Below are 56,196 nucleotides of genomic sequence, written 5' to 3' on the forward strand. Positions count from 1 at the left end.
CAAGCAGGTCGGCAAGCTCAAGACGCTGTGGCGCAAAGGCCAAGCAGAACTGGCCGCGCTTCGCTGCGCCGTCGAGGCACTGGTGCGCGTGGGGACCAACTAACCGCGGAGAACCGGTGGTTGCGCCGGCAACTGACGGCCGCCGAGCTGCCCGGATCCAGCGGGCCGGCCTGCTCAAGGGGCGCGTCGGCCGCGTCAGTCGACCATTTCCATAAACTACTAATATAAAAATGCTATGCTTCGACCATGAGTCGTCAAGACACCGCTCCTGGCGCGTCCGCCGCCATCGGGGCAGCCCTCTACGGCCTGGCCACAAGGGCCGTGAGACGCCTTCCCCGCGACATGAGCCTGACGTCCGCCGCCACCTTGGCCACCCTGGACAAGACCGGCCCGCGACGGATCACCGATCTAGCGGTGGCCGAGGGCGTCACCCAGCCCGCGATGACCGTTCTGGTCCGGGTGATGGAGGAATCCGGGCTGGTCGAGCGGAAGGGCGATCCGTCCGACAAGCGGGTCACGCTGGTGTGCCTGACCGAGGCCGGCGCGTCGTACGTCCGGACGCGACGCCAGGCGGGTGTCGACGCGTACGCGCGGTTGATCGACGAACTCGCCGATGGCGAGGTCGAGGCCTTGGCAGCAGCCCTTCCGGCGCTGCTGCATCTGGCGGAGCTCGAAAGCCACGCCCGAGAGGAGTCGGACCGGTGACCGCGGCCCCGGCTCATGATCAGCCCATGAGCACTGCCCTGATACGTTCCGACGCACGTCTCCTGGTCCCCGCCCTCATGTTCATCGCCTTGGTCGTGGCGGCGGTCGCCAGCCTCGGGACGCCGCTCATCACCAGCGTGGCGACCACGTTCCACGTCTCCCTCGGCAGCGCGCAGTGGACGCTGACCATCGCCCTGCTCAGCGGCGCCGTCGCCACACCCGTCCTCGGTCGGCTCGGCGCCGGCAGGCACCGGCGGGCCACGATTCTCGCCACGCTGGCGATCGTCGTCGTCGGTAGCGCGCTCACCGTGCTGCCGCTGCCGTTCGCCTGGCTGCTCGCCGGCAGAGCGGCCCAAGGCATCGGACTCGGTCTCACGGCGCTGATGATGGGTGTAGCCCGCGACCATCTTCCCGAGGAGCGCAGCGCGGCCACGATCGCCCTGATCTCAGTGGTCTCCGTCATCGGAGTCGGCGTCGGCTACCCGCTGGCAGCGCTGCTCGCCGAGTTCGGCGGACCGCGGGCCGCCTACGGCCTCGGCCTGCTCGTCACCGCCATCGCCTTCGTGACCGCGTGGCGCTCCATGCCCGCAGCTCCCGAAGGCCGCTCCGCTCACGTGAACGTGGCCGGTGCGCTCGTCCTGGCGGGTGGACTGCTCCTCGTCCTGTTCCTGGCCGGTGAGAGGAGCCTGTGGAGCCGACACCTCGCCGTAGCGGTGATCCTTGCCGTCGCCGCCGCACTCCTGCTCTGCGTCTGGACCGTTTCCGAACTGCGAACCAAGACGCCCCTGGTCGACGTCCGGGCAGTACGGCACCCGGCGGTCGCCGGGGCGAACATCGCCATGTTCGCCGGCGGGATCGGCATGTACCTCCTGCTCACGCTCATCACCCGCTACGCGCAGACGCCGCACAGCGCCGGCTACGGCTTCGGGCTGACCACCTTCGTCGCCGGGCTGGTCCTCATCCCGTTCTCCGTGCTGGGGTTCGTCGCCGGCAAGCTCACGCCGCGGGTCCGGACGCGGATCACCGGCCCCCTGCTCCTGGCCGGCAGCGCCGCCATCGTCGGCGGTGGGTTCGTCCTGTTCGCCACCGCCCGGTCCAACCTGGCCGAACTGCTCGCCGCCATGGGCGTGCTCGGCTTCGGCGTCGGCGGCTTCTCGGCCGCGATGCCCGGCGTCATCCTGGCCGTCACCCCCAAGAGCGAGACGTCGAGCGCCATGAGCTTCAACTACGTCGTCCGCAGCGTCGGGTACTCCCTGGGCAGCGCCATCGGCGGCCTGATCCTCGCCGCGGGCACCGGCCCCAGCCACCTCTTCCCCGACGACAGCGCCTACACCACCGCGGCGCTGGTCGGCATCGGCGCCATGGCGATCACGACGCTGACAAGCCTCACGCTCGCCCGCCGACGCCCGTCCGATACCCACCCGTAAGTCAGATGGACTCATTCCAACACTTTCCAACACTGGAGGTTCCATGCCCAAGGGCTACTGGGTCAGCGTCTACCGCACCATTTCAGACCCTGAGAAGCTGGCTGCTTACAACGAGCTGGCCGGTCTTGCCGTCGGGCCCATGGGCGGTCGGACCCTCGTCCGTGGCGGCCGGGTCATGGCGTATGACGCCGGAACCGCCGAGCGCACCGTCCTGGTCGAGTTCGACAGCTTCGAGCAGGCCGTCGCGGCGCGCGAGAGTGCGGCCTACCAGGAGGCGCTCGTCGCACTCTCCGACGGCGTCGAGCGCGACTTCCGCATCCTCGAAGGCATCGACTGACCGAGGTCCAGTCGGATCTTCACTGAAGCCGCCCGCCTCCAAGAAGGCTCCTGCCCGGTGAGCGAGCCGGCCGAGGCGGTCGACATGGAGGCCTCGGCCTGCTCCCACCAGTCATCTACGCCCTGTACGACAACCACGCGGCCGAACTCCTCGACCAGGCCCTGTACCACGCCGAGCACCTGCGCATGGGGGTCCGGGACACCCCGGCCCTCACCGCGCAGGCCGCCACCGAACAGAGCCGGGCACGCTGCCTGTAGGGTCCGCGGCTTCGTTCGCACCGGTTCCTGCGGTATCGGCGGAATCCGGGGTTGGCGAGCAGTGGCGATGTTGGTGCGCAAACAGCAATTAGTGGTTCCTCCTCATCCGAGCCGGTGACGGCGAGTAAGGAATTCATGATCTTGGCGATCGCCGGTTTCACTAACCGGAGTTCACCGGCTATGTCCAGACTCTGCTGGTGTTTTCGGGGGCGGCCGGGATGTCGCGCCCGGAGAGAATCATGAACGTCGGCACGGGACACAGGCCGGCGAGCTCGGACGGCGGAGCCATGCCAGTGTCGGTCGTGGTGGGGTGGCTGCTGCAGCCGCGACAGTCACTGACGGGCGGCCCCAGTCGCACAGCGGACGGCTTGCGAGAGCGGATGCCGGCTCGCAATGGATGGGCCTCAATGTGCCCAAAGGTAGCTCCCGAACGTCCAAGCTCGGCCGGGCGTGCCACATCCTCGCTGCCCTAAATGTCCTCGAATCCTGACCACGGATCGGGATCGGCCCCTGGATCGTTCGGCGCGATGCTCTCCGAGTACGGAGCCTTCGGTCTTCTACAGGGCCTTCAGCACCCCGCCGGCCGAGGTGACGGACGGCACCTGCCGCGGTGCATCCTGCCCGTGCCCCCCTTGGCAGAGCTCAGGCGACGTCTCCCACGTAGACGCCGACGACGCCCCGCTTCTGGCCGTGAGCGATGAGCGCGGGCAGCCGGGACTCGAACCACACGGGCAGGAACCGCAGGCCGGTGAGTTTGTCCACCGGCACCCACGCCACGTCGACCTGCGGCCCGTCAGGCTTGGCGCCGCCGAGGACGTCCGGTTCGGCGATGATGTCGCACCAGAACGTCATCTCCACCCGGTGGCTGCCGCTTCGGGGAAACGGCCCGTCAGGGTGGTTGTCCGGGATGGTCTCGCGAACGAGCAGCATCTCCCTGGCCCGCACCCGTACGCCGGTCTCCTCCAGGACTTCGCGCTCCACGCACGCCGCCAAGGACTCACCGGGCTCCTGGCCACCCCCGGGCAGCCAGTATGTGTCCGGCTGCGGCCACTCCCCGCGCAGGAGCAGCACGCGCCCGTCGCGGACGACGAGCCCGTTGGCTGAGTTCCGGATCTTCATGCGCCTCACCTTCGCTCTCGGATTCGTCGCCCAGCATTCGCTACGCACCGCCTTGGTCACCAGGAGTTCGCATTTATCGCTGAACGAGAAAACCCCGCGGCAGGACGTTGAGCACACGTCCCGCGCGGGTGGCCACGGTCACGTGCGCCGACCACACTTCACGGCGCGTCGTACACCAGGTACTCGCTCTTGCCGGTCTTCCGGGCACGCAGCAGGGCTTCCAGCTGCCGCGCGCGCCGGGGCGACGCCTCGGTGGTCCAGCTGTCCCACTCCCGCGCGAGGTACCGGTCGTGCTCGTCCGGATCGAGCTCGATCTGCTCCAACTCCTCGGGGGTGATCGTGCTGCCGTCGAAGACGCGCACGAACCATCCGTGCGGCCAGTCCGGGCGCGGCCGCCAGACCTCGACCAGAAGGAGTTGAGCTTCGGCCGCGTACTCCGTGGCGGTCATCGGCATCAATCGTTTCCCTGTCGCCTTCTCCTTTCTCTCTTGCCTGTGACGGTGCGCCCGCGGCAGGTCGTACGTCAGGCCGCCGGCGGAGGTGATCGTGTCCACCTGAGCCGGAGGGTCAGAAGATCGGCGGTCGTCCCGCCCGGATGAGCCGGACGACTGTCCCCCAGCCCATCGGCGACCGGGGGCCGCAGTCCGTCTGCAGGCCTTCGCGGAAACCCGCGACCGAGTCGCGCCGGGCGTCCTTGTCACGGAAGCACCACAGGGCCACCAGCGCCCACGTGGCCAGGTTGACGGGGATCAGGACGCGGGGAAGGTTGCGGCGGGCGACCCACACCCTGTTGCGGGCGTTCATCCTGTAGAACACCGAGTGCCGGGCCGGGTTGGCCGCGGGGTGGTGAACGACCACGTCCGGCATGTAGAAGCCGGTGTACCCGTGGTCCCAGCATCTCCAAGCGAGGTCGATGCCCTCGTGGAAGAGGAAGAAGTGACCGGGCCACTCTCCGACGCGCTCGAACGCCTCACGGCGCATCAGCACGATGCCCTCGGCCATGACCGTCACGACGCCCGGCCGTGTGGCGTCGGCGCGCAGGCAGGGTACCCAGCGGCGCACGGTGACGCCCGTGTCCGGGTCGGCAATGCGGGGCTGTACGTACGCCAGGCCGGGGTCCTGCCCGAGCCGGGCGGCGAGCCGGGCGATGACGTCCCTCTCCGGCAGGATGGCGTCGTTGTCGAAGAACAGCAGCAGGTCACCCTTGACGTTCGCCGCGCCGACGTTACGGCCTTCGGGGATGCCGACGTTCTCCGGCAGCGCGACCGTACGGACCTCGGGCGGCACGAGCTCGGGTTCGCACCCGTTGCCGACCACCACTACGTCCAGGTTCACGCCTTCCTGAGCCAGGACCGAGGCCATGGCCTTCGGGAACTCGATCGGGCGGTCGTTCATGGTCAGCACGACGACGCCAATCGTCGGGACTGGTGCTCCAGTGGTCACGGTGACTTCCTCAAGCAGGTTCCTGTCCGCGGCAGGGTACACATCACACCGCCGGTGAAGGTGATCGCGTTCACCCCAGCGTCTCCTAGACACCGACCGGCCGCTGCCTGTTGGACACCGGCACTCGGATGTTGCCTGTGGCCTTGCCGGTCCCGTCCCGGCGCATCGCGGTCATGCGCAGTTCGGCCAGATGCGGACCGAGGGCCACGTCCAGCTCCTCGGCCGGGTGAACCAGACCGTCCGAGTAGACCTCGGCGGCTCAGACCGGCAGCCCGCCCGGGGGTAGGCCGGGTTGATGCCGATCGAACTCCTCCGCGATCCGAAGTCCGCCGCCGAGGCTGTGCGACGTGGGCTCCTCCACCGCGACGACGCCGAGCGGTGCGTCGCCGAGCGGACGCACCTGACAGCCCTCACCGAGAACCCGTCGCTGCCGCCGACCTCGTGGAGCGGCTCGCCGCCGACCCCGACGAGGCCGTACGGCTCGCGGTCTCCCTCAGGCCGGAACTGGACGACACACGGCGCGTGTCAATCGACGTCACGATCGAAGCCTTCGCCAAGGGGGGACGCGGAGTGGGTACAAGGACGGGCTCGCCGACCCCGAGGTGCTGCGACGGGCCGCGACCTCCGCCCACCCGCTGCTTCGGCGCGCCGTTGCCCAGAGCCCCCACTTGCCGCCCGACCTCCTGCACTTGCTCGCGCGCACCGAGGACCCGCTGGTGGAGGACCTCTTGGGCACCCACCACCCCGACATCCCAGAGGAAGTCCTCATGCGTGTCTACGCGCGGCCCGGTGGAACGTTCTCCGCCTGGATGGCGGAGACGCACCCCCGCTTCCTTCGCGAGGGTCTCGCCGCACGCTACGCGGACCACCCGGACGGCAACTACCGCCGGCTGGCCGTCCGGGGTCCGGCCGCCACACCCACACTGATCGAACGACTGAGCCATGACCCCACGGTCCGGACACGCCAGGCGGCAGTCGGCGGCCCACGTCTCGCGCTCCGCCGGCTCCGCGAGGCCCTTCAGGTCCCTGAACTGGCCGCCAGCGCCAGCGCCAGCGCCAACCCGGCACTCCCCGAGAACGAGATGGCCGCCATCCTGGACAGGGCCGACGTCTCCGCCTGACCACCGAGCAGAGCCGCCCAGCCCCTGCGCTACTCCCCTACGGCTCGTCCGGGCGGGCCCCGGTACGAAGGCCGTGATCGACCTTCTAGAGCGTGTCCGATGAATTGTCGGACACGCTCTGTGGTGCGACGTGCACGGCTACTGGAACGTGAGCGTGGTGGGCCCCTCCACGCTGGGCACGCCCGATCCCGCGCAGGCCAGTGGGCTTGGGTTGACCAGGGTGATCGTCTCAGTGGCCGTGTCGTTCTTGCCGTACCCGTCGGTGACCGATCCTGTCTTCACCACCTCGCTGGTGCTGGTCAGCCTCGTCACCACGACGCTGGTCCAGTGCACGGTGGACTTCTGGCCGTTGTTCCACTTGTACTCCACGGTGGACGGCGGGCCGAAGCCGAGGGACTGGCAGGACGAGGGGACGGTCACCTGGAGAGAGCCGCGGCCGGACGTGATGCCGACCGGGTCCGCGCAGGTGGACCATGTTTCGCGGACTTTCACCTCGGTGGTCGTGGTGGCGTTGGTCAGCGGCGGATTGAAGGTGGTCTTCTGCGTCCCCTGGCAGACCAGGTCTCCGACAGCGGCACGGGCTGTCGAGGGGGCAAGAAGAGCGCTGCTTGCGAGTGTGAGTGCGAGGGCGGTGCCGCATATCCGGGCGCGTGTGTCAGCGAACACGAGGCCTCCAGTGGCAGTTCGGGACCGTTGTGCACAGTGGAACCATTAGGGCAGGCCTACCAGCCACTTGGCCAGATTTATGCGGTGCCCAGCCGTGGAGCACTGGCGCGCAAGCAGAACCCGCCGCACCTCTACACATCCTCCAGCACGCCAATAAGCCAAGGAGTCGAACCCGACAACAGACCCATCGGGCACGGCCTAGTAGGGCTTGGTCAGGTTCGGTTGTCGATGGCGTGTCCTGATGATCGGTTCATCCGTTGATCGGTTGTGACGCCTGAGGAGATGGCTGCGGGTCCGGTGCGATCTGGAGGACTTCGCGGAGGAGATGTTCGAGCCGTTCGCGCGTCAGGATCAACGCCGGTGGGGCGGGGTTTACCTGAGGGGACTGCTGCTGGACGGGCAGCGCAAATCGGTCGAGCCGGTGGCAGCCCGGCTCGGCGAGGACGGCAACCGGCAGGCACTCGCGCACTTCGTCACCTCCAGCCCGTGAACCCGGCACACGTACGGGCCCGGCTCGCGTGGAGGATGGAACAGGCCATCAGGTCAACTGCGTTGATCATCGATGGCACCGGCTTCCTCAAGGACGGTGGACGCCTCAGCATGTGTGTCGCGGCAGTACACCGGCACGGCGGGGAAGGTCACCAACTGCCAGGCCGGCGTGTCCCTTCACCTGGCCTCCGATCACGCCTCGGCCGCCGTCGACTGGCGTCTGCTCCTCCCGGAGACCTGGGACCCGGCTTCCCCGAAGGCCGACCCGGTCAAAGTCGGCCGACGCACCCGGTGCGGCATTCCGGCCGACGTCGGCCATGTCGAGAAGTGGCAGCTGGCTCTGGACATGGTCGGTGAGACGCGGTCGTGGGGCGTCGATGTCCCGCTGGCTGTTGCCGACGGTGGATACGGGGACACCGCCGCCTTCCGCCTCGGCCTCGGCCTCGGCCTCGAGGAACGCGGACTGCACTACGTCGTGGGCATCTCCACCACCGTGACCGCCCACCCCGGCGATGCCGTGGCAGCCGTTCCGCCCTACGGCGGATACGGCCGTCCGCCGACAGCGCAGTACCCCAGCCCGGCCAGGAGCGTGAAGCAGCTGGTCATCGATGCCGGCCGGTCCGCGGCCAGGCCGGTGCAGTGGCGCGAGGGCTCCCGCCCAGGCACCGGCCGTAGCGGCCTGAAGCGCATGTACGGGCGGTTCGTCGCCTTGCGGGTCCGCCCCGCCGGACGGAAGATCCGCCAGGCCGCCCGGAGTGCGGAACTGCCCGCGTGCTGGCTGCTGGCCGAATGGCCCGCCGCCGAACCCGAGCCGGCCCAGTTCTGGCTTTCGAACCTCCCCGCCGACACCTCACTGACCACGCTGGTGCGGCTCGCGAAGCTCCGCTGGAGGATCGAACACGACTACCGAGAGATGAAACAAGTCCTGGGCCTGGCCCACTTCGAAGGCCGTACCTGGAACGGGTGGCACCATCACGTCACCCTCGTCTCCGCCGCCCACGCCTTCTGCACCCTACAACGCCTGGCCCGAGCCCCAAAAGAAACGGCGCCGGCCTGACCCTCTACCGGATCGTCCGCGAACTGCAGACCCTCCTCGCCACCTGGACCGGCGCCTGCCCCACCTGTCACCGCGACATACCCACACTCATACCGACCTGACCAAGCCCTACTAGGCGAGAGCGGTCAGGCAGAACTGCACGAGGCCGGCGTCGACATCGAGGACGATCTTCTTCATCTCCGCCCACGGCGGGTGGAAGGCCATTCCCCACTCGACGGTGAAGGCCAGGACCTTCTCCTCCTCCCGGCCCGAGAGGATGTGGCGTGCGTAGATGTAGTCGTCGCTGGTTCCGCAGGTCGGGTACAGGTCGAAGGCCGGTTGCGGGGTGTACTCCTTGCCTCGTACGCCCTTCAGGGCCTCGCAGAACCGCTCGGCGAGCACGGCCGAGTCGTCCGCGTCGCCTTCCTCGATGAACTCGGCGTAGAGCAAGCCGTCCTTCCGTCCGCGTTTGCCGTCGAAGAGGGGGTTGCGGAAGTTCTTGGCAGGGTCGACGGACTGGTTATGGTCGTCGCCCCACACGTAGAGCATCTTCTGGGTGTAGCTGTGGACGTCGACGAACCAGCGGGTACGGGTGAAGTGGTCGAGCAGCCGGCGCACGTTGCGGGTTTCCGGCTCCGAGAAGGGCTCGGGGCCCTGGTAGACCTGGTCGGGGTTGGCCGGGTCGTCCGAGACGCGGACCGGGGCGGCGGGGTGGAAGGCAGTCCGGTAGTCGAAGAGGTGGTCGTAGTTGCGGTTGAGGTCGACGCCGATCGCGGCCGGATTACCGCCGGACTGGGCCGGATTGCGGTTCCGTCGCCACATGGGGTCGACGGTCTGGCTGTAGTGCCGGCCGTCCGGGTTGACGAGCGGGAAGACGACGACGTCGAGCTCCTCCAGGACCGTGCGCACCTGCGTGGAGGTGAAGCTCGTGCCGCCGTACGCAAGGCCCGTGCCGCCGGCGTGTGCCTGCAGCAGGTCGGCGGCGAAGTTGACCAGGATCTCGCAGCTGCCCCATTCGCGGGCGTGTGCACCCCCGATCAGGACGACGGCGGGCTTCGGCTCCGGGGGGTGGGTGCTGATTCGCAGGGCGTGGCAGGTCCTGCCCTCGAAGGTCGGCTCGGGCAGCTCGATGAGGTCCGCCGTCGGGAACGCGGCGGCCAGGCTGGTCACGCCGGATTCGACTTCGGTGACATTCAGGTACGGCATGGCTTCCCTCCTAGCTGTCCCGCACCTTGAGGGCGAGTCCCTGCGGGACCTCGTCCTCGGGGGCGTACCGGTCTCCTTCGCCGACCTCGGCCTGGCGGGCGCGTCCGGTGGCGGTGGCGTCCTCGACGGTCACGGCCGACACGCCCTCGCGAGCCAGGGCTTCGCCCTGCTCGGGGGTCACGTAGGCGTCGAAGGTGAGGCTGCCGTCCTCGTTCTCAAGGATCCGGCCGCCGACATCGGGGCGGGAATCGCTCAGCAGGGCGCGCAGGGTGTCGGCGTCCTTGGCCGTGACGCGGACACGCAGGATGGTGTACTCGCTGGACATGACGGGCCTCTCACGGGCGCCGTCGGGCCCGGCCCGGCCATGCCGACCCGGCCAGGGGGACGGCGCGCTCACATGACGAGTGGACGGGCGGATGCACACCCGGGGCGTACATACGCGGTATGTGTGCCTACTTCCGATGTTTACCTCGTATTCTCAGCGTGCGCTCCCACCGCAGGGCGGTCAACTCCTGCTCATCGTCGTATTCAGCGAGCCGCTGACCAGCAGACGCAGGCGGGGGGACTGGACATGCGGCCTCCCTCCCGGAGGGCCGGCAGCGCCGGAGGGCTTGCCGGGTGGTTCGCCGGGCCGTCGGCGGCCGGGCGCGACCTCGCGTACGTGCCCGGGCGGGTCAAAGCGCGCCGCCCCGCCGGCGCACGCCGTCCGCGTACGCTCCGTGGGGCCCGCTTCCCCCTTCGCAGACCTGACGCAGAACGGCAACCCGGACGGCGCTGCCTGGCTCGCCCCGGCGTTGCCGGCCCCCGGCTTCGCCGCCTATCCGGTGAGTACCCTTCTGCGCCGAGTCCCGGCCCTGCGCCCGGTGCGATGGTTGGCCGGGCCCGGTGTGCTGGCGGTAGCCTGCCCGCTCGCCGTCGCCGTATCGGTGTCCGCCTGTGTCTCGGCAGCCGCACCCCGGCGCCGACGCCGGGCCGGAGGCCTGGCTGTGCCCGGCTGCGGTCGGGCCGGCTGCGGTCGGGCCAGCTGCGGTCGGGGTCGTGCCGTGGGCGGGTTTGTGCCGTGGGCGGTGTGGTGGGGTGTTGCCTCGTGACGCTGACGGGCTGCGCTCCCGGATGTCGGCGTGACGGCGAAGGGACCTGTTGCCTCTTCCCGCGCAGGTTCTCGCCCCGGGGGACACCACGGCCGTCTCCGATGGTGGCGGCTTCCGCCTCGGCAAGAGCGGAGGCACGGTCACACTGCTCGACCCCGAGGGCGTCAAGGCCCACGGCGTCGCCTACACGGGCCAGCAGCGCCGGCGAGAAGGATGGATGGTGACCTTCTGAAAGTCCCGGGTCAGCCCGAGAGCACGGGTGAGGTGGGCCCTTCCAGGACCGACACAGATCCTCGGCGGGGGGTCGGCGAGGCAAAGTCGGGTATCAGCGGCGCTCGCACCGGGGACGGCCAGACACTTCCTGCTGTTCCAGTTCACGAGCCGCTTGCCGTTGGTGTGCCGTTCCGCTCTCCTCTCACCCTCCGGCCTCGACGTACCGGAATTCCGGACCAAAGGCCATCCCACTGTCATCCGGCAGCGGGATCTGCATCAGCCGCCGCGCCGGATCCTCCAGTTTGCGCATCGCCTTGACGGCTTGGTTCAGCAATTGTGTCGGCGATGGCGTACTTGACGGATCCGCCTGCCAGGCCTGTTCGAGGAACCGAAGCATCGAACTGTAGTGCTGATTGAAGGTGTCGAGGAGCCCGCGCACCTCACTGGAGACCGGAACCCCTCCCTGCTCCCAGCCACCGCTGGGGACCGTCCCCATGCGGGAGGTTCGCGGCATGGGAATCTCGTCGCCCTGAAAGTCGAACTGCTGTGGGTCGCTTGACACCAGGATCAGTTTTTGGCCGCGGAAGATCTCCCGGAAGGAGTAGAAGTGGGCCAGCTCCCCCGGCTGCCCCGGGAACGGGTTGTCCGGCGACGCGGCAGTCCCTTCACCCTGCTCCTTGATGATGGTGATGGCGGCCTCTACGTCATCCAGCGATGCGAGTGCGACGACATCGTTCCCCTTTCCGTGGTGCGACATGTCCCTGATGACCTGCTTGGTTCCCTTGATGAGCTGCGGCTGCTTCCGGAACGCTTCAAGGATTTGCGTGTAGAAGGCCCCGATGGATGTACGGACTTCCGCATCCTCGACGACGGGGTCGTCAGGCCTCTCGATCTGGGAGTACATGTCGACCGACTCCTTGGTCAGTCCGGTGAGGGAAACGGAGAGCTCGGGCCGAACACCGCCGGGTAGAGGTCCGGGGTACTTCGGCACCAGTGCCGCGTCGGCCATACGGGGCGCGCCGCCGATGGTTGTGAGCATGTTGCAGACCAGGCCCATATGGGACATCTCATCAAAGATGATTTCCTTGATCGTTTCGGAGACGGCGCCTTCACGGTCCGGATCCTCGATCGACCAGAGGCCGCACAAGTATGGAGGAAGCGTCGCCAGCTCGAGCAGCACCGCCTGCTGCAACGCGTTTTTAAGCCACGACTCGTCGTGTTCCTCGGCGGGCGTCCGCATCAGTTCGACGATCGCATTGCTTCGGTAGTTGAGAACTGTGGACACAGTGCTCTCCTTCTCACTCGCGGGGATTCTGATTCATTGTGAAACACGGCGCGCGCCCGGTAGGAGTTCCCCTGTAGACCGCTATCACTTTCACCTGTTCGGCCGCGGCTCGCCGGAGTACGAACCGAAGAGGCCGGCCCTCGCGGAGCAGGCCGTAGAAGAGTGACGGTGCCCCTGGAGCCCGCCTTCACTCGCGACACCGTCGGGCAACCTCATGCTCCGGCGAACGCAAGTCGGCAGTCGGGAGCAACTGAGGACGCCATAGCCAGTTCGCACATCACCAAAGAATCCACCAGGCTGGACATCAGGTCCTGCACCGTCCACGACAGCTTCTCCTGCCTCCGACTGACCCAGGTCAGACGGACCCACCCGCACGGATGAGGGCCTCTGCTCCGGGCACCGGCCGACCTGCAGGCCGGCCGGACCGGAAAGACATCAGGTTCCACACTCTATGGAAATGGAAGGGGTCAGTATGCCCGTCTCCCTCACGAGTACGGATCCCCTGTCGTGGGAGAACGCCACAGGTGATGCCGACACGATGCTGCAGAATCTGCAGGCCAATATTCTGAAGGGCCACGTACGCGATCACCTTCGCATCCTGCTGCTGCAGTTCGACAAGGGCCCGGAAGACCCCACGGAAGCCCGGACATTCCTGACCAGGCTGGCCCCGCTGATGAAGTCGGCCAAGACACAGCTTCAGGAAGTGAAGGACCACAAGCAGAGCGAGTCGAACGGCGAATCAGGCACAGACACATCACCCTATGTCGGGGTCGGGCTGACGAAGGGCGGATACCTCCGGCTGGGCCTGTCCGAGCAAGCCGTCGATGAGGCTTTCAAGGATGCGGCTTTCAAAAGGGGGATGAAGGAGGCCGATCTGGAAGACCCGCCGACCACACAGTGGGAGGGCGCCTATCAGAAGGAGATCCACGCCATCGTCCTGGTCGGCGGCGCCGAACCCGGTTCGGTGAGCACCAAAGTCCAGGAGATCGAGGATCTGCGGACGAGCTCGATCAATGTGATCGGCAGGGAGACAGGCCTCGCCCTGCGCGATGCGGCCGGTCGTGGCATCGAGCACTTCGGATATGTCGACGGCCGCAGCCAGCCGCTGTTCCTCAAAGAGGACCTGGAGGAGGAGAGCCAGAACGGCGGAACCTCCATATGGGATCCGAAGGAGCCGCTGGGACGCGTACTCGTCGAGGATCCGCTGGCTCCCAACAACGCGACGGACTTCGGCAGCTACTTCGTGCTGCGCAAGCTGGAGCAGAACGTCCGGGCGTTCAGGAAGGCAGAAGACGACCTCGCCAATGCGTTGAACCTCAGGGACGGCGACCGGGAGCGGGCCGGTGCGATGCTCGTCGGGCGCTTCAAGGACGGCACGCCGCTCACCCTGCAGGCCACGCCCGGAGCGCACAGCCCGGTGATGAACGACTTCACCTACGCCGGCGACGGCGCCGCCGACAAGTGCCCCTTCCAGGCCCACATCCGCAAGACCAACCCGCGCGGCTCCGGCGGCTTCGAGCCGCCGAAGGCGGAGCGCCGGCACCTGATGGCGCGGCGCGGGCAGACCTACGGGGAACGCACCGACGGCCCCGGCGACGAGCCGCCCGAAGGCGGCGTCGGCCTGCTGTTCATGGCGTTCAACTCCAACCTGGTCGACCAGTTCGAGTTCACGCAGCTCAACTGGGCCAACAGTTCCAGATTCCCGAAATTCGGCAGTGAGCCGGCGCCCGGCCTCGACCCGGTCATCGGACAAGGCGACCGCATACCGGCGACCTGGCCACAGGTGTGGGGCGAGGAGGCGGGGCAGGAAGTCCCTGCTCCGGCAGAGGCCGTGACCATGAAGGGCGGCGAGTATTTCTTCATGCCCTCGCTCCCCTTCCTGCGGAGTCTGTGACCGGCACGCACCGACCACCACGAGCCGGAAGATCTCTTCGTAGCCTTCACGGACCCTGAGCACAGGCGAGCTGAGGCCGAGAGTACGCCGACCACGTCCGCTCAGGCGAACGTCTCGCCGGTGGCAGGAGTGAGGGCGGACAGGTCAACGGGCTCGCCGGCTTCGAGGCCGGCCAGGGCGATGTCGGCATCGACCGCTTGCGCGGCGGCATCGAACTGGGGCCGACCGAGCTCGAAGGTGGGGCTGGCGAAGATGCCGAGCGCCGCCAGCGCCGGATCGGGGTGCGGGTTGTGGTGGAGCTGTGCGGCCCGGTCCCGCAGCTCCAGCATGGTGGGCACCGCCAGGGCCATGACGCGGGGCTTGCCGTTGAACGCACGGTCCAGGCAGGTGAGCATGGCCGCGTACCGGGAGTTGAACTCCACAGCCTGGGCGTAGACGTCACTGGTCGCGGCGAACCGCTCGTAATAAGCGACCTTCGAGTCGCCATGGACGGGATGGGAGTCCTCCCAGCTGACATCGATCAACGGTCCGCTGGGCAGGTCCTTGGGGCGGTCGTGCGGGCCGTAGCTGCGTCCTGTGTAGATCTCGTTGAAGCGGAAGTAGTGGGCGAGCGTCCGCTCCTCCTTGAAGATCAGATCGTTGCTGTCCCAGATGGTGTCGCTCACGCCCTCGCCCTGCTCGCTGATCACCCGCAGCGCCAGGAGGGCGGACTTGGTGTCGCGGACGGCGAAGACCTCGCCACCGGAGTTGTAGAAGTCGTCCGGGCCCACCTGGAGGTGCTCGCGGCCCGGAGGGAAGACCGTGTGCTCGCCCTCCCTGTCCACGATCTGCAGCAGGCCCTGCCGCAGGGCGTCGTAGAACTGGCCGATGGAGGTCCATCCGGAGCCCTCCTGCGGCGGGGGTGTCATCGAGCGGGGCTGCTCGATGCGCAGAAACGTCCTCAGCGCCTCGGGCGAGAAGTGCAGCAGCGGCACCGGGGGCAGGTCGTCGCTGCTGAAGGGGAGCTTGGCCGGGTACTTCCCTACGAACTCGGCGCGGCCCACCCGGGGACTGCCGCCGACTGCGTTGAGCAGGTTGGCGGCCAGCGTCATGTGCAGCATCTCCTCCATCAGGACGCTGCGGATGGCGAAGTAGGCGGTGCGGTTCGTGCCGGGGCGAATGGTGTACATCCCGGTCATGTAGACGGGGATGGTCAGGTGCTCGACCTCCATCGCGGCCTGGAGGAAGGTGCGCAGTTCGCCGAGGTCCTGCGGGACGCGGAAGCCCCTCTCGTGCAGTTCGGTCGCGGTGATCACGCCGTCGCCTCCGTCTTGTCGGGGGTGCGGATCACGAATGGCCGGCGGGCGGTGGCCAGGGAGTCGTGGATCCGTTCGGCGCTGCGCAAGGCCAGCGCCATCATGGTGAGCGTGGGGTTGCTGGTACCGATGGAGGCCATGCTGCCGCAGCCCACGGCGTAGAGGTTGTCGAACTCGTGGGTCTTCTGGTCCACGTCGACCACCGAGGTCGCCGGGTCACTGCCCATGATGTGGGTACCGGCCCCGTGGCCTGCCCCGCTGTAGGCGAGGTCGGCACCCTTGTGGACGAAGTGCCCCAGCGGGGGGACGCCGTTCCGTGGCGCATGGTTGGTAAAGTCGTCCGCCCCCATACGGTGGAAGATCTCCCCAGCCACCGCCCGGGCGGCCAGTGCGCCGTCGCGGACGTGCTCGTTGAGGTCGTAGGTGATGACGGGGCGCGGGTTTCCCATGGCGTCGCGGCGGTGGGTATCGAGGGTGACACGGTTTCCAGGGTCGGCCGACTGTTCCACGGCGAGCTGCAATTGCAGCTGTCGGCCGACGCTGGAACCCAGCAGCCGGCGCAGCTCCGGGCCGAAGACACCGTCCGGCCGCACTTCGCCGTGCTCGTCGCCGCCGATGCCCAGGGCGGTGGCGACGTTGCTCATCGGTGCCCCGGTGGCCCAGCCCCAGCCCCAGTTGCCGATCTCGATACGGAAAGGAGCCCGGCTGCGGCGCCCTTCCCCGAAACGGAAAACCTCCCAGCCGGATGTGTGCCCCGGCCCCCGGAACGGCCCGACCGGCCCCTTTCCCTCCGCGCCGAGGGCCCAGCTGAGCACGGTGGGGTGGTCCATGAGGTTCCGGCCCACCTGGTCGCTCCGGTTGGCCAGCTCCGAGAAGAGCAGCAGCCGGGCGTTCTCGATGGCGTGCGCGGCGAGCACCACTACGTCGGCCTCGACGACGTACGAGTGACTGACGGGCGAGGCCGGGTCGGCATACGTGCGGTACTCCACCCCGGACACGCTGCGCACACCCGACCTGCGCACCCGGGTGACCACACAGCGGTTTGCCACCGTGACGGAGCCCGGGAAGGCCGCCTGGATACGCAGGGGCAGGGACTTCGCCTGGACGGGACAGATCGGTACGCAGCTGGCGTTGCCCACGCAGCGCTCGCCGAAGTTCGGCAGACCGACCGCACCCTGGACCCGGAAGGCGGCATCGGGACGGTAGCGGGGGTTGGGCGTGGAGTTGCGGGCCTGCGGCAGGCCGTAGAGGGTCAGCACGTAGTCCCGCTCGGCCACGGGATCGGTGATGACCTCCCCCTCCACCGCCTCTTTGCAGTACCGGTCGATGTAGCTGCGCGGGATCTCCTGCATCGGGTACTCGTAGCGGGAGTCGTGGACGACGCCGAGGTCGTGCTGCTCCTGCCCGTTGCCCGCGACGCCCAGGAGCCGTTCGGCCTCGGCGTACCAGGGCTGGAGCTCCGCGGCGCTGATGGGCCAGTCGCGCCCGTACCCGTATCGCGTGCGGGTCTCGAAGTCCTCGTCGCGCATGCGGGGGACGGCACCCAGCCAGTGCATGGCGGTACCGCCCAGAGCGCGCAGGTAATCAGTGCCGTACGGCAGCGGCCCGTTCTGGACGAAGTAGCCGCCCGCGGTGAACTCCGGCTCTCCGGGCCGGGGATTGCGCACCGGTGCGAGGTCCAGGACGTTGGGCGAGGGTGCGGCGACGTTGGGCCGGTAGGCGGAGTTGGGCACCTTCGCGACGGCGGAGCGGAAGGTGGACAGGGTGTCCAGGAAGCCGGGCCAGGTGTCGGTGCCGCCGTTTCCGGCCTCCAGGACAAGGACCTGCCAGCCCTTGTCGCCCAGCCGCTGGGCGAGCGCGCTGCCGGCCCAGCCGGCGCCGACGATGACGATGTCGTAGCGGCGGCGGGCCGCGGCGTCGGCAGTGATGTACTCCGTCATGCCCTGCCCTCGTCGACCGTGCCGGGGGCCGTGGCCACGGGGACCTTGGACGGCGGGACATGACGTCCGGCTCGGAAGCCGGGCAGCAGGTGGGCGGGAATGTCCTCGGGCGAGACCTCGGCATCAAGGCCGGTGCGGTAGGCGACGTCACGCACGCCGACTCTGTCACGCAGCTCCTGGACCTCGGGCGGTGCGGGCGGTCTGACTCCCCAGGTGCCGAAGCCGGGCGGTTTGGCGCCCGAAGGATGGCCGTGGAAGGTCCGCCACACCAGCCCCTCCACGTAGGCCTCCGGCGCCACCACGAACTCCGCGTTCGCCTTCTCGCGCCGCAGGTCGGCGTGGGCGGCGGGAGCCAGCCGGGGCCAGGCGCCGGTGTACCAGAGGTAGACCAGGGCGCGGGCCACCTCCCGGTGGGTTGGCGTCAGGTCCTGTGGCCCGCCGCCGCCCGTGACCGCCTGTTTCCACGCGGTCCAGAACGTCTCGAAGGGCTCCGGCCCCACCTGGCCGCGCGCGGTGTCCAAATACGCCCCGGCCATATCGGTCGCGTACAGATCGAATGCAGTGAAGCCGGTGAGTGAGACACAGAACTTCACAAAGTCCTGTACGTCTGCCGTCGCCGCCGGATCGGCCATCGCACTGCTCCTATCGGTAGGGCCCCGGTCCCGGGTCACGGGTCCCGTCCAACCCTGCCAGACGCTGCCCGAAGGACGGTCCGTCACGGCCGCCACCAACGGGTGAATACCGAGGGCGCATTTCGGCTAGCGTGGATAGGGCGCCGGCGAGGCACGAACGGTGGCGATGTGAGTTCCCTCGGTTAAAAAGCGCTGCGGAATTTGGCCGGATCGCCTGATGCGTTCATCCTGCTTTCCCGGGCCCGGTGACCGGGCTACGGCCTGTCTGATGGATCGACGGATCGACGGATTGACGGATCGCCTGCTCTGTCGCCTCGTGGCTGCCGAGCTCTGGTGGCGGGGGGGATCTGCCCGAGGGTGAGGAGTCAGCCGCCGGGTACGGGCCGCTGGAGGCCGTCGCCCGGAACAAGGCCGACCTTAAGCGCATCGAGACCCACTGACGGATATGCTTCCAGCGAGGCGACGTGAGTGTGGGGTGCGGGCCGGGGGCGGATGTTCGTGGCCGACGTGCTGTGCTTTCCGGCTTGGCGCCCCCTCGTGCGGGTCTGGGAAAATCTCAACGTCCATCTAGCTGGTGAATACGGGAATGCGCCGCACAGAACGCGGAGTGGCTGACGGTCGTGCAGCTGCCTACCTACGCTCTTTCGAGGACTTCGCCGTCGTCGGCCTGTACCACCCGTTGATCCAGCCGCTATCGCCGGTTCAACCTCCGTAATTCCATCGTCGCTTTCTGCCCGTTTTGCAGGTCGTCTCATTTGGTGAGTCGGCGGTAGCAGATGAGGGTGCAAGCGATGCGCATCAGCGCGGGATTACCGGACGCGACCGCTTTCGCTGCGGCGGCTCCCGCAGCACCAGTGCCTGCTCAGCCGGCACCTCGTGGTGCCTGGCGTACGTCAGGCGTTCGCGTACCTCGCCCATGGTGCGGGGGCGGTAGCCCGGGCCGTCGGTGCAGCCCATGTGGAAGCGGATGCCTGCCTGCAGCAGCAACGACAGCGTGCGCCAGGCGGCCTTGTCCCGTCGGCGTGGGGGCGCGAAGGCGGCGCCCACGTGGATAAGGGGACGCGCGCAGCGCGGACACGGGCGGTCCGCCAGGTCGTGGCGGCCGGGACGGCGCTGCTTGTACGAAGCCCGGCAGGGCAAGCAGACGTACGACGTCTTCGCAGGCGGCATGGGGAGTGAGTGTAGGCCTGCGCTCGGCCTACAGCCAGCGGTGGAAGTGCCACGCCGCCCAACCGATCGGGAACGTGAGGGAGGCGAGAGCCATGGCCTCGACCGCACGTGACGAAGCGCAAGGCACACCCGCGGCGCTGGAGGACAGCGAGCTCGCGGAACCCACGCCCGGTGACCAGGCCCGGCCGGCCCCAAGCCGTCGGGCTGTACCGGTGCCCATAGCAGTGCCGGGCCCGGCACTGCTGAGCTTACGGTCAGCGCGGCACCTCGGGTGTCTCGAGGACGTCGCAGGGATCGGGTAGGTGGCGTTCTCCTCACGGCCCTCGCCGTGCCCAACTTGATCACGAAGCACTCATCCCCGCGTGGGCCGAAGGCGAAGCGCTTGACCCTCACGTGGCGTCATGCCGCATTGTCTGTGGCGTGGAAAAGCACCTGACCGTGGGACGTGTGGCCGAGCTGGCCGGCGTGAGCGTCCGCACGCTGCATCACTATGACGAGATCGGCCTCGTACAGCCGTCCGCGCGGACCGGGGCCGGATACCGGGCCTACTCGGCGGGCGACGTGGAACGACTGCGGGAGGTACTCGGCTACCGGCGGCTGGGCTTCGGATTGCGCGCGATAGCGGATCTGGTGGACGACCCGGCCACCGATGCGGTCGCGCACCTGCGCCGGCTGCGGGGCATGCTGCTGGAGCAGCGCGACCGGGCTACCGCCATGGTGACGGCCATCGACAAGGAACTGGAGGCACGGACGATGGGGATCAGGACGACGCCGGAGGAACAACTTAAGGTATTCGGCGCGCAGTTGTATGAGTCCATCGGATCGGCATACCCGGCGACGCGGCACACCGAGCCTCGGATCGCCGCCAAGGTCTGGGATGCGCTCGGGGATGCCCGGACGGTACTGAACATCGGGGCCGGCACCGGCTCCTACGAGCCCCCGGACCGCGACGTCACGGCGGTGGAACCGTCGGCGGTCATGCGGGCACTGCGTCCCGCGAGCGCGGCGCCCTGTGTGGCCGCCAGTGCGGAGAGCCTCCCCTTCGAGGACCAGTCCTTCGATGCCGCGATGGCGGTCAGCACCGTTCATCACTGGCCGGACCCGGTCACCGGGCTGCGCGAGATGCGGCGCGTGGCTCGCCGCGTGGTGGTCTTCACATACGACGCCAGTACCCCCGGCTGGCTTCAGCGGTTCTGGCTCACCCGCGACTACCTGCCCGAATTCGCCGACCTTCTCGCCGGATGGCCTTCACTGGCCGACATGACCCGTGCGATCGGAGGCCGCGCTGAGCCGGTACTCATCCCGTGGGACTGTGCTGACGGCTTCTTCGAGGCCCACTGGCGCCGGCCCGAGGCCTACCTGGACGAACGTGTACGCCGCGCGGTATCGGTATGGACCAGAGTCGGACCGCAGGCCGAGCAGCGGGCGGTGGACAGCCTCCGCGACGACCTTTCCTCGGGCCGGTGGACCGAGCGCAACCGCGACCTCGCCGCCCTCGACGCGGCAGAGCTGGGCCTGCGCCTGCTCGTGGCCTGAACCGCCGTCCACAAGAGCCCGGCTATCGCCACCGCCGCCGGATCAGCGCCTTACTGGCGCCTGTCGGCCGGTCACGTTGCCGAATTTGATGCCCTGGAGGACACCCCAGGCCTGGAGACGGAGTACTTCTCAGGACCTCGGCCTCTCCCCCGTTCGAGACGTCCTTCCACGTGGGCGTCGCATGCCATAACGGCTGTCACCGGGGCAACTGATCCTCACCTGATGACGCCGACATGGACGCCGCTGTGGCGGATGCTGCGGTCGGAGAGGTTGAGCAGGGACCAAGCCCGGCCGGATCGGTCCGTGGTGCCGATTCGGCCGGGCAGTTCAGAGAGGGTGACCGGAGGTCAGGCGTGGGGCAGCCACTCCGGGCGGCAGGCGCCGCGTGGGAGGAGGATCTGCCGGTACGCGCCCGGCGTCTCGGACATCCGTACCTGGTCGGTGACTCCCTGATAGTGCCCGAGCGGGGTCTGGGCGGTGAAGGTCTCCGGGGCGGGGTAGGCGTGCTCCTCGCCGGTGCCTGCGATCGCGGTGGCGTACGCCTTGTCGAAGACACCCATACTCAGGATCCACAGGGCGACCCGGGACAGGGAGACGTGGACACGGTAGCTGCCGCCGTCGACAGCACGCCGGCGCAAGGCTTCTACGATGCCGGCGGTCATGAACCACGAGACCAGGTAGTCGTTGACCACCGTGATCGGCGGCAGGGCCGGCATGTCGCCGTCACCCTCCAGGTGCAGCAGCCCGGTCAGCGCACCCGCGGTCTGGTCGAAACCGAGGTAGTCGGCCCAGGGGCCGCTCCTTCCGTTCAGCGAGACGGTCGCGTACACCAGGCCCGGCCGCCGGGCGATCGCCTCGTCCTCCGACAGCCCGATGGCCTCCAGGAAGCCGGGACGACGGTTGGCGAAGAAGACGTCGGCCCCCGCCTGGAGTTCATGGATGCGAGCCAGCCCCTCGGGGGTGTACGGGCTCACCGTCGCCGAACGGACCCCGACGTTGGCCGTCCGGTAGGTGACGTCATGCTCCAGCTCGTTGGGCCGCCACAGGTTGAGCACGTCGGCCCCGTGCAGGGCCAGCGCCCGGCCGGCGCCGGCGCCGGCGATGATGTGGCCCATGCCCAGCGCCCGCACCCCGTCCAGCGGCGCCGTCGCGCCTTCGGGCAGGGGCTCGGGCGCGCTGTCTCCGATGCGCGTGATCTCCACCAGCGGCATGTGCGCGAGGTGGTCGGTGTACTGGCGCTCGGCCAGGATCTCGCTCGGCGTACGGACCATGGGCATCACCGCGCCCGCCTCGGCCCCGGCCCTCTCCAGCTCGCGGGCGTCCCACTTGGCGATGGCCGCGGCGACGGCCTCGGGCACCTCCGGTGCGCCGAGCAGTCTCTGGGCGGCCTGCTTGATGTTGGGGTAGATGTTGAACGGCATCATCCAGCGGTCATCGGCCGTCCGGTAGAACGCGTTGGCGTAGGCCATGTTGGGGATGGACGGAGTGCCGGCGGGGTAGCCGTTGAGCAGCTCCCACTTCTGGTCGTAGAAGGGGCAGAGCCGGTGCGGGCCCACCCGCAGGTCCATCGTGATGTCCTGGCCCGGGCCGCCGCGCTGCCGCCACAGCGCTGCGATGGCGGCGGACTTGGCGACGAGGGCGATGCCGGAGGCGGCTCCGAGCCGCAGGGTGCTGGGCACCACCGGATCGGCTCCGTAGTACGTGATCGCGCCGCCGGTGTCCTCGGGCTTCAGCCCGATGCCGGCCAGGACGGCGGCTGTTTCGGAGTGGACGTCGAACGCGTCGTCCGTAGCGGGAGCGGCGATCGCCTGGGTGATCTTGTCAGTGAGAGACATGGTGCGGCGTTTCCCGGATGAGGTGGATGAAGGTGGTGGGGGTGGGTGAGGGTGCGCGAGGTCGGTGATGGGTCAGTCGCGGGTGGGAGCGGGTGTGCCGGGGTCATGGCCATCGCCGAGGACACGCATCAGGGCGACCTGCGCGCGGTCGCGGCGGGCGGCGAGTTCACCGACCGGCACGTCGCCGAAGGCCTGCCGGGCCTGCTCGGTCAGCCGGGCTACGGTGGTCTCGTCGAAGGCGGGACTGCCCAGGCTCGGCCACGTGGCTTCCATGGCGCGGCCGAGGTGCTCGATGAAATGCGGCAGACCTCCGGGACCGCCGCCCAGGTGAAAGGTGCGGAAGGGGCCTGCAACAGCCCAGCGCAGGCCGATGGAGTCGGTGACGATGTCGTCGAGTTCCTGTTCGGTCACCACTCCCTCGGCCACCAGGTGGACGGCCTCGCGGAAGAGGGCGGACTGCAGCCGGTTGGCGACGAAGCCGGGGATCTCCTTGTGCAGGATCTGCGGCTGCTTGCCCAGCGCCGTGTAGAAGTCGCGGGCCTGCTCCACGGTGGCCCGGGAGGTCCGCTCGCCGGGCACGATCTCCACCAGCGGCACCAGGTGCGGCGGGTTGAAGGGATGGCCGACGACCAGGCGCTCGGGCTGCCGCATCGCCTGTGCGATGGCGGTGGCCGGGATGCCGGAGGTGGAGGTGGCCAGCAGAGCGTGGGCGGGCGCGGCCCGCTCGACGGTCCGCCAGATCTCCTGCTTGACCTCCAGGCGCTCGGGCCCGTTCTCCTGGACGACGTCGGCGTCCGCGACGGCGGTGGCAAGGTCGGCCTCGAAACGCAGCCGGTCGGCCAGGCCCTCGGTGGGCAGCCCCAGCCCGGCCAGGCCCTCGACGACCTCCTCCAAGCCGTCGAGGACCAGCTTCTCCACGTCGGGGCGCGGGTCACTGACGACGACGTCCATGCCGTGGGCGAGGAACAGGCCGGCCCAGGAGATGCCGATCACTCCGCCGCCGATGATCGTGGCCCGCCGGTACGTGCCCGGGAGGCGGTCGGTGTCCACCGCTGCCGTTTCGGTTCTGTTGTCCATGATCTTCACGCTTCTCTCGATATCCGGTGGTGCTGGTGGCTGGCCCTGACCACGGCCCTGACCACGGCCACGGCCACGGCGTCGGCGTCGGCCACGGCGTCGGGAACCCTCAGCCGGCGAGGTAGTCGTGGACCGCTTCGGCGGGGCTGAGGGTGAGGTCGGCGACGATGTGGCTCGCGCCGACGACCTCCAGGACGGGAAGGTCCGCGAGCGGCGCCAGCGCGTGGGCGAAGAACTGCAGCCGGGCCGGGCCGCGGAACGCGCTCTTGACGGTGATGTCGTCGATCCGGGTGCGGACCAGTTCGCAGATGCGCGGCGTACCGTCGTAGCCGAGTGCGGTCTTGACCATGAACGTAGGTGTACGGATTTCCGCGCAGGCCTCGTCCAGGTCCATCGGTTCGTGCTTGTAGCCCATGGTGGCGGTGGCCACGCGCAGCGAGCCGTAGTCCAGGGTGCCGACCAGCGTGTCGGAGTCGACACGGAGCACGGGCGAGCCGAACTTCTTCGGGTAGGCGCTCAGTTCGCGGCCGCTGGTGATCGCCGGCACGCTGTCGACGTACATCGCCAGGTTGAACTCACCGTGCTCGCCGTCGTGCTCGACGGAGATGAGCTGGCCCGCCTCGGTGTAGTCGCCCAGGCCCGTCACATCCGGCATCCGGATCACCTCGAAGCGGACCAGCGGCTCGGGGACGGTCAGCGGCTCTGGGACGATCCGGTGCAGGGCCTCGGGGTCGGTGCGATAGGTGATGTTGAGGTACTCGCGGTCGGCGAACCGGTACCGGGTGGGGGCATAGGCGGGCGCGTTCACCGGGGTGGTGAACAGGCGCGCGACGTCCTGTGAGCGCATCGGAGTACTCCAGGGAGACCACTGCGGCACCGCGGACGGGGGCCTGCCGGCTCGGCGTCGTACGGCTCCCGCAGCGTCTCCCGTCTCAGGGATTTCTGGGGAGGAAAGGAGCGCCGGGCTCGTCGACCGGAGCTCCCACGACCGAGTCAACGCCCCGAGCGGGATGTCTGTCCAATATATGTTTTGATAGATCGAGATATGGTTTGCCATATGGAACTGACCAGGCGCCTCCTCGAACAATTCCTGGCCGTCGTCGACGAGCAGCACTTCGGCCGGGCCGCGGAGCGCCTCTCGATGAGCCAGCCACCCCTCAGCCAGGCCATCCAGCGCCTGGAGCGGGGCATCGGCGTGACCCTCCTGGAGCGCGGGCCGCGCGGCGTGCGCCCGACTCCGGCGGGCTCGGCCTTCGCCACGGACGCACGGCGGATACTCAACCTCCAGGACGCCGCCCTCGAACGCGCGCGGCGCGTCGCACACGGGCTGGAGGGCGACGTGCGGGTGGGGTACGTCAGCATCCTCAGCCACCGCTACCTGCCCCGGCTGCTGCGCGCGGCCGCCCGGGAGATGCCCGGCCTGCGGATCAAGCTGCGCCAGGACTCCTCGGCCTCCGTCGCGGAAATGGTCCAGTCCGGCGCCCTCGACCTGGGCTTCCTGCGCGACCCCTCCCCCGTACCGGCCGATCTGGTCACCCAGGACGTCGCCGTCGAACGCCTCGCCGCAGCTCTCCCCACCGACCACCGGCTGGCCGGCGAGGAAGCGATCGGATTGGCTGACCTGCGCGAGGAGGACTTCGTCCTGCCCGATGCCACGGCATTGCCGTCGCTCGCGCAGCAGCTCCAGCTCGCCTGCCACGAAGTGGGCTTCACTCCCCGGCTACGGGCCAGCGCCGACGACCTCACCGGCCTGTTCAGCTACGTGGCCTCCGGGCTCTGCGTCAGCGCCCTCCCCGAGACACTGCACGAATTCGCCCTCCCCGGAGTCACCTTCGTCCCGCTGCGGGGCACGTCACCCAACCTGGACACCCAAGTCACCGCCGTCCTCCGCCCGGACGCGGACGCCGCGGTCCAGCGGCTGCTCGACCTGATCACTCGCCACATGGCGACTGAGGCTTGCGACTTGAGGCCTGAGGCCTGAAGGCCTGAGGAATGCCGTTGAGCATGCCCTGCCACTGCCAAGCCCTCCCAGTAAGGCCGCTGGCCCGGACAGCGGGTGCTGTCCGGGCCGGCGACTCGCAGCGCGGTGGGGTGTCAGCCGACGGTCACGGTTACGGTGACCGTGGCCGTCTGTCCGAAGATGTCGCTGATGGTGTAGGTGAAGGTGTCGGTACCCACGTAGTCCGGCTGCGGGGTGTAGCGGACCTTGTTGTCGGTGATGGTGGCCGAGCCGAGCCATGCTGGGGCACACTCACCGTGGTGAGGGTCAGGCCCGAGGGGGCCGCGCCGTTGAGCTGTCACTATTGGCCGGTGGCCTCGTCGAGCGGCGGTATGTCGTCCTCGGTGTCCGTCGCGCAGACGTCATGGCGCAGGGCGAGGCTCACGGTGTTTCTTGGGTGGTCGCGGCGCTTGGTGAGCGGGTGCTTTCGGTATGGGAGCGGAGCCAGATCTCGCTCAAGCACGTTGTCGTCGAGGTAGGGCGCGGCGTACGCCAGTCCCCTGCGGGAGAAAGCATGGTCGAGTTGGCGGACGCCGCGCCCGCCGGCCTGTACGGAGGCGAGCGCCACGTGCTGTCCCCGCCGGGGTGCGAGGGGCTCGGCGGTCTCGGCGGCTTCGCGGAGCAGGCTCTGTACGGCTCGGACCGCGTCAGGAGTTGCCCACGAGGGCATGCGCAGGTCGATGCCGCCCCACGCCGTCGAGGGGGCGCGGCGGCTTGGAGCCATGAGAGGGGGCTCCGGTTCGGTGAGGCTGTCCGCCCAGGCGGCCAACCACTGACCGAAGGGCCGGTGGTCGGCAAGTTGGCGTAGCAGCGGCCACAAGGGCCAGTGCTGGGAGGCCCGGTGTGTGCGGATGCGGGTGAACGCCGCCAGTGGGTGGCTTCGGAGGTAGTCGTGCAGGTGCGGGGGAAGCGCGGAGAAGAGCTCGTCCCCGCCTCCGCCCATCATGTGCAGGCGTGACCCGCGGGCGGTCATCAGGCGGGCGGCCGTTGCGATTCTGGCGCTGTCGCGCACCCATGGGCCGGGCTCGTCGGTGGGAACGGTGCTGCCGGTCAGATCCGGCAAGCCGCTGTACCACAGGGGCCATTCGTGGCGGTCGGGCGTCACATGCTCGATGCCGGGGAGCATCTCGGCGGCGCGCGCGGCCCAGGTGGCATCGTCGTTGCTGGGGTCGAGGCTCTGCCAGCCCAGCGTCACCAGCCGGGCCTCGTCCGGCTGTCTCCGGGCTTGTTCCCGGGCGGCCAGGAAGCAGAGGCTGGTGGAGTCCAGGCCTCCTGAGAGGTCCCAGCTCACCGTTCCGCCGCCGGCCGTACAGGCGTGCACCGCGGCGGTCAGCGCCTCGCGTACCGCGGGTACCCCTTGTGCCAGTGTGAGTTCCGGCTCCGAAGGGTTCCACCACCGCCGCGTACGGGCCCGTCCGTCCGCCTCGATCAGCAGGCAGTCGTGGGGGCGCAAGACCTGGACGCCCCGCCACACGCATCGGTCGTCCAGCGGGTACGGAAGTGGCGAGGCCAGGAGGTGAAGAGCCAGGATCCGTTCGTCCACGCCCGCCCCGGCCCCCGCACCCTCCACGGCCTCGACGGTCGCTGACGCGAGTCTGTCCGATCTGTCGGCGGCCACTGCCGTCCCGCCCACGCGTGCGTGGAAGAGCCGCCGCACCCCGGATGCGGTGCCTCTGGCCCGGACCTGGCCGTCCACCGAGGCCAGGAGATGGAAGCTGCCCGTCAGGCCCTGGGCCGCACGCTCCACGTCCGCGAGGTCACGGACCCGGCCGGCCCGTGCGGACAGCTCACCAGCGGTGACCGGACAGCGCCCGATCACCGCCAGCCGCCGCGCGCCTGCGGCGCCCACCGTGACATACCCGTCCGGCCAGCTGCCCAGCAACCACGGCCGACCGGAGTGGTGAGCGATCGCCTTGGTCGCCCAGGGGCGCAGGAGTTGCGCGGCGGACGAGCCCGATTCACCGTCCGGAAGGATCGTGAACCACACGTCACCGGTCATAGGTTGACGGCACGGTCCTCAGCTGGGGCCCAGGTACCACTCGTAGGGAGGCTGTCCGCCCTCGTAGAACGCCCCGGTGGGCTCTCCGCGCGTCAGCTCGGCGAAATCACCGACCTCCACCATCATCGGCGGTTCGTACAGCTCCTGCTGCTCCATGAAGACCCCCCTGCTGTCAGTGCTCGGTGCGAAATCCGCACCTGGCCCGGAAGTGCCCGAATCATCCCTGACTACACCCAGTAGCGGATGCGCTCCACCCGAAAGAGTGGCCGGGAGCCGATCCCTGAGCGCGCAGGGACGGCGGGCCGTAGGGCCTGTGCGGCGAACACCCTGGTGGGCCAGCACCACATGACGAACCGGTCCAAGAGCGGCTGCTGGGGCAACACGGGCCGACCTTCCCCGGTGAGCAGGGGCCACGGCATTACGCTGCACAGCGTGACAACCACAGCACCCAGTCACGTCTACTACTTCGAGGTGGGGGCAGGAGCCTGGCGAGGGACGTTCACCTTCCGCGTCACCTCGTGGCGGCGCTTCCTGCGCGCCCGGGAGATCGGTGCGAAGAACCGGCTGCTGGTCATCGCCCTCTGCGTCACCCAGGGGCTCAGCGGCGCGTCCCGGCTGGACTCCACCATCGTGGCCAAGCCGCGCGAGGGAGATTTCGGAGAGGCCGACAACACGGTCAGGCTCTCGAAATTCGGTGTGACGCTCTACCTGTTGCAGGAGCGCTACGTCCTCGACCCTGATGGCCGCAAGGTCATCGTGCACGCGGACGAGCAATTCGGCCCCGTGCCGAAGGTCCTCGCACGGACCTTCACCTATCCGGCGGAAATCCGTGAAACGGGTATGGCGTCCACCTACCTCATGCCTTTGCTGGGAACCGCGTGGACCGCGACCTACCAAGTGGCAGCCGACCGGCGCGCACTCGCCGGCGAGCTGGTGTGCGACTGGGCGAAGGCCACGGAGAAGGCCGCCCGGACCACCCGGGCCACCCGGGCCCCCGTATCCGACAGCACCTCCGGAGACCGCCCATGACGGCCGTGGACTCCTCCCCCGCCGAGAAGGTCGCAGACGTCGTCCGCAGCCTCGCGGACCACGTGAGACGGTACGACGAAACGCGCGACTCCCGTGCGGTGTTCGCCTACACCTACTACCGGCTCACCTCCAGCCTGGCCGCGAGCCTGCGCACGAACGCGCTCTCGTTCCGGGAGCCGCACTGGGTCGCCGACCTGTCCGTCTCCCTCGCATCCGCCTACTTCACGGCGATAGCGGCCATCGACGCCTGGCTCGAAAACCAGCCGCCGCGCCGGCACGCCGTCATCGACCGGGCGGACCTGCCGGAGGCCATCCCGCCGCCATGGCGCGACGTATACGCCGCCTCCACCGCCCGGCGGTCCTACGTCCTCGAGGACGTGCTCTTCTCCATGATGGCGCACATGTCGTACGACCTGCCCCTCGCCTTGCGGTCCCTGAACGCCCAACGGAGCAACCACGACCGCATCGGCGACTTCCACCGGATGAACGAGCTGCTCGCGAAGTGCATCGACGAGGTGCAGGACGACCTGGCCGACCGGTACTGCCGCGGTCTGCGCTCCCTGGACCGGCTGTTCACCCGGGACGACGAGCTGCTGACGAACTACGGCATCCGCGTCGTCCGGGGCCTGGCCTGGTTCAACTGCGACCGGCTCCTGGACCCGGCGTCGGCCGCCGAGGCGACGGGCTCCATCAACAGGTCCACAGCCGCCCTCATCACGCGCATCAGGTGCCCGGACGACTGGAAGCTGCGCTACGGCACCCGCCTCCTGCGTCTGCTGATCCCTTCCCGCAGGCAGTGGCCCCCACCAGGCGCCGCCCTTGACTGATGCGACATGGGCTCCGGCCGTCGGCGGCTCCGGGCGCCTCCGTCCCGAAAGCTGCGCCGCGGTTAGGCGCCGGCCTGGTAGTGGATGAGGCGGGGGTCCGCCCTCGCGGCTCTACGTGCCGGAGCCTGCCGCTCCTGAGCGGAGCCGCCGCCGGTGGATCACTGAGCGATCCGGGTACCGCCGGCAGCGGCGCTCCGTGAGCGGGCGGCCCGCGGCCGTCAGCTCTCGCCCATCATGCGGTACATGCCGATCGAGCCGTGCGCGGCGGTATCTGCGAAGCCGAACTTCTCGTAGAGAAAGCGTGCGGGACCGTCCGCGATCAGAGAGACGTAAGCGGTAGCGGGCGCCCGGCGCTCCAGTTCCTCGGTGAGCGCGGCCATGATGAGCCTGCCGAGGCCGCGCCCCTGGTGCGCAGGGTGAACGCATATGTCGACGATCTGGAACGCGGTACCACCGTCTCCAATGATTCGCCCCATGCCGATGGGCTCGCCCTCGTGGTGGAGGACCACGCCGTGCCACGTGTTGGGCAGGGCGAGCGCGACGGCCTCTGGGGTTTTGTCGGAGAGACCGGCATCCGTGCGCAGGCGGCGGAAGACCTCGACGGAGGGCACACCCGAACGCAACTCGTAAGGGTCATAAGAGCTATTCATGCGTTACACGCTACAGGGTGTGCAATGGGCTGCCCTCACAGCCCGACACGCCCGTCGCGTTCGCACCCGACAAGCGCAAGAGCCCATTCCGTATTTCTGCACGCAGAAATCACCGAGCAGGCAGGTGATAGGGGCGATGGGCCCATTACCATTCCCCCACGGGGCGAGCGACGCGGCCGCCCCGCGGGGGAGTTGGTCGTCATGCCACTGAAGACATACGGCGTGCTCGTCGCACGCGCAGTCGACACCCGTCGAGAGGGTGCCGCCGACACGCCTCACTATCAAATCCATCTCATAGATGATCACGGGACGCATTACCGCATCGCCGTGAACGTCGAGTCGCAGGAGCAGCCGTCCGAGCTGCTCTACCTCGTCCACGAGGACTTCCGGCACCCCGTCACCGACCGCCTCACAGGCCTCGCCGGCGGCTGGAACGCTCTGCCGCCGGGGCCCGGCGGGCCCAACCTCGACTTCGTCCGCGGCAACCTCTTCGACCCGTCGAAGATGCGGGCCCTTCCGCCCGATGTCGAGGGGCCCGACAACGACCTCGCCGACATCCTCGACCACTACGTGCGGGATGCGGTCGAGGACCCCACCGCCAGGCTGTACGCCTTCGGCGAGCGCTGGGGACCCGAGCAGAAGATCAAGGACAAGGTCTTCGGGTTCCTGCCGGGCAACGGCGTCCACGACATCCACATGAACCAGGGCAACAGCCCCAAGTTCCGGCAGAGTGACGGGGTGTGGCAGGACGGCGGGTTGCTGATCCACTTCCCGGGCCGGTCCCGCTGGGTCGCCGTGTTCCTCGCCTTCCAGAGCCAGGAGTGGAAGACGGATGACGTCACCGGCCACGCCCTCCCCCCGGGCGGCGGCACCCGCCCCGAGCCGGACAGCCAACCGGTACGGATCGTGGCCGCCCTCGTCAACCCCCTCGGTCCGGCGCCTGAGCGGGAGAACGTCACCCTCATCAACGCCTCGCCCGACCCTGTCGACCTGACCGGATGGCGCGTCATCGACCGGCTCGGCCACGGCGGCACTGTTCCCCCGGGCACCCTTGCCCCGGGCGCCTGCCTGCTCGTCCCGCTCACCAACGGCGCCCAGCTCGGCAACCACGGCGGGGAGATCTCCCTCCTGGACGCCGACGGCAGGAAGGTACACGGCGTCTCGTACACGGCAGGGCAGGCCGGGCGCGAGGGCTGGTCCGTGGTGTTCTGAGCATCGGCGCGAAGACGACAAGGAGTCAGGTCATGGCACTCTCCCGCAGACGGCGGGCGGTCATCGCCTCGGTGTTCCTCGTGGCGACGGCGGGATTCTGCCTCCCCTCGGATGCCTCCAGTCCGGCGCCCAGCATCAAGGAAGTCGCACAAGGGAGGCAGGCCGGTCCGGTGAAATTAGCTACATGACCCCGGAGGGGAAGCCTCTGGCGGAAACGGACCTCGCCCAGTGCGATCGGCCCCTCTGAGACGGTCACCTCGTACACCTGTAAGGACCATCGACGCGCAACCTCAAGCCCGCTGAATCGATAACTGAGGCATGAAGCTGTTCGCCACCCCCAGCGCTCTCAGTGCCCTCAGTGCGGTCATGCTCGGTATGACTGCCGCACCCGCCCATGCCGCCGGCGCCGACGATCCCCTCGCTCCCGTGCGGAAGCTCTCGACCGACGTCGAGTCCACCGTGTGCCGGCAGGACCTCACCATGGTGCCCGTCGTCAGCCAGTACGCCGGAGCGGTGAAAGAGGCCTGCGGCAGTAAGGGCAGGCCCGGCGCCGGCCGTCCGCACCGCTGAGGTCGGTCGACCTGGGCCGGCAGCTACTGGTTCAGCAGTTCCTCGGCTTCCTCCTGCGTCATCCTGACCGCCTCCGCGAACGGGACCCCCTTCTCCTTTAGGGGGCAGCCGGGGTAGTGGTCCGACCTTTCACCGTGAGCGGCGCCGCACAGAGGACATTGCCGGGAAGGCGCGCTTGGCATCGCTGTTCTCCTTGCTGCCGTTTCGAGTCGAGCCGGGCTGGACCGGGCCGGGCCGCTGCCGAGGAACCGAGGGGCCCCTCATCTCCGGTCCCGCGGCCATACCCTGGTCCGGACTCCCGGCCATGCCCTGGCGACACCTATACCCACGACGGTGGCGGCTACGGCTCCGGCAGCGGTCCAGCGCCACAGCGGCGTGGCCTCGTGGTCCGGCGGTACCAGCGCCAGGATGCCGCTCACCGCCAGGAGCACGAGGCCCAGGTTGAAGCAGCGCATCGCTAGACGTATTCCTTTGAGCCACCTCGCGAACTGGCTCTGCTGCTCCCTGATCAGTTCTTCGTTCAGTTCCGGAGGGAGCATGTCGAGCGGGCCCCACCAGTCCTGGAGATCGTTGCGGGAGTACAGGTGGCCGCGGGCGCTGACTCCCCACACCATCGCCACGATCATGAAGATCACCGTAAGGACGAGCGCGAGCAGCAGGGGGTCCGCCCAGCGGAACACGTCGCGTTGCTCGATCACCACCCCCAGCAGGGTGATGCTAGCGCCGGCCAGGAGCGGTGCCGCGATCGTGAGCATCTCGTCGGAGGCGACCGGCCAGCGTGGCCCAGAGAACCAGGGGAGTGGATCCTTCGTTGCGCCCCTCGTGGACGTATCCCCTGCCCTCGGTGATGGAATCGCCCGTGCGGTACACGTGGACCCCGCCCGGGTACACGGGTGCGTAGTGGGTGAGCGTGCCGAATTTGACGACACCGACCAGCTGGCCGTGATGGCAGTGCTTTCCCGTGGAACCGCCAGGCGGGATGCTGACTTCACGGAAGTTCACCTGTACAGGGCCCGGGACGGCCTCCCGGCCCGGCGGGATGTTCAGAAGGTACAGCACGCCTATTCCGGGCGGCACAGGCCGAACCAGCCACCGCTCCTCCCCGGCTCCCCGGTCCCGTTCCGGCAGGGGGCGCGGCGGCCCTCAGCCGATGCCGGTGACTGCCGATGCCAGCGACAGGAGCAGTGCGCCCAGCACACCAACGGCACCGTAAAGCCGCATCTCGCGCGAGGTGTCCTGACGGCGGACGTATTGCGTGGTGGCGGCGGCGAATGCCAGGCCGCCGAGGATGAACCACGGCCCCCACAGGTAGAGATACCAGCGGGTCAGCCCGAGCAGCCCGGGCTCGACAGAGGTGGTCCCGGCCTCGACCAGCACACCGTGGATGACGAAGAGGCCGCCGTGCCAGACGAGCAGGACCGCTGCGCCGCCGCCGCAGAACACGAGGAAACGGCTGACCCGCGGGCCCCGCAGCCGTGTCAGACCGATGCCGATCAGCGACCCGAAGAGCTTGAGGAATCCGGTCACCCACAAGACGGCCAGGAACCAGGGCACCCCGTCGCGGGCGAGCTTCACCAGCGACGGCGCCACTGTCGACCGCGCGCCGAAGGTGCTGCCCGTCGCCCAGACGAAGCTGGGTACTGCAAACAGAAGTCCCCATATCGCAGCGGCGTATCCCCACCACTTGTCCGGGTGGGGTTCGCGTACCCGGCGTGGGGCCGGGCGCGCTGCGTTATCCGGGATATTCGGGTTACCCGAGTTGCCCGAGTGACCCGAATATTGCTTGATCAGCATGGTTTCTCCGTGGCAGAACGGTGGTGGCGGCGGGGCGTCATCTCCTCGGAGGAACCTCCCTCCGCGGGAGCTGCCCCTCGACGCCCTCGCGGATGGCGGTTCGCAGGTCGGGGCCGACGCTCCCGAAGGCCGGATACGTGACAGCCGTCAGGGCGCCCCGGCGAGGGCCGCGTCGATCATCCGGCGGGCGGTCGCGGTCAGTTCGGCCGGGTCCGGGGCTGGGCGGGAGCGGGCGAGGGCGCCAGCGAGTCTGTCGTAGAGCAGCCCGTCTATCCACGCCACCAGGAGTTCGGCGTCCTCTTGAGGCCGGTCCGCGCCGAGCGCGGCCAGGATCCTGACAGCCCGGGCGCGCGCAGCCTGCCCCGCCCGGTGGAGTTCCGGCTCCAGCGCGGGGTTGCGGGCCGCCTCCAGGCTGAGCTCGAAGCGGGCCAGCTGGCGCTCGCGCCCCACGGTCAGCCAGCGGTGGAGCAGCCCCGCCAGGAGCGCCGCGGCCGCCTCCCGGTCCGGCGGCAGCGCGGCGGGGGCGCCGCCACCCTCGATGTCGCCGATGTCCAGCTCCGCCAGCCGCTGGTAGCAGGCGGCGATCAGGGCGGTCCTCGTGCGGAAGTAGTACGAGGTACTGCCTGCCGGCAGCCCCGCAGCGCCGTCGACGGCACGGTGAGTCAGGCCGCGCAGCCCGGCGGCGGCGACGAGGCCGATCGCCGTGTCCGCGATCACCGTGCGGCGGTCCGGGGCGGGCGAAGGAGCGAGAGGGGTGGACATGGCCTCACTCTACAGCTGTAGAGTGAGGCCATGTCCACTACAGATGTAGAGGACTAACCGGGGTGGGAAGGGCGTGGTGTGACATGTCAGGGATTCAGCGTCGTGCGGTCGTGGCCGGTGCGGGGATCGGCGGGCTCACAGCAGCCGTGGCCCTGCACCGTCGCGGCTGGCAGGTCACCGTCTGCGAGCGGTCGCCCGAGCCGGCCGCCGTGGGCGCCGGGATCGTCCTCGCCCCCAACGCCCTGCGCGCCTTCGACTCCATCGGCTTCGACGTCACCCGGGCCGCAGGAAGCGCCGCACCCGCCGCGCTCGGACTGCGCCGCCCCGACGGCCGTTGGCTGAAAAGAGCCGACACCGGCGCCATGACGGCCCGGTACGGGTCTGCCCCGCTCGCCGTGCACCGCGAAGCCCTGGTCGAGGCCCTGACCGCCGGGCTCCCCGAGGAAGCGATCCACTACGGCGTCGCCGTCACCTCCGTCACCGCCGCGAACGGCACCGACGACCCGGCCGAACGCCCGATCGTCCGTACCGCGTCGGGCGAGTTCACCGCCGACCTTGTGATCGCCGCCGACGGGATCCACAGCCCGCTGCGCCAGCAGCACTACCCGGCCCACCCCGGCCTTCGTTACAGCGGCGAGACCGCCTGGCGCACCGTCCTGCCCGCCGACGGTCCGGCTCCGGCGGCCGCCGCGGAGACCTGGGGCCGCGGCGAGCGCTTCGGCGTCGTCCCGCTCGCTGACGGCCGGGTCTACGTCTACGCGACCGCCGTCGCCCCCGAGGGATACCGCCCCGCCGACCCCCGCGCCGAACTCCTGCGCCGGTACGGCGCCTGGCACGACCCGATCCCGGCGCTGCTGGAGCGGATCGACCCGGCGGCCGTGCTCCAGCACGACCTCCACGACCTGGCCGCCCCACTCCCCCGGTACCACCGGGGCCGCCTCGTCTGGCTCGGCGACGCCGCCCACGCCATGACCCCCAACCTCGGCCAGGGCGGCTGCCAGGCCATCGAGGACGCCGTCGTCCTCGCCCACCTCCTGGACGGTACCGACGTGGCGGGCATACCGGGTGCCCTGGCCGCCTACAGCGCGGCCCGTTGTGCACGCACCGACGCCCTCCGGGTCCGGTCCCGCCGCGCGGGCCGGATCGCCGCCCTCGCCCACCCCCTGGCGGTGGCCGCCCGCGACCTCGCCGTCCGCGCCACCCCGGCCCGTATCACGCAGCGGGCGATGGACGACCTCTGCCGCGGCATGGACAACGTTCCCGTCGACGTCGCCGCTCGTTCTGAGGCTCGCTGACTGTTCAGGGGAATGAGTGATCGCCGTGACCGGGCCGTGGCATGGGAGACTCATCCTGCAGTCTGCGGCCGGCCGGGAGCACTTCCGGGTCGGTCCGGTCGCCGGGGAGCCGGGGCAGGGGGGACGCGTGGACGGGAACGATCCGCACATCCATGTCGAGTCGCAGGTGGTCCACGGCGATGCCGCCGTCCGTAACGTCGTGGCATCCACGTTCGGTCTGGCGGGTGACCTGCCGAGCCTCGTCACTACCGGATGCGGGCTGAGGGTGCCTTATGCGATGACCTCGCCGCGTCCGGAGAACGTCACTTGCCTCGCCTGCCGGGAGCACGCCCGGCGCAAGCACCTGCACTTCGCGGAGCAGGTCGAACGCTTGGGCAGCATGCCGGGATCGACCATCGGCCCTGCCCAGGCGAAGTCGGCCGCAGACAGGCATCGCGAGCTCGCGGAGAGGTTTGCTGACGGAGAGGGTTGAGCCCCTCCTTACGGTCTCGGGAGACTGAACGATCGCCCTGGCCGGGCTGTGAGGGGCCGCGGCCACCACCGAGGCCTTCCCGTACCGCGTGGCCGGTCCGGCTACTTGGCGGCCCAGCCGCCCAGGTTGTTCTCGCCGGCGGCCGCCGCTTCCTGCAGTGCCCGCGGGGAGCCCAGGATGCTGTCCGGCAGGTAGCCGGACCGGAGGTTCAGCTCCCACCCGTGTACCTGGACCGCAAGGGCGGCCAGGGCCAGGGGGCCGAGCGGCAGCAGGGTTCTGGGGGCGGGGTCGGACCCCAGGCTCTCCCGGTGTTCGGTGAGCCGGGCGACGAGGGCTTCTTCGAAGGCGTGCTGGTCGTCGTCGAGGAGCACGCGAAGGAGGCGCTGGTCCGGTGTCAGGGGGCCGGCCGCGTCCAGGTGACGGGCCGCCTCAGCGCGCTCGTCGGCGTCGGGCCGGCGAAGGGGCACGGTCGGCCAGTCGCGAGGAAGGTGTCCGCTCGCCTCGGCGAGGTAGTTGCACAGCGCGTCCATCGCGGCGACGTCCGCCGGATCCGATACCGAGGTCAGCGTCGAGTACGGCACCCCGTCACGGATCGCGGGCGCGTAGTCCTCGCGCAGGAGCAGTCCGGTCACCCGCCGCCATTCCCAGACCTGGCCGCTGACCAGACACATCGCGAAGGTCTCCCACCATGTGTGGGCCGTGGGGGCCTGCTCGATGACACCGTCACCAAAGGTGCTTTCGCCGCTGGTGAGGTTTTCGTCGATGAGCGGGAGGCGGATCTCCTGATCACCGTCGGGGAAACAGCCGACGCTCAGCATGGCCAGGGAGCACTCCGCCGCGGTCAGCAACGCCTTGCGCAACGGCTCGTCCAGCGCGGGATCCTTGGTGGTGCGGGCGGCGACGTGGTCGAGGAGCTCCTCGCGCATCTCCCGAAGCCCCTTCAGGGACATGTAGCCGTAGCGGAGGTCGTGATAGCGGTAGAACGTCCGGCGGGAGATGTCCTCCAGTGCTTGGACGATCTGCTGCTCACTGACCGTGTGGCTGGTCACTTCGTGCACGGCTGCTGCCCTTCCTTGATCTTTCCGGCTGGCAGTCGATGATGCCAGCTGCCACTGACAGCGCCGATGCGCGGGGCCGGAAGGCTGGACAGGCGTCGGCACGCACGAGCCCCCCTGGATTCGGCGAATCCAGGGGGGCTCGTGCGCCTTCGGCCGGGACGGTGGTGGGACGAGGTCGAACGGAGTCGCCTCGGCTGACGCCCCGTTGCCTGCTCAGAGCGGTCGATGCGGCCGCCGGCCGCTGACCGATGCGTCGTCGGGGTAGGCGGCTCGTGAGGCGGTCGTCACGAACCGCCTACCCCGCCTTGCGCTTGGCGTAGTCGGCAAAGCCCTGCCAGTCGATGACGACGCAGGGCTCGTCGCCGACGACCCACGCGTCGTGACCGGGCGGGCAGAGCATGCAGTCGCCGGGGCCGAACTCCTCCTCCTGGCCGTCATCCATGACGACCTTGATGCGGCCCGAGGCGACGTAGGCCAGGTGGGGTGCTTGGCAGCTGTCGGTGCCGGCGATCGGCTTGACATGCTGGGACCACCGCCAGCCGGGCTCGAATGTCGCCCGGCCCACCGGCCCGGCGCCCACGTCCACCATCTCCAGCCGCCCCTTGCCCTCCTCGAAGGGGCGCACTTCCTCCGGTGAAGCGAAGCTCTTGCGTACGAGACCGGCCATGCGCCCTCTCCTCGAATAGGTCGACTGTCCTGAACATAGGCACGGGCGCAGGCGCACGGCGAGCGCTGCGAGCCGGGCGGGTGGTCCGGTGACCCGCCTCAGCGCCCTCGAAGTTCCTTGTGTGCGCCGTACGCTTCGATGAAACCCTGAATCGCCTGCGTGTCGTCCGCGAAGGACGCGGATTTCCACTTGGTCTTTCTGCCGTCGCGGTGGTGAAGGTCGACCCAAACCGTAAGAGTCACGATGGAGCTGTCGGAGAAGCTGTGTCCTTCCACGCGCAACGCTATCCCGGCCAGGTCGTGGAAATTTACTATCTCCAGCGGCTTGCGTTCGCTTACGTATTCGATGGCGCCGTCAAGGGTGATCACCAGCAGCGGGTCCGGGTCGTGCGATGTCCCGCGCAAGAAGCCGGAGACTTTCCCCCGTTTCTTGGTGAAGACTCGCCAATTCGCCGGTACGGGTCCCTGGCGTGCCTGCCAGAGGATCGTCTGCGGATCGGTCATGCCAGCTCCCGTGTCTTCCGCCGCCTGCCGGTGAGTGTCGATCAGTCAGCGTCTTTTCGCCTGCATGGTGTCCTTGGCTACCAGGACATTGTCGGACCAGCAAAGTCGATAGGGGTCCACTTGGTCCAAAACGGGGTACGGGCGGTCGACGCGGGGCGGCGCTTACCTGTCTCCGCCAGGTCGCCGGCCGCGTCATCGCCGGGATACGCGCGCACCGGGCGGTACACCCCCACCGTTCACTGGACCTGGCGGGGGCAGAACGCCTGCACACCGCGCCTGCCGCCGGATCAGCCTCAGGTGGCCCAGCGGCGCCTGCGCCGCCCAGGCGGCGCCCGGGGATTCGCCCGTTCAGGTCGTTCCCGCGGGGCAGTGACTTCACGGCCTGGGTGCTCGGCGTCCGGAACGACGCGGACGTCATCAGCGCGTTCAATGCCTACGCGATCTGCGCAAAGTTCGACGGCTGACGACCTTTGCGCAGGCACCGGCTCCCCCGATGGATCGCAGCTGTCACGCATCCACGACCAGCATGACCGCGCGCCAGGCGGGAGCCGCTCCGGCCTCAGCCCTCGTTCGCGGCCGCCGGGCTGTGGTTGACGGCGTACGTCGTCTGTACAAAGCCTGCGCCGAGGGTGCGGGTCTCCCGGTGGGCGAGGTCGATGTCGTGGTCCAGGTGGCCGAACAGGGGAATGCCCGTGCCCAGGAGGACCGGGGCGGTGGTGATGATGAGTTCGTCGAGGATGCCTTCGCGCAGGAACGTCTGGACTATCTGTCCGCCGTCCACGTAGACGTTCTTCGCGCCCTCGGTGGTCAGGCTTTCCAGGAGTGAGTCCAGGCTGTGGTGGACGGTGACGTTCGCATCGTCCGTTGTCAGCTGGGTGCTCAGGACGGCCACGCGCTTGCCTTCGTAGGGCCAGAAGCCGAAGGTGAGAATTTTCTCGTAGGTGTTGCGGCCCATCACCAGGGTGTCGATGCCGGCCATGAACGCGTCGTACCCCATGTCGCCGGCCTGCGCGCCGCGCTCGTTGAGCCAGTTGATGTCACCATCCGGGCGGGCGATGAATCCGTCCAGGCTCGTGCCGATGTAGACGAGGGTACGGAAGGCGCGCTCAGGGGCTTCGGGAGCGGTGGAGGTGGTCATGATGGTCTGGCTCCTTGCTGGAGAAGGGGAAACGGAGGTCACGGGGTGAGGCGGTGGGGGGCGAGGACGGAGTCCAGGGCGGTGCGCTGCCGTTCGGCGAGGGCGCCCTGTCGGTCGACCGCCCAAAGCACGGCAGCGCCCATCGTGGTGGCCTGCACCGTGGCGGCCAGGACGGTGGTGTCCGTGTCCGGCCTCAGTTCGCGCGCGTCCTTGGCGTGATCGAGCAGCTCGCCGATCCAGCGGGACTGTGCCTGCTGGGAGGCGAGGGCGAAGTCGCGGAACTGTGCGTCATCCAGATCCGCACACAGGAACGCGAGGTGGTTGGCGAACGCCTCGGGGGTGGTGGCCGCCGCAGCCCAGGTTTCGACGACCAGTGCCGCGAGCGCCGCCAGCGGGGAGTCGTGTTCGGCGCGTAGGCCCTCGTACAGCGCGTCGGCGTCCTTCGCCGTGTGCTCGGCCAGTGCCAGCAGCAGACCGCGCTTGGAACCGAACCGCTGGACCAGCGTGCCCGGTACCAAGCCGACTTCCCTCGCCAGCAGGGCCAGCGTCAGCTTTGCCGGGCCCGTGCGGCCCATCACGTCCACCGCTGCCCGCAAGATCGCTGCGTCATCGATACCTCTTGGGCGTCCTGCCACGGCCTCCACCCCCATTAATAAATGCCTGTTCATTTATTAAAGCCGAAGGGCGCACGCACGGCAAGCCGTTGGGCGGAGTGCAGGGGCCTGTCACATCGGGAGGGAGCGCAGCCGCACCGGCCCTGAAGGCCAGTGCGCGTTGTCGCGCAGGGGCGTCACCATGGTCCGCAGCGGCATGGCCACCAAGCGGGATTCCGGTTGTTCGACGAGCACGTCCTTGTCGAGCGGGTGCCATCCGAGGCGCTGGTACAGCGGCACGAGGGGAGGCCGGCAGAACAGGAGCGCGTGCTCAGGACCCATCGTGCGCGCATGGTCGAGTGCCGCTGCGACAACGAGCCGGGCAAGCCCCTGGCCTTGCAGGTCCGGGGCGACGGCCACTCCCCCGACGCCCACCACGTCCGTCTCGGCGCCGCCGATCGCAACAGGCAGCCGCAGCAGGCCGGCGTGCGCCACAAGCCGGTCACCGCGCCTGATGCCGAAGTGTTCTTCCTTGGGCAGCCAGGTCAAGCCGGTCGCGGCAACGCCGAAGGGATCATCGCCGTCACCGAGGATCTCGTCCTGCTCCGCCTTCGTATACCGAGAGAGCCGCACGACGGTCGATGCTGCAGAGGATTGGTTCTCAGACATACCCACATGATGATCTCTTCTCCGAGGGCGAGCCAAGCGGTTGCTCAGCCCATCACTGAGAGTGGGCCGTGGTGTTGAGGTCAGCCGACGGCGTTTTGTTCGGCGGGCCGAGCCAGGCCGGGCGGATCCAGTCCGGTTTGGTCCAGTTCAGTCCGGTCCGGTGCGGTCGAGGGCTGCATCGCAACGCCCGGCGGCGGGGGCGGTCAGTCCTGAGCGGCGTCCAGGAGGCTGTCGAACGCGGCGGCCACGGCGAGGCTCTTGGCGATGTCCTTGGGGCTGGCCTCCGGGTTGGGGCCGCCGTACCAGACGTCGGCTTGCACCTGGTACTTCGCGATGTAAGGGATCGCGTCGTCGGAGGCCAGGCCCGGGTAGCCGACGGCGACGTCGGTGAACATGTAGTCGATCCAGGGTGTGGCGAAACGGATGACGTCGACCACGTAGGGCTTGAACTCGTCGCTGTAGGTCGCGCAGAAGAGGATCTGCTGGCCGTCGTTGACGAGCGCGACACGCAGGTCGTGGACGGTCCCGATGCGGCCCTCCCAGTAGGGCGCCTCGATGCAGGCCTTCTCGGCGCGCTCCCGGAAAACGCCGGGCCCGGTGGGCTGGATGACCGGAGCGATCAGGGTGAACTCGGACCGGTTCACTGCCCGCAGGCCCACACCGTCGGTCTGCGAGCGGGGGCCCTGGAAGTGCTTGGCGATCTCCTCCACCGGTACGTCCGGGGAGATCGGCTGGTAGGTCGCGGGGTCGAAGTCGTACATCTGGGTTCCTTTCCGACTGGGTTCGACGGGTTCGACGGGTTCCACGGGATTCCACAGGATTCGGCGGATTCAGCGGGATTCGGCGGGAGACGTCAGGACCGGTCGGGAAGCACGTCGGATGCCGCAGCCGGTTCGGCGCGGTGCTGGCCGTTCAGCTCGTGACGCAGCACCGAGGAGCGCCGGTACACCTCCTTGCGGACGGCCTGGATCGGGCCGATCGGCACGTGCTCCGGCGGGCAGCGCCATGGCGTGAACGAGAGCGCGTCGGCGGCAGTGAGGTTGTCCTCGCCGGCGATGTCCTGGCGGGGGAAGCGAAGTCTGGCGACCGTGACGAACGGGGACTCGTGTTCCTCCCACTCCACGGTCAGGTCGTCGACGGGCATGGTCTCCAGAGACGCGCACAGCTGCACCTGGAAGTCGAACTCGTACTCGGACCGGGCGAGCTCGCTGATCAGGGCAGGCCGGAAGACTTCGTCCCGGTTCGCCGGGTCGAGGTCGCGGGCCTCCACGCCGGCCGCCGACCCGTCCGTGGGACGGATGCGCAGTTTGGCGATGTAGTCGCCGTGGCGCACCGCGCCCATGGAGAAGAACGAGCTGAGGAGGAGGTTCTGCCAGCGGGCCCGCGCGCCCAGTCGCAGGAGCGCGCCGAGTTCGTCCCAGGCCCACTCCTCCGGTGGCAGCGTGCCGTACCCAGTCACCCAGTCGTAGTACATCCGGTGGTTGCCCCGGCGGCCGTCGAGCCGGTACTTCGGCAGGTCGATGAAGAGCTTCGACAGGAAGGTGTAGTGGGCCGCGGTGTTGCAGAAGAAGATGGGCCCGTTGATCAGGTTGAAGTCCATCGTGCGGCTCGCGGCCTCGTCCGGCAGGGTGGTGGTGGAGTCCATCCCGAAGACCTTGACGGCCATGCCCACGACGTTGCCGAGCATCCGGTCGGCGCCGAGGTGGGACAGCCCGTTGGAGTAGCGGACCAGTACGTCGTGCGTCCCGGGCCTGCCGTAGACGCCCTGGGCGTACTCGGGCGGGACGCCGTCGAGGATCTCGAGCGTGCCGCGCACCAGGCCGTACGCCTTCGCGTGCGCGAAGCGGACCGCGCGGTTCTCGCCCTCGCTCTCCACCGAGCCCTTCTCGAAGTCTTCGATGACTTCGATGGCCTGCTGCAGGTGGCGGTCGAAGTCCGGTTCCGGTGGGGCGACATCGGCCGAGTACCGCACCGGGGAGAAGTTCATCTTGGACGGCGTCACCTGTCGTCCTCCGGTCTCTGTGAGGGGCGCGTGGTGGCCGGGTCCCCGGCCGGGTCGGGCAGCGTGGTGAGCCACTTGAGCGCTGCGAGGCCGGGCAGGAAGAAGTACTCGCCGCCGCGCATGGTCACGAACCGGGGCAGCCCGGTGAGCCTGCGGCGGACCGGCCGGGCCGGGATGGTGTGCACGCCGTTGCCGTCGCCGTTGGCGACCAGCGGGTCCTGCTCGGTGCCGAGGCCGGCGAAGTCACCGCCGTTGAGCCACACCTGCTGTACGAACTCGAACTGACGGGACAGGCTGGCGCCCATGAAGACGAAGATGATCCCGCGCTCCACGCCGTCGTCCTCAAGGACCCCTTCAGGCAGCAGCGGGCCGTACGCGGCGCCCCGTCGCAGCACACGATGGATTCCGGTCTCGACCACGGTGTCCGTGAGGCTGTCCCTCGGGTTGGCGCGCCGGATGTGGGCGCCACGCGGCACGCGCAGGCCCCGAGGGTCTTCCTGGTAGCGGAAGTCGTTGTTGCGCATCGGGTCGGCGCCCAGTTCCGGATCGTCGTGGTCCGGCGCCAGCGCGAGCGGCGCGCCGCTGCGCCAGCGACCGACGAACTTGGCGGCGAGCAGTTCCTCGTCCTCGGGTGAGCGGGCGTTGTCACGCAGGTACCGGCGGAAGCCGGCGACGTCGGAGCGCAGCTGCCTGAAGGCCAGGTAGCAACCGTTGCGGCTGAGCACGTCCGGGGCCGGTCCCTTCGGCGACGCCCCGGATTCGTCCGGGTAGCCGAAGAGGAACTCGCCCGGCTGGACGGCGTCCTGACCGGGCAGCGGCTGATCGGCGCTGCCGACCAGGTACGGGCTGGAGATGCCGTCCCGGAACCCGAAGTGCTCGCGCCCGGTGACCGGGACGCCGACGTCGAGCCGGTAGATCAGGCTCACCCCGGCCAGACGTCCGGCCGCGTCCACCGGCTCGCGCAGGCCCTCGGGGGCTCTCGCGATGATCATCACCCCGATGTGCACGTCGGGGCCGCCCATCGGGGGGACCCAGTTGCCGGGGTCATTGGCACCGAGGTCGCCGAGCACCTCCTTGCGGGCGGCCATGCCAGCCCGGAACTCCTCGGAGAAGGAGGCAAGGGAGTCCTCCGGCAGGCCCAGCCGGGCCAGCCCCTGGTAGCTGAAGGCGATATTGAGGGTGAACGGGCGGGGCCGCTCCCAGTCCACCGCGCTGGTGACCTTCGGCAGGACCTCGCGCAGCGACCGCTTCGTCGCGGCCGGGTCCTCGATCCGGTACAGCAAGTACACGCCGTAGTAGTCGTCCGGGCGGCGGCGCAGCACGGTGCCCTGGATGTCGTCCAGCTCCAGGACCGGCACCGTACCCTGGCGGGTCTCGCTCACCCCTGCGGGTCGAACTGCCGGGTGGCCACAAGCATCGGGGGCTTCCTCCACATTTCACATATTTCGTAAATGTGGACATATTATGCACCGTAGGTGACGGCGCCGGAGGGAATCCGCACACCGTGTCGGGACGGACGGAGAGGCGGCATAGCGATGCCTTCCCTGCCCGCACGCTCGCCCAGGTCCGCGTACTCGGCGAGCGCGGTGTCGGCCGCGGCCTGCTCGCACTCCAGATCGGCGTAGGCCGCGTCGACCACGGCCTGCTCGGCGACGTCTCCGTCGAAGCCCGCGTCACGCGCGCTGTGCAACTTCGGCAGCGGATCGCCACGGCTGATTCAGTTGCGCCAGCCCCGCTCCACCTCGGCGAGGTGCCGCACCAGGCCGAGTAACGACATCGTCGACGGCGGAACCGCCCGACGGGCCAGCCGCTCCGCATCCAGGCCTTTCGCACTTCCTCCGCAGGGTCAGGCGGTAATTCGTCGGGAAGTCCTGCAGCGTCCCGAGCTCACCGTCCGGGCTGACACCTTCGCGGTGCCGCACGCTCACGCGTTCAGGTGCGCGGCCGCGTGGTCCAGGAGTTCCTGGGCGCTGATGGAATCGGACACCTCGGGTACATCGACTTCGTGCAGCTGCTGCCCCGGGCCGGCCGTGATGGTGGCGTGCGCAATGCCCTCCTGCCGGTCCGACGCGTGCCCGTACTGCACGGCCACCACGTCACCGCTCTCCGAAGTGATCACCGTGAGTTTCATACGAGCCCACCTCCCTGGAGGTTGTGGAATCCCGTTTGGTTTCCCACGTTCTGGATGACCACGCTGTACGAGGTGACCCCGTTGCCGTCCTTCCTTTTGCCGTGGTTGAACCCGATGCGTGTCGGACCGTTTCCGGACGCCTTGACGTCGGGAAAACCGAGCTGGACCCCTCGATCGGCGCCGCCGAAGTCGAAGGTCCACGTAGTGGAAGCACCAGGGGCCAGTGCAGTGACCGGCCCGACGTTGCTAAAGGCCATAGCCTCTCCCGGGGGTTGGACTCAACAGGTACTGCCTGCCCCGAAGAAACCTGCACTGCGGGAGCCACGCCTGCTCGCCGGCAGGATCACTCAAGCTGAATCCATCTGCAGACAGGCAGCAACAGCTCAGTTCGTACGCCGTTCTCGAACAGCGCTGCATAGACCATATTGACGGTCAATCGGACGCGTCGCCATCACTCAAGAGAGTGATGACGCATTTCGAAACAAGCGGCCGGGTCAGGCAGAGGCCTGCGTTCTCCAGGGCGCGGCCATGGTGGCAGAAACGCCGCGTCCGCCAGTCCTCAGCGGCGCTTTCCGATACCGCCTTCATACCCGAGGAGATGTGCCGGCCGCCCGCCCGCTTCGCCAGGTGGCGGACCGGGAGCAGCCGAGACCCGACGCCGCCACACGGAGCCCGCCGAGATTCCTTCGGGAGGGGCAGCGCCGGCGGCGGATGGCCGTCGAGCGCGCCGGGCGCAGGGAACGCCCGGCGCGTGAACCGGCTGGTCAGTTCTTGTACTCGCCCCACATAACCAGGGCGTTGTCACCGCCGCCGCCCTCAATGACGCTGCGGAAGGTGTTGTCCGTGCCGTTCGTGTCGTAGCCGTTGCTGCCGACGTAGGGGTTGTTCCAGTGGAACCGGATGGTCCGGCCGTTCCGCCAGTCCTCCTCGCAATTGGACGTCCGGTAGGTGACGGAGCCCTCGGTGCCGGTCATGAACCCGTTGCTCTCCGACTGCCAGGAGACGTCCCACGTGTTGTAGACGGTGGTCGGCGGTTCCTGCCCCTGGCTCCAGATGCCGTGGTCGAGGCCGTAGCTCTGGCGGTTCAGCTCGCAGCCGGTGCCGTTGTGGAACTTGACCTGGGTGCTCCGGGCGGCGTTGACGCCGACCTCGGCGGCCGAGGCGGTGCCGGCGCCGAGGGCGCCGAGCCCGATCGCGGCCACGGCGGCCGTCGCCAGCAGGCGGGAGGCGATGTGACGCATGGGAACCTCATTCCTTGCGGTTTCGCGGGGCTTTCCCGCGTTGCAAGGGACTCTGAGGCAGCCCGTTCAACAACCGGTGGACGGGGTTCGCCTGGCTTCGAGTCCGCCCTGCATCCGGTCACTGGGTGGTGGTCCACCCCCAGGAGACGCCCTTCTTGTAGTCGTCGGCGGTCGTCGCGTTCAGGTTCCACGCGAGTCGGGCCGGCTGCGGCGACCCCGCCTTCGCGATATAGATCGAGCACCGAGTGCGCGTCTCACCGACGTCCCAGCCCAAGTAGATCTGCCCCACCGGGCAGCCGCCCTCGACATAGCCCGTGTGGACGACGGGGCGCTCCGCCGCCTTTTCGCCGTTCTCGTCGAGGATCACGGCATGGGAATTGAGGTCGGAATTGACTACGCTCGGCTTTCCTTCCTTCAGCGTGTACGTCACGTACACGAAGTACGGGGTACCGCCCTCCAGAGTCCGGTCGGCATCGATGTAGTGGCCGTCCTTCAACTGCTTCGGGGTCCCCTTGACGATCTTCGTAGCCGTCACCTGGAACTTCCCGCCCCCGGAGACTTGGGTCTCGTACAGGCCCGGAGCAGGTTGCCCCATCGCCAGAGCAGGACTCCACTCCGCCTTCACGGCCGGACTCGCCTTGCCGCTCCCGCTCCCACTCCCGCTCTCCGCCGCGCTCTCCTGAGGAGCGCCGGCTTCCAAACCGCCTCCGTCTCCGTTACCGCCGCAGGCGGTGAGCGCGATTCCCAATGCGGTGGTCAACATCCCGTAGAGGACCTTGGAGCGGCAGTGCATGTGTTCTTCCTTCTTGCAGAAATACCCGGCCCAGAGGAACAGCCGCCTCGGCGTGTCGGGGCTCTTCTCGGTCGCGTCGTGCGCGTCATGTACATGCTACGTACCCCTGGCGGGCTCATGCGCCATGAGTCCCCCAGGCACGCCCCCAGAAGCCGAGACGGCCGGAAAAGCACGCCTCTGCGTCCTTGGTGTGCAACTGCTGAGACGTGGTTCGCGTCGGTTCATCGACGGGCAGGAGCTCGACAGGAGGGTGGGGCAGCTGTGGGCCTGGGGAAATTCAGGGGCGTGGGGAGTGCCGGCGAGCCGGCCAAGCCGGTCACGGTCGAGGAAGGGGCGCAGGAGGTTCCTGGAGAGCCGGCGGACCGGGCGCAGCGGCAGCCGATGGATCTGGCCGCCTATTCCGCACGGGCGCAGAGCGGCCCCTGTTTCGTGTGCGCCTTCCTGAGCGGTGACCCGGACTTCGCTCACGAAACCGTCTTCGAAGACGACGAGCACGTGGCCTTCCTGGACCGGTGGCCCACGCTGCCGGGCAAGGTCCTCGTGGCACCGAAGGCACACGTCGAGCACGTGGTCCGTGACCTCGATGAGACCGCCTACCTGAGGCTGATGCGGGTGGTGCACACCGTGGCGCTCGCGGTGGAGCGCGTCTTTGCGCCCGAGCGGACGTACCTGCTGTCGTTGGGAAGCCGGCAAGGCAACGCGCACCTGCACTGGCACATCGCCGGCCTTCCACCGGGCGTTCCCTACGACCAGCAGCAGTTCCACGCATTGATGTCCGAGCACGGCGTCCTGACGTATACCTCGGAACAGCGGGCCGAAATGGCAGCACACCTCCGGCGGAGCATTGGAGAGATGTTGTGACCGCACACGCCCTCACCGTAGGCACGGGCCTCGCCCGGCGCGGTCAGGACGGGCTGGAGTCCTTCATGGCCTGAACGAGGCTCTTGGGGCGCATGTCAGTCCAGTGGGTTTCGACGTACTCGAGTGCCGCCTCGCGAGTGGTCTCCTCCAGGGCGGTCCGCCAGCCCGCCGGAACGTCGGCGAAGGAGGGCCACAGCGAGTGCTGTCCCTCGTCGTTGACCAGGACCAGGTATGCGCCGTCCGGGTCCTCGAACGGATTGCTGCTCATCCGGTCACTCCCTCTCAGCGAGTCCGACTTCTTCATCATGGTGACGGAACAACGGAACAGTGGCCGACGGAGAACCTGAACGCCTGCCGGGAACCCGAACGACTACCGGAACCCACCGCCCGGGGCCCGTGCGCCACACCATCCCACTCTGCTGAACCTGACACCACAGGCGGCAAGGACGCAGAACAACTGGCCCGCCCCGTCTACGCGATACCTCTCACCACCGCGTTGCACATTCCCACGCCCCGGCGCACGGTGTCCACCGGTTCTCTCCTTCCCGCGGCGGCAATCGACGTATGGCGGCCTCCGGGACGGCGAGTTCCTCGCTCTCCCTTCCGCACGTCGGAGACGTCTTCAAGTAAACGTGAGATAGACCATATTGCCGCGCCTTTACTCTCCCATTGCCTGCTGTGTTTCGATGGAGCGGGCCACTTTGATCAACCGCGCACATCCGACGGCAGTCGCCGGCGTCACGTCGGCAAGACCGATAGGGATGCTCATACTCATGCCCGAAGGCTGTCCTGAATTACACCTTTCCGAGGCTCAACTCGGGGTCTGGCTGGCGGAGCGTGCCGGGCACAGCCGTCCCGGCGCCTACCAATGGGCCGAATACCTCGTCCTCGACGGCGATACCGACGTCGCTCTCCTGGCCTCCGCGGTCGCCGGGGCGGCTGCCGACTGCGAGGCGGTCAACGTCCGCATCGTCGATACGACGGGCTCTTCACCGGTGCAACGGCTCCTCCGCGACCCGGAACACACCGTCGAGGTGGTCGACCTCCGGGGATCCCCCGCCCCGGACGCCGCCGCGCTGGAGTGGATGCGGGCCGAGCTGGGCAAGGCCGGGGGCAGCGACGCCGGGCCGTTGTTCCTGGGGGCCGTGCTGCGGGTGGCCGACGACCGCACGCTGGTGTACCACCGGGTTCACCACATCGCTCTGGACGGGGCGGGCATGGCCCTGTTCGCCGAACGTGTCGCCGAGGTCTACAGCTGTCTGTACGAGGGGCGCGCCGTTCCTGAGAGCGGCTGGGCAGGCCTCCGGCCCTTGGTGGACGCCGAGGCCGCCTACCGGGAGGCCGCCGAACGCGCCGCGGACCGGGACTGGTGGCTGGAGCGCCTGGCCGGGCGGCCGGACTTCCTGAGCCTCGGCACCCATGCGGCCCCGGCCGCGGCCCGCTCGTTACGGCTGACCAAGGTGCTGCCAGCAGCGGATTTCGCCGGATTGCGGGACGGCGCGCAGCGACTCGGGCACCGCTGGACCCGGCTGCTCACGGCGGCGACGGCCGTCTTCCTTCACGCAGTGACCGGCAACCGTGATGTCGTCCTGAGCCTGCCGGTCGCAGGCCGTCCCGCCGAACTCGCCCGGACCGTGCCCGCGATGTCGGCCAACGTCCTCCCCCTGCGGCTGCACGTCGATCCGGCGGCCCCCTTCGGCGCCCTGCTCGACCAGGTCGCCGACGAGCTGCGGCTGGTGCGCCGCCACCAGCGGTACCGGGGCGAGCACCTGCGACGCGAGCTGGGCTATCCCGAGGACGGCCGGAAGTTCTTCGGCCCGGTGCTCAACATCCAGCGTTTCGACCGGCCGTTGCGGTTCGGTCCGGTGACAGCTACCGCCCACAACCTGCAGGCGCCGCCGTCCGAGGACCTCTCGATCGTGGCCTACGACCGTGGCGACGGCGTGCTGCGCCTCGACTTCGACGCCAATCCCGGCAACCACAGCGAGGAGTTGCTGCAGGACGTCGCCGACCGCTTCCTGCACGTGCTGCGGCAGGTCACGGAGGCCGACCGGGAGACACCTCCGGCGCGGGTGGCTGCGTCCACGGCCGGGGAGCGCCGGCACGCCGCCGCTCTGGGAACGGGTGCGCGTCCGGCGCCCGCGTCCGCCGACACCGCCGTCGGCCGGTTCACCGCACAGGCGTCCCGCACGCCCGACGCGATCGCGGTCCGCTCGGCCGGGACCGGGGAGCGGCTGACCTACCGCGAGCTCGACGCGCGGAGTTCGGCGCTGGCTACTACGCTGGCCGCCGCGCTCTCCGCGGCCGGCGCGGGCCCGGAGCGGACCGTCGCGCTGCTCCTCGAACGATCGGTGGACCTGGTCGTCGCGGCGCTCGCGGTGGTGAAGGCGGGCGCGGCCTATGTCTGCCTGCAACGGGACGACGCGGTCTCCCGGCAGGAAGCGGTGCTGTCCGACGCGGGAGCACGGGTGCTGCTCACCGACCGGACCACCGAAGGGGACCGCATCGTCACGTCGGCACGTGACCGTGGTGTGCGGCAGCTGGACGTACGGGCAGCTCAGGGAACCGCGGCCGCGGCCGACGAGCCCCAAGCGACACCGGACACGCCGACGCCCCTGGCGACACCGGACACCCAGGCGCCCTGGGCAACCCCGGACGCGCTGGCGTGCGTGATGTTCACCTCCGGCTCCACGGGGCGTCCCAAGGGGGTCGCCATCACCCAGGGCAACCTGGCCGCGCTCGCCGCCGACCGGTGGTGGTCCGAGGGCGGCGCGGAACGAGTGCTGCTGCACTCGCCGCAGGCCTTCGACGCGTTCAACCTGGAACTGTGGGTGCCGCTGCTGACCGGCGGCGAGGTGGTCGTCGCCCCGCCGGAGAGGCTGGATCCGGCAGCCCTGTCCCGGATCACGGCCGCCACCGGGATCACCGGGCTGTGGCTGACCGCCGGGCTGTTCGACGCGTTCGCCACCGAGGACCCCGCCTGTCTGGCCGGGCTGCGCCAGGTCTGGACGGGCGGTGACGTGGTGTCCCCCGCGGCGGTGCGCACCGTGCGATCCGCGCTGCCGGAGCTCACCGTCGTCAACGGTTACGGGCCCACCGAGACCACGGTGTTCGGGACCAGGTGCGCCGTCGGGGACCTGGCGGAGGACGCCGGCTCGGTGCCCATCGGCACGCCGCTGGACGGCAAGCGGGTGCTGCTGCTCGACGACGCGCTGCGGCCGGTACCGCCGGGCGTGGTGGGCGAGGTGTACCTCGGGGGCGCGGGGGTCGCGCGCGGCTACCTCGGTCAGGCGGCCGCGACCGCCGAGCGTTTCGTGCCGGACCCGTCGGGTCCGCCCGGCGCCCGCGTCTACCGCACGGGCGATCTGGCCCGCTGGAACCGTGACGGACGGCTGGAGTTCGCCGGTCGGGCCGACGGACAGATCAAGCTCCGTGGCTACCGGATCGAGCCGGGGGAGATCGACGCCGCGTTCCTGGCCGAGCCCGGGGTGCGGCAGGCCGCGACGATCCTGCGCGAGGACCGGCCGGGGGTGCGGCGGCTGGTCTCCTACGTGGCCGCGTCCGGTGACACGACGCGGCTGCTCGACGGCGTGGCGAAGCGGCTGCCCCCGTACATGGTGCCGTCGGCGGTGGTGGCGGTGGACCGGCTGCCGCTGACCCGTAACGGCAAGCTCGACCGGCGCGCGCTGCCCGCTCCGGAGTCCGAGCACACGGACGTGGCCAGGGCTCCCCGCACCGCCGTCGAGCAGCGACTGGCCGAGCTGTTCGGCGAGGTCCTCGGCTTGGAGAGCGTCCCGCTCGACAAGGACTTCTTCCAGCTCGGCGGCGACAGCATCAAGGCGATCCAGCTCGCCGGTGCGGCACAGCGAGCCGGCCTGGCCGTCAGCACCCCGGACGTGTTCCGCACGCCCACCGTCTCCGCGCTCGCCGACGGTATCGGAGCGGTGCCGGAACCGGGGCACAGGATCGCGCTGGGCGATGCGGACGACCCCACGGTCCCGCTCACGCCCGTCATGCACTGGCTGCGCGAACGCGGCGGCCCGGTCGACGGCTTCGTCCAGTCCCTGACCCTGCGCACTCCGGCGGGCATGACCGAAGCGCAGGTGCGCGCGGTGGTGCAGGCGCTGGTCGACCACCACGGCATGCTGCGCCTGTCACTGAGAGCGGTGGACGGGCTGTGGAGCCTGGAAGTGCTGCCGCACGCCACCGTCGAGCTGAGCCGGCCCGGCACCATGCCCGACCCGGGGAACGGCCAGGTGGTCCGCGCCAGCTGGCGGGACCCCGGGCCGGCGGAACCGGGCGAACTGACCCTCACCGTGCACCATCTCGCCGTCGACGGCGTCTCCTGGCGGATCCTCCAAGAAGATCTCCGCACCGCGTGGGAGGCCGTACGGCACGGGCGCACACCGCAGCTGCAACCGACGGGAACCTCCTTCCCCCAGTGGGCGAAGGCGCTGGTCCAGTACGCGCACCATCCGTCCGTCCTCGGGGACTTCCCCCGGTGGCAGGCGGTAGCCGAGGATCCCCCCGTCGCCGACCGTGCGCTGGACGGGGCAGTGGACACCGAGGACACCCGGCGCCGGCATTCCGTCACCCTGCCGGGCGCGCTCACCGCGCGTCTGGTGAGCGACGCGACCGCGGCCTTCGACTGCTCGGTGCACGAACTGCTGCTGACCGCGTTCGCCCTGGCCGCCGCCGACTGGCGGAAGGGACCGGACGCCCTGCTGGTGGACCTCGAAGGCCACGGGCGCGAGGAATTCGCCGCCAACCTGGACCTGTCCCGCACGGTCGGCTGGTTCACCACCCTGTGCCCCGTGGTGCTCGATCCCGGCTGCTCCTGGGCGGACGTTCACACCGATCCGGCCGCGCTGGACGGCGCGGTGGCCATGGTGCGGTCCTGCGTACGGGACGCCGCGCGCGCCGGCCTGACCTACGGCCTGCTGCGCTACGGCAACCCGCAGACCGCTCCGGAGCTGGCCGCCCGGCCCTCGCCGCAGTTCGCGTTCAACTACCTGGGCCGGTTCGACGTCGGCGGTGCCGGCGACTGGGCGGTACCGGTCGGCGCCTCGGCACTCGCCCCGCCCACCGGTGGCAAGCTGGCGATGGCCCACACCGTGGAGCTCGACGCGGTGATCACCGACCTCCCGGACGGCCCCCGGCTCGTGGCGCACTGGTCCTGGCCGGGCGAACTGCTCACCGAAGAGCGGCTCTCCGGGCTCGCGCGCCGGTGGTTCGACGTGCTGGAGGCCCTGACGCGGCGGGGCCGCGCCCGGGCGACGGGCGAGCTGCCCCTGCCGCCGCTGGCGCAGGGCCTGCTGTTCCACTCGCTCTACGACCACGACGGCGCCGACCCGTACCTCGTCCAGTTCGTCTTCGAGCTCGGCGGAGCGCTGGACCCCGCCGCGCTGCGCGACGCGCTCCACCGCCTCCTGCTGCGGCACCCCCAGCTCTCCGCGGGCGTGCGGCACGGTCCGTCGGGGCGTCCGGTCCAGGTGGTCGTCCCGGACTTCGCCGTGGAATGGCAGGAGATACCTGCGCACGAGGATCTGGAGCGTTTCCTCGAAGCCGACCGCAGGAGACGGTTCGACCTCGCCAGCCCCCCGCTGGTCCGCGCGGCCCTGCTGCACCACGCCGACGCGCGGCACACCTTCGTCCTGACCACGCACCACCTCCTCCTGGACGGCTGGTCCATGCCGATCCTGATCAAGGAGCTGTTCTCGCTCTACGCCGGCCACGCGCTCCCGCCCGCCACGCCGTACCGCGACTTCCTCGACTGGCTGTCGACGAGGGATTCCCGCGCGGACGAGGCCGCCTGGCGCGCGCTGCTGTCCTCCGTGGACGGCCCGACGCTGGTCGGCGCCGCGGGACGGCGCGGTTCGGCCGCGGCCCGCCACCGGCTGACGGCGGAGCTGGACGACGCCACGAGCGCGCGGATCGACGCCGTGGCACGGCAGCACGGGCTGACCGCCAACGTCGTCGTCCAGCTGGCGTGGGCCATCCTGCTCGGCGCCATGACCGGCCGCGACGACGTGGTGTTCGGTGCGACGGTCTCCGGCAGACCGGCGGAACTGCCCGGTGCGGAAGGCATCATCGGCCTGCTGATCAACACCGTGCCGGTGCGGGTCCGCCTGGACCCGCGCCGCTCGGTCGCCGAGTGCCTCGCCGAGCTGCGGGCCCAGCAGCTGTCCACGCTGGACCACCAGCACGCCGATCTGACGCGGCTGCAGTCGATCGCCGGGCACGCCGAACTCTTCGACACCGTCGTGGTCTTCGAGAACTACCCGATCGACGAGGACGCACTGCGCGATCTCGTGCCCGGCCTCGACATCCGGGACGTCCAGGGCCGGGACGGCACGCACTACCCCCTGACGCTGATCGCCATGCCGGGCCGCGACCGCCTGCGGCTCCGCCTCGACCACAGCGCCGACCTGTTAGACGAGGAGGGAGCCCGCCGCCTGCTCGACCGCCTGGGCGCGCTGCTCGACCGGATCACCGCGCAACCGGAGGCGCGGCTGGGGCAGGTCGGTCTGCTGCTCCCCGACGAACGGGACGAGCAGGAGAAGCCTGCGGACACCGGGGTACGGATGGCGCCGGTCGCCCTGCCCGCACTCTTCGAGGAGCAGGTGCGCCGCCGGCCGGCGGCCCCCGCCCTCACCTGCGGGAACACCACCCTGTCGTACGGGGAGCTCAACGCGCGGGCGAACCGACTCGCGCGGCTCCTCGTCGCGCGCGGGGCCGGACCGGAACGCCTGGTGGCCCTGGTGCTCGGACGGTCCCCTGACCTCGTGGTCGCGGTGCTGGCCGTGCTGAAGTCGGGAGCCGGCTACCTGCCCTTGGACCCGTCCCTCCCCCAGGAGCGGATGCGACAGGTGCTGACCGACGCCGCTCCCGTACTCATAGTGACCTCCGAGCCACTCGTAATGCCGGACGCGGTGCCGGAGGCGCAGATCGTGCTCGACGGCACCGATCCGGCCGCCCGCTACCCGTCGGACGACCTCGGCCGGGCCCTGAACCCCGACGGCGTCGCCTACGCGATCTACACCTCGGGCTCCACCGGAGTGCCCAAGGGCGTCGTGGTGTCGCACCAAAACGTCGGGCGGCTGCTCGCCGTGACCGACGCCCGGTTCGGCTTCGGTGACGACGACGTGCACACGCTGTTCCACTCCTACGCCTTCGACGTCTCGGTGTGGGAGATGTGGACGGCGCTCGGCCGCGGCGGCCGCCTGGTGGTGGTGCCGGACGACGTCGCCAAGTCGCCGCGGGAACTGCTGACGCTGCTGGCCCGGGAGCGGGTCACCGCGCTGAGCCAGACCCCGTCGGCGTTCTACCAGCTCATGCAGGCCGAAGCGGAAGCCGAGCCCGGGACGGAGCCGGGCACGCTGCCCGCCCTGCGGGTCGTCGTATTCGCAGGTGAGGCGCTGGAACCCACGCGCATCCGCTCCTGGCACGGCCCCGGCAGGCCGAGGCTCGTCAACATGTACGGGATCACCGAGACCACCGTGCACGCGACCTACACCGAGCTGACCGACCCCGGCGAGACCGCCGGCGTCATCGGCACCGCACTGCCCGACCTGCGGCTGCACCTGCTGGACCACGCGCTGCGGCCGGTCCCGCCCGGCTGCCCCGGTGAGATCTACGTGTCCGGTCCCGGGGTGGCGCGAGGGTATCTGGGACGCCCCGGACTCACCGCGAGCCGCTTCGTCGCCGACCCCTTCGGCGCGCCCGGCACCCGCATGTACCGCTCCGGCGACCTCGCGCGACGCCGGGCCGACGGCACGCTGGAGTACCTGGGCCGGACGGACCACCAGGTGAAGATCCGCGGATACCGGATCGAGCCCGGGGAGGTCGAGCGCGTCCTCGAACAGCACCCCGCCGTGGACCGCGCCGTGGTGCTCGCGGACACGGACGCCGACGGCGGCCGGCTGCTCTGCTACGCCGTCACCAAGGGAGAGCCGGCACCCGCCGAGCTGCGCGAGTACGCCCGGACGGTCCTGCCCGCGCACATGGTGCCCGCCTTCATCCTGCCCGTCGACGAGATCCCGCTGACCGGCAACGGCAAGCTGGACCGCAGAGCCCTGCCGCGACCGGAGTCCGCGGTGCGGGCGAGCCGCCCGCCGGCGACCGAGCGGGAACGGCTCCTGTGCGCGCTGTTCGCCG

At 69.6% G+C, this 56,196-nt stretch carries 52 protein-coding genes and 3 pseudogenes (2 of these 55 only partly in view); 19 read left to right on the forward strand and 36 right to left on the reverse strand.

Going from position 1 to position 56,196, the window contains the following annotated elements; genetic code table 11:
* The 5 genes and pseudogenes from NQU55_RS25610 to NQU55_RS25630 all read left to right on the forward strand — a co-directional run.
* On the forward strand, nt 1–103 hold the 3' end of the coding sequence (locus NQU55_RS25610; RefSeq protein ID WP_206329822.1) for a hypothetical protein. 182 nt of this gene lie to the left of the window's left edge; 103 of the gene's 285 nt are visible here — the last part of the coding sequence; its start codon lies beyond the left edge, outside the window; the stop codon is at nt 101–103.
* A gap of 239 nt (nt 104–342) precedes the next feature.
* Nucleotides 343–705, forward strand: coding sequence for a MarR family winged helix-turn-helix transcriptional regulator (locus NQU55_RS25615; RefSeq protein ID WP_168095073.1), 363 nt, complete (start codon nt 343–345; stop codon nt 703–705).
* Between the two features lie 26 nt (nt 706–731).
* On the forward strand, nt 732–2,132 hold the full coding sequence (locus tag NQU55_RS25620; protein ID WP_168095072.1) for an MFS transporter: 1,401 nt from the start codon (nt 732–734) through the stop codon (nt 2,130–2,132).
* Nucleotides 2,133–2,175: 43 nt separating this feature from the next.
* Entirely contained in the window at nt 2,176–2,469 is a 294-nt protein-coding gene (locus NQU55_RS25625; RefSeq protein WP_168095071.1) for a DUF1330 domain-containing protein, read from the forward strand.
* Nucleotides 2,470–2,499: 30 nt separating this feature from the next.
* Nucleotides 2,500–2,726: pseudogene (locus NQU55_RS25630) on the forward strand (transcriptional regulator); the annotation flags it as partial.
* Nucleotides 2,727–3,368: 642 nt separating this feature from the next.
* On the opposite strand, the gene NQU55_RS25635 reads toward NQU55_RS25630, so the two are convergent.
* The 3 genes from NQU55_RS25635 to NQU55_RS25645 all read right to left on the reverse strand — a co-directional run bounded on the left by NQU55_RS25635 (nt 3,369) and on the right by NQU55_RS25645 (nt 5,288).
* Nucleotides 3,369–3,845 (reverse strand): NUDIX domain-containing protein, encoded by a 477-nt coding sequence (locus tag NQU55_RS25635; protein ID WP_168095070.1) that lies wholly within the window; start codon nt 3,843–3,845, stop codon nt 3,369–3,371.
* A gap of 158 nt (nt 3,846–4,003) precedes the next feature.
* A complete protein-coding gene (locus NQU55_RS25640; protein WP_168095069.1) occupies nt 4,004–4,294 on the reverse strand; it encodes an NUDIX hydrolase in 291 nt (96 codons plus the stop codon).
* Between the two features lie 118 nt (nt 4,295–4,412).
* A complete protein-coding gene (locus NQU55_RS25645; RefSeq protein WP_256791221.1) occupies nt 4,413–5,288 on the reverse strand; it encodes a glycosyltransferase family 2 protein in 876 nt (291 codons plus the stop codon).
* 716 nt (nt 5,289–6,004) lie between these two features.
* On the opposite strand from NQU55_RS25645, the gene NQU55_RS25650 reads away from it, so the two are divergent.
* Entirely contained in the window at nt 6,005–6,409 is a 405-nt protein-coding gene (locus tag NQU55_RS25650; protein WP_240977099.1) for a hypothetical protein, read from the forward strand.
* A 138-nt stretch (nt 6,410–6,547) separates the two neighbouring features.
* On the opposite strand, the gene NQU55_RS25655 is transcribed toward NQU55_RS25650, so the two are convergent.
* Nucleotides 6,548–7,075, reverse strand: a complete 528-nt coding sequence (locus tag NQU55_RS25655; RefSeq protein ID WP_168096508.1) for a hypothetical protein — start codon at nt 7,073–7,075, stop codon at nt 6,548–6,550.
* A 325-nt stretch (nt 7,076–7,400) separates the two neighbouring features.
* Between NQU55_RS25655 and NQU55_RS25660 the strand changes: the two are divergent.
* Nucleotides 7,401–8,621, forward strand: a pseudogene (locus tag NQU55_RS25660) (IS701 family transposase).
* 111 nt (nt 8,622–8,732) lie between these two features.
* Here NQU55_RS25660 and NQU55_RS25665 read toward each other — a convergent pair.
* Complete coding sequence (locus tag NQU55_RS25665; RefSeq protein WP_168096507.1) at nt 8,733–9,806, reverse strand: M14 family metallopeptidase; 1,074 nt, start codon at nt 9,804–9,806, stop codon at nt 8,733–8,735.
* Nucleotides 9,807–9,816: 10 nt separating this feature from the next.
* Complete coding sequence (locus tag NQU55_RS25670; RefSeq protein ID WP_256791223.1) at nt 9,817–10,131, reverse strand: hypothetical protein; 315 nt, start codon at nt 10,129–10,131, stop codon at nt 9,817–9,819.
* A gap of 815 nt (nt 10,132–10,946) precedes the next feature.
* Here NQU55_RS25670 and NQU55_RS25675 point away from each other — a divergent pair.
* Nucleotides 10,947–11,129, forward strand: coding sequence for a hypothetical protein (locus NQU55_RS25675; RefSeq protein WP_256791225.1), 183 nt, complete (start codon nt 10,947–10,949; stop codon nt 11,127–11,129).
* A 183-nt stretch (nt 11,130–11,312) separates the two neighbouring features.
* Here the strand turns inward: NQU55_RS25675 and NQU55_RS25680 are convergent, their stop codons facing one another.
* The gene (locus NQU55_RS25680) at nt 11,313–12,395 is read right to left on the reverse strand and encodes a ferritin-like domain-containing protein (protein ID WP_256791226.1); all 1,083 of its coding nucleotides are present in this window, start codon (nt 12,393–12,395) and stop codon (nt 11,313–11,315) included.
* A gap of 472 nt (nt 12,396–12,867) precedes the next feature.
* Between NQU55_RS25680 and NQU55_RS25685 the strand changes: the two genes are divergently transcribed.
* A complete protein-coding gene (locus NQU55_RS25685) occupies nt 12,868–14,289 on the forward strand; it encodes a Dyp-type peroxidase (RefSeq protein WP_256791227.1) in 1,422 nt (473 codons plus the stop codon).
* Nucleotides 14,290–14,390: 101 nt separating this feature from the next.
* Here the strand turns inward: NQU55_RS25685 and NQU55_RS25690 are convergent, their stop codons facing one another.
* From NQU55_RS25690 to NQU55_RS25705, 4 genes are all read right to left on the reverse strand, one after another.
* Entirely contained in the window at nt 14,391–15,584 is a 1,194-nt protein-coding gene (locus NQU55_RS25690) for a ferritin-like domain-containing protein (protein WP_256791228.1), read from the reverse strand.
* A complete protein-coding gene (locus tag NQU55_RS25695; protein WP_256791229.1) occupies nt 15,581–17,524 on the reverse strand; it encodes a GMC family oxidoreductase in 1,944 nt (647 codons plus the stop codon). The genes NQU55_RS25690 and NQU55_RS25695 overlap by 4 nt, the downstream gene beginning before the upstream one ends.
* Nucleotides 17,521–18,156, reverse strand: a complete 636-nt coding sequence (locus NQU55_RS25700) for a hypothetical protein (RefSeq protein ID WP_256791230.1) — start codon at nt 18,154–18,156, stop codon at nt 17,521–17,523. Before NQU55_RS25700 ends, NQU55_RS25695 begins: the two co-directional genes overlap by 4 nt.
* Nucleotides 18,157–18,954: 798 nt before the next feature.
* Nucleotides 18,955–19,326 carry a deoxyxylulose-5-phosphate synthase gene (locus NQU55_RS25705; RefSeq protein ID WP_256791232.1) on the reverse strand — a complete coding sequence of 124 codons (372 nt, stop codon included), beginning with the start codon at nt 19,324–19,326 and terminating at the stop codon, nt 18,955–18,957.
* Nucleotides 19,327–19,773: 447 nt separating this feature from the next.
* Between NQU55_RS25705 and NQU55_RS25710 the strand changes: the two genes are divergently transcribed.
* Nucleotides 19,774–20,862 carry a MerR family transcriptional regulator gene (locus tag NQU55_RS25710; protein WP_256791265.1) on the forward strand — a complete coding sequence of 363 codons (1,089 nt, stop codon included), beginning with the start codon at nt 19,774–19,776 and terminating at the stop codon, nt 20,860–20,862.
* 347 nt (nt 20,863–21,209) lie between these two features.
* Here NQU55_RS25710 and NQU55_RS25715 read toward each other — a convergent pair whose 3' ends face one another.
* The 3 genes from NQU55_RS25715 to NQU55_RS25725 form a co-directional block, all read right to left on the reverse strand.
* Nucleotides 21,210–22,697, reverse strand: a complete 1,488-nt coding sequence (locus tag NQU55_RS25715; protein WP_256791233.1) for a CoA transferase — start codon at nt 22,695–22,697, stop codon at nt 21,210–21,212.
* A gap of 72 nt (nt 22,698–22,769) precedes the next feature.
* Nucleotides 22,770–23,774, reverse strand: a complete 1,005-nt coding sequence (locus NQU55_RS25720) for a 3-hydroxyacyl-CoA dehydrogenase family protein (protein ID WP_168096739.1) — start codon at nt 23,772–23,774, stop codon at nt 22,770–22,772.
* Between the two features lie 109 nt (nt 23,775–23,883).
* A complete protein-coding gene (locus tag NQU55_RS25725) occupies nt 23,884–24,621 on the reverse strand; it encodes an acetoacetate decarboxylase (RefSeq protein WP_256791235.1) in 738 nt (245 codons plus the stop codon).
* Nucleotides 24,622–24,831: 210 nt separating this feature from the next.
* On the opposite strand from NQU55_RS25725, the gene NQU55_RS25730 reads away from it, so the two are divergent.
* A complete protein-coding gene (locus NQU55_RS25730) occupies nt 24,832–25,755 on the forward strand; it encodes a LysR substrate-binding domain-containing protein (RefSeq protein ID WP_168095875.1) in 924 nt (307 codons plus the stop codon).
* A gap of 113 nt (nt 25,756–25,868) precedes the next feature.
* Here NQU55_RS25730 and NQU55_RS25735 read toward each other — a convergent pair whose 3' ends face one another.
* From NQU55_RS25735 to NQU55_RS25745, 3 genes are read right to left on the reverse strand one after another with little or no spacing between them, the layout of a single operon-like run.
* Nucleotides 25,869–26,075 (reverse strand): Ig-like domain-containing protein, encoded by a 207-nt coding sequence (locus NQU55_RS25735; protein ID WP_168095874.1) that lies wholly within the window; start codon nt 26,073–26,075, stop codon nt 25,869–25,871.
* Nucleotides 26,075–27,772, reverse strand: coding sequence for an asparagine synthase-related protein (locus tag NQU55_RS25740; RefSeq protein WP_168095873.1), 1,698 nt, complete (start codon nt 27,770–27,772; stop codon nt 26,075–26,077). Before NQU55_RS25740 ends, NQU55_RS25735 begins: the two co-directional genes overlap by 1 nt.
* An 18-nt stretch (nt 27,773–27,790) precedes the next feature.
* On the reverse strand, nt 27,791–27,928 hold the full coding sequence (locus NQU55_RS25745) for a lasso RiPP family leader peptide-containing protein (protein ID WP_168095872.1): 138 nt from the start codon (nt 27,926–27,928) through the stop codon (nt 27,791–27,793).
* A 276-nt stretch (nt 27,929–28,204) separates the two neighbouring features.
* Between NQU55_RS25745 and NQU55_RS25750 the strand changes: the two genes are divergently transcribed.
* Complete coding sequence (locus NQU55_RS25750; protein ID WP_168095871.1) at nt 28,205–28,801, forward strand: hypothetical protein; 597 nt, start codon at nt 28,205–28,207, stop codon at nt 28,799–28,801.
* Nucleotides 28,798–29,628 carry a DUF5995 family protein gene (locus NQU55_RS25755; RefSeq protein WP_256791237.1) on the forward strand — a complete coding sequence of 277 codons (831 nt, stop codon included), beginning with the start codon at nt 28,798–28,800 and terminating at the stop codon, nt 29,626–29,628. The genes NQU55_RS25750 and NQU55_RS25755 overlap by 4 nt, the downstream gene beginning before the upstream one ends.
* A 218-nt stretch (nt 29,629–29,846) precedes the next feature.
* Here NQU55_RS25755 and NQU55_RS25760 read toward each other — a convergent pair whose 3' ends face one another.
* The gene (locus NQU55_RS25760; RefSeq protein ID WP_256791238.1) at nt 29,847–30,278 is read right to left on the reverse strand and encodes a GNAT family N-acetyltransferase; all 432 of its coding nucleotides are present in this window, start codon (nt 30,276–30,278) and stop codon (nt 29,847–29,849) included.
* 201 nt (nt 30,279–30,479) lie between these two features.
* On the opposite strand from NQU55_RS25760, the gene NQU55_RS25765 reads away from it, so the two are divergent.
* Nucleotides 30,480–31,490, forward strand: coding sequence for a DUF2278 family protein (locus NQU55_RS25765; RefSeq protein WP_256791239.1), 1,011 nt, complete (start codon nt 30,480–30,482; stop codon nt 31,488–31,490).
* Between the two features lie 375 nt (nt 31,491–31,865).
* Nucleotides 31,866–32,060, forward strand: coding sequence for a hypothetical protein (locus NQU55_RS25770; RefSeq protein ID WP_256791240.1), 195 nt, complete (start codon nt 31,866–31,868; stop codon nt 32,058–32,060).
* Between the two features lie 260 nt (nt 32,061–32,320).
* Here the strand turns inward: NQU55_RS25770 and NQU55_RS25775 are convergent, their stop codons facing one another.
* The 4 genes from NQU55_RS25775 to NQU55_RS25785 all read right to left on the reverse strand — a co-directional run bounded on the left by NQU55_RS25775 (nt 32,321) and on the right by NQU55_RS25785 (nt 34,616).
* Entirely contained in the window at nt 32,321–32,761 is a 441-nt protein-coding gene (locus tag NQU55_RS25775; protein WP_256791241.1) for a hypothetical protein, read from the reverse strand.
* A 16-nt stretch (nt 32,762–32,777) separates the two neighbouring features.
* Nucleotides 32,778–33,137 carry a cupin domain-containing protein gene (locus NQU55_RS37185; protein ID WP_372504807.1) on the reverse strand — a complete coding sequence of 120 codons (360 nt, stop codon included), beginning with the start codon at nt 33,135–33,137 and terminating at the stop codon, nt 32,778–32,780.
* 66 nt (nt 33,138–33,203) lie between these two features.
* Entirely contained in the window at nt 33,204–33,854 is a 651-nt protein-coding gene (locus NQU55_RS25780; RefSeq protein ID WP_256791242.1) for a DUF3995 domain-containing protein, read from the reverse strand.
* Nucleotides 33,855–34,001: 147 nt separating this feature from the next.
* The gene (locus tag NQU55_RS25785; protein WP_168096834.1) at nt 34,002–34,616 is read right to left on the reverse strand and encodes a TetR/AcrR family transcriptional regulator; all 615 of its coding nucleotides are present in this window, start codon (nt 34,614–34,616) and stop codon (nt 34,002–34,004) included.
* Nucleotides 34,617–34,699: 83 nt separating this feature from the next.
* Between NQU55_RS25785 and NQU55_RS25790 the strand changes: the two genes are divergently transcribed.
* On the forward strand, nt 34,700–35,911 hold the full coding sequence (locus NQU55_RS25790) for an FAD-dependent monooxygenase (protein ID WP_168096833.1): 1,212 nt from the start codon (nt 34,700–34,702) through the stop codon (nt 35,909–35,911).
* A 127-nt stretch (nt 35,912–36,038) separates the two neighbouring features.
* The gene (locus tag NQU55_RS25795) at nt 36,039–36,383 is read left to right on the forward strand and encodes a hypothetical protein (protein ID WP_256791243.1); all 345 of its coding nucleotides are present in this window, start codon (nt 36,039–36,041) and stop codon (nt 36,381–36,383) included.
* A gap of 101 nt (nt 36,384–36,484) precedes the next feature.
* Here the strand turns inward: NQU55_RS25795 and NQU55_RS25800 are convergent, their stop codons facing one another.
* The 13 genes and pseudogenes from NQU55_RS25800 to NQU55_RS25860 form a co-directional block, all read right to left on the reverse strand.
* Nucleotides 36,485–37,441 carry an immunity 49 family protein gene (locus tag NQU55_RS25800; protein WP_256791245.1) on the reverse strand — a complete coding sequence of 319 codons (957 nt, stop codon included), beginning with the start codon at nt 37,439–37,441 and terminating at the stop codon, nt 36,485–36,487.
* A gap of 295 nt (nt 37,442–37,736) precedes the next feature.
* The gene (locus NQU55_RS25805) at nt 37,737–38,108 is read right to left on the reverse strand and encodes a cupin domain-containing protein (protein WP_058043657.1); all 372 of its coding nucleotides are present in this window, start codon (nt 38,106–38,108) and stop codon (nt 37,737–37,739) included.
* A gap of 98 nt (nt 38,109–38,206) precedes the next feature.
* Nucleotides 38,207–38,611 (reverse strand): hypothetical protein, encoded by a 405-nt coding sequence (locus NQU55_RS25810; protein ID WP_256791247.1) that lies wholly within the window; start codon nt 38,609–38,611, stop codon nt 38,207–38,209.
* 559 nt (nt 38,612–39,170) lie between these two features.
* On the reverse strand, nt 39,171–39,749 hold the full coding sequence (locus NQU55_RS25815) for a dihydrofolate reductase family protein (RefSeq protein ID WP_168095944.1): 579 nt from the start codon (nt 39,747–39,749) through the stop codon (nt 39,171–39,173).
* Nucleotides 39,750–39,787: 38 nt separating this feature from the next.
* The gene (locus tag NQU55_RS25820; protein WP_240976921.1) at nt 39,788–40,345 is read right to left on the reverse strand and encodes a TetR/AcrR family transcriptional regulator; all 558 of its coding nucleotides are present in this window, start codon (nt 40,343–40,345) and stop codon (nt 39,788–39,790) included.
* Nucleotides 40,346–40,474: 129 nt separating this feature from the next.
* Nucleotides 40,475–41,011 (reverse strand): GNAT family N-acetyltransferase, encoded by a 537-nt coding sequence (locus tag NQU55_RS25825; protein ID WP_168095945.1) that lies wholly within the window; start codon nt 41,009–41,011, stop codon nt 40,475–40,477.
* 203 nt (nt 41,012–41,214) lie between these two features.
* Complete coding sequence (locus NQU55_RS25830) at nt 41,215–41,772, reverse strand: hypothetical protein (protein ID WP_168095946.1); 558 nt, start codon at nt 41,770–41,772, stop codon at nt 41,215–41,217.
* 92 nt (nt 41,773–41,864) lie between these two features.
* Nucleotides 41,865–43,013: a catalase family protein gene (locus NQU55_RS25835; RefSeq protein ID WP_256791248.1), complete on the reverse strand. Its 1,149-nt coding sequence runs from the start codon at nt 43,011–43,013 to the stop codon at nt 41,865–41,867.
* Nucleotides 43,010–44,395, reverse strand: coding sequence for a Dyp-type peroxidase (locus NQU55_RS25840; RefSeq protein ID WP_256791249.1), 1,386 nt, complete (start codon nt 44,393–44,395; stop codon nt 43,010–43,012). The genes NQU55_RS25835 and NQU55_RS25840 overlap by 4 nt, the downstream gene beginning before the upstream one ends.
* Before the next feature lie 137 nt (nt 44,396–44,532).
* A pseudogene (locus NQU55_RS25845) lies at nt 44,533–44,941 on the reverse strand (mycothiol transferase); the annotation flags it as partial.
* A complete protein-coding gene (locus NQU55_RS25850; RefSeq protein ID WP_256791250.1) occupies nt 44,938–45,144 on the reverse strand; it encodes a hypothetical protein in 207 nt (68 codons plus the stop codon). The gene NQU55_RS25850 and the pseudogene NQU55_RS25845, both read right to left, overlap by 4 nt.
* A 764-nt stretch (nt 45,145–45,908) precedes the next feature.
* Nucleotides 45,909–46,385 carry a hypothetical protein gene (locus NQU55_RS25855; protein ID WP_256791251.1) on the reverse strand — a complete coding sequence of 159 codons (477 nt, stop codon included), beginning with the start codon at nt 46,383–46,385 and terminating at the stop codon, nt 45,909–45,911.
* Nucleotides 46,386–46,503: 118 nt separating this feature from the next.
* Complete coding sequence (locus NQU55_RS25860; protein WP_256791252.1) at nt 46,504–47,178, reverse strand: hypothetical protein; 675 nt, start codon at nt 47,176–47,178, stop codon at nt 46,504–46,506.
* A gap of 285 nt (nt 47,179–47,463) precedes the next feature.
* Here NQU55_RS25860 and NQU55_RS25865 point away from each other — a divergent pair, with 285 nt between their 5' ends.
* Nucleotides 47,464–48,039 (forward strand): HIT family protein, encoded by a 576-nt coding sequence (locus NQU55_RS25865; RefSeq protein WP_256791253.1) that lies wholly within the window; start codon nt 47,464–47,466, stop codon nt 48,037–48,039.
* Between the two features lie 43 nt (nt 48,040–48,082).
* Here the strand turns inward: NQU55_RS25865 and NQU55_RS25870 are convergent, their stop codons facing one another.
* A complete protein-coding gene (locus NQU55_RS25870; RefSeq protein WP_256791254.1) occupies nt 48,083–48,307 on the reverse strand; it encodes an MbtH family protein in 225 nt (74 codons plus the stop codon).
* Nucleotides 48,308–48,812: 505 nt separating this feature from the next.
* Between NQU55_RS25870 and NQU55_RS25875 the strand changes: the two genes are divergently transcribed.
* Nucleotides 48,813–56,196: the 5' portion of a non-ribosomal peptide synthetase gene (locus NQU55_RS25875; RefSeq protein WP_256791255.1), read on the forward strand. 4,091 nt of this gene lie beyond the right edge of the window; the window shows 7,384 of its 11,475 coding nt (coding positions 1–7,384); the start codon lies at nt 48,813–48,815; the stop codon falls past the right edge of the window.

It is taken from the genome of Streptomyces telluris (assembly GCF_024519335.1).
In the GTDB taxonomy this organism is placed as follows: domain Bacteria; phylum Actinomycetota; class Actinomycetes; order Streptomycetales; family Streptomycetaceae; genus Streptomyces; species Streptomyces telluris.

What these genes read in the sequence shown, in the direction of transcription:
- NQU55_RS25615 (WP_168095073.1), top strand. Translation starts at nt 343, where the DNA reads ATGAGCCTGACGTCCGCCGCCACCTTGGCCACCCTGGACAAGACCGGC.
- NQU55_RS25620 (WP_168095072.1), top strand. Translation starts at nt 732, where the DNA reads ATGAGCACTGCCCTGATACGTTCCGACGCACGTCTCCTGGTCCCCGCC.
- NQU55_RS25625 (WP_168095071.1), top strand. Translation starts at nt 2,176, where the DNA reads ATGCCCAAGGGCTACTGGGTCAGCGTCTACCGCACCATTTCAGACCCT.
- NQU55_RS25635 (WP_168095070.1), bottom strand. Translation starts at nt 3,845, where the DNA reads ATGAAGATCCGGAACTCAGCCAACGGGCTCGTCGTCCGCGACGGGCGC.
- NQU55_RS25640 (WP_168095069.1), bottom strand. Translation starts at nt 4,294, where the DNA reads ATGACCGCCACGGAGTACGCGGCCGAAGCTCAACTCCTTCTGGTCGAG.
- NQU55_RS25665 (WP_168096507.1), bottom strand. Translation starts at nt 9,806, where the DNA reads ATGCCGTACCTGAATGTCACCGAAGTCGAATCCGGCGTGACCAGCCTG.
- NQU55_RS25670 (WP_256791223.1), bottom strand. Translation starts at nt 10,131, where the DNA reads ATGTCCAGCGAGTACACCATCCTGCGTGTCCGCGTCACGGCCAAGGAC.
- NQU55_RS25685 (WP_256791227.1), top strand. Translation starts at nt 12,868, where the DNA reads ATGCCCGTCTCCCTCACGAGTACGGATCCCCTGTCGTGGGAGAACGCC.
- NQU55_RS25695 (WP_256791229.1), bottom strand. Translation starts at nt 17,524, where the DNA reads ATGACGGAGTACATCACTGCCGACGCCGCGGCCCGCCGCCGCTACGAC.
- NQU55_RS25700 (WP_256791230.1), bottom strand. Translation starts at nt 18,156, where the DNA reads ATGGCCGATCCGGCGGCGACGGCAGACGTACAGGACTTTGTGAAGTTC.
- NQU55_RS25705 (WP_256791232.1), bottom strand. Translation starts at nt 19,326, where the DNA reads ATGCCGCCTGCGAAGACGTCGTACGTCTGCTTGCCCTGCCGGGCTTCG.
- NQU55_RS25715 (WP_256791233.1), bottom strand. Translation starts at nt 22,697, where the DNA reads ATGTCTCTCACTGACAAGATCACCCAGGCGATCGCCGCTCCCGCTACG.
- NQU55_RS25720 (WP_168096739.1), bottom strand. Translation starts at nt 23,774, where the DNA reads ATGGACAACAGAACCGAAACGGCAGCGGTGGACACCGACCGCCTCCCG.
- NQU55_RS25725 (WP_256791235.1), bottom strand. Translation starts at nt 24,621, where the DNA reads ATGCGCTCACAGGACGTCGCGCGCCTGTTCACCACCCCGGTGAACGCG.
- NQU55_RS25730 (WP_168095875.1), top strand. Translation starts at nt 24,832, where the DNA reads ATGGAACTGACCAGGCGCCTCCTCGAACAATTCCTGGCCGTCGTCGAC.
- NQU55_RS25740 (WP_168095873.1), bottom strand. Translation starts at nt 27,772, where the DNA reads ATGACCGGTGACGTGTGGTTCACGATCCTTCCGGACGGTGAATCGGGC.
- NQU55_RS25745 (WP_168095872.1), bottom strand. Translation starts at nt 27,928, where the DNA reads ATGGAGCAGCAGGAGCTGTACGAACCGCCGATGATGGTGGAGGTCGGT.
- NQU55_RS25755 (WP_256791237.1), top strand. Translation starts at nt 28,798, where the DNA reads ATGACGGCCGTGGACTCCTCCCCCGCCGAGAAGGTCGCAGACGTCGTC.
- NQU55_RS25760 (WP_256791238.1), bottom strand. Translation starts at nt 30,278, where the DNA reads ATGAATAGCTCTTATGACCCTTACGAGTTGCGTTCGGGTGTGCCCTCC.
- NQU55_RS25765 (WP_256791239.1), top strand. Translation starts at nt 30,480, where the DNA reads ATGCCACTGAAGACATACGGCGTGCTCGTCGCACGCGCAGTCGACACC.
- NQU55_RS25770 (WP_256791240.1), top strand. Translation starts at nt 31,866, where the DNA reads ATGACTGCCGCACCCGCCCATGCCGCCGGCGCCGACGATCCCCTCGCT.
- NQU55_RS25780 (WP_256791242.1), bottom strand. Translation starts at nt 33,854, where the DNA reads ATGCTGATCAAGCAATATTCGGGTCACTCGGGCAACTCGGGTAACCCG.
- NQU55_RS25785 (WP_168096834.1), bottom strand. Translation starts at nt 34,616, where the DNA reads ATGTCCACCCCTCTCGCTCCTTCGCCCGCCCCGGACCGCCGCACGGTG.
- NQU55_RS25790 (WP_168096833.1), top strand. Translation starts at nt 34,700, where the DNA reads ATGTCAGGGATTCAGCGTCGTGCGGTCGTGGCCGGTGCGGGGATCGGC.
- NQU55_RS25805 (WP_058043657.1), bottom strand. Translation starts at nt 38,108, where the DNA reads ATGGCCGGTCTCGTACGCAAGAGCTTCGCTTCACCGGAGGAAGTGCGC.
- NQU55_RS25810 (WP_256791247.1), bottom strand. Translation starts at nt 38,611, where the DNA reads ATGACCGATCCGCAGACGATCCTCTGGCAGGCACGCCAGGGACCCGTA.
- NQU55_RS25815 (WP_168095944.1), bottom strand. Translation starts at nt 39,749, where the DNA reads ATGACCACCTCCACCGCTCCCGAAGCCCCTGAGCGCGCCTTCCGTACC.
- NQU55_RS25825 (WP_168095945.1), bottom strand. Translation starts at nt 41,011, where the DNA reads ATGTCTGAGAACCAATCCTCTGCAGCATCGACCGTCGTGCGGCTCTCT.
- NQU55_RS25830 (WP_168095946.1), bottom strand. Translation starts at nt 41,772, where the DNA reads ATGTACGACTTCGACCCCGCGACCTACCAGCCGATCTCCCCGGACGTA.
- NQU55_RS25850 (WP_256791250.1), bottom strand. Translation starts at nt 45,144, where the DNA reads ATGAAACTCACGGTGATCACTTCGGAGAGCGGTGACGTGGTGGCCGTG.
- NQU55_RS25855 (WP_256791251.1), bottom strand. Translation starts at nt 46,385, where the DNA reads ATGCGTCACATCGCCTCCCGCCTGCTGGCGACGGCCGCCGTGGCCGCG.
- NQU55_RS25860 (WP_256791252.1), bottom strand. Translation starts at nt 47,178, where the DNA reads ATGCACTGCCGCTCCAAGGTCCTCTACGGGATGTTGACCACCGCATTG.
- NQU55_RS25870 (WP_256791254.1), bottom strand. Translation starts at nt 48,307, where the DNA reads ATGAGCAGCAATCCGTTCGAGGACCCGGACGGCGCATACCTGGTCCTG.